The 57671-nt window shown below is 58.1% G+C and carries 49 protein-coding genes and 1 pseudogene (2 of these 50 only partly in view); 21 read left to right on the plus strand and 29 right to left on the minus strand.

All coding sequences use genetic code 11. From position 1 onward, the window contains the following. Positions 1-226, minus strand: partial view of a hypothetical protein gene (locus PSCI_RS08955; protein ID WP_052483370.1) — the beginning only. The gene continues 737 nt to the left of window position 1, outside the view; 226 of the gene's 963 nt are visible here — the first part of the coding sequence; the start codon lies at positions 224-226; its stop codon lies off the left edge, out of view. Positions 227-932: 706 nt separating this feature from the next. Here PSCI_RS08955 and PSCI_RS28520 point away from each other — a divergent pair. From PSCI_RS28520 to PSCI_RS08980, 5 genes are all read left to right on the plus strand, one after another. After that, the gene (locus PSCI_RS28520) at positions 933-2486 is read left to right on the plus strand and encodes a TnsD family Tn7-like transposition protein (protein ID WP_084709906.1); all 1554 of its coding nucleotides are present in this window, start codon (positions 933-935) and stop codon (positions 2484-2486) included. A 410-nt stretch (positions 2487-2896) separates the two neighbouring features. Beyond that, positions 2897-3493, plus strand: a complete 597-nt coding sequence (locus PSCI_RS29755; protein WP_045485412.1) for a DUF6088 family protein — start codon at positions 2897-2899, stop codon at positions 3491-3493. An 88-nt stretch (positions 3494-3581) separates the two neighbouring features. Continuing rightward, positions 3582-4571 carry an AAA family ATPase gene (locus PSCI_RS08970; protein ID WP_045485414.1) on the plus strand — a complete coding sequence of 330 codons (990 nt, stop codon included), beginning with the start codon at positions 3582-3584 and terminating at the stop codon, positions 4569-4571. Positions 4572-4588: 17 nt separating this feature from the next. After that, on the plus strand, positions 4589-7084 hold the full coding sequence (locus tag PSCI_RS08975; RefSeq protein ID WP_084709907.1) for a S8 family peptidase: 2496 nt from the start codon (positions 4589-4591) through the stop codon (positions 7082-7084). Positions 7085-7528: 444 nt separating this feature from the next. Next, complete coding sequence (locus PSCI_RS08980) at positions 7529-8245, plus strand: GIY-YIG nuclease family protein (protein ID WP_045485416.1); 717 nt, start codon at positions 7529-7531, stop codon at positions 8243-8245. Positions 8246-8677: 432 nt separating this feature from the next. On the opposite strand, the gene PSCI_RS08985 is transcribed toward PSCI_RS08980, so the two are convergent. From PSCI_RS08985 to PSCI_RS09005, 5 genes and pseudogenes are all read right to left on the minus strand, one after another. Then, positions 8678-11026 carry an ATP-binding protein gene (locus PSCI_RS08985; protein WP_045485418.1) on the minus strand — a complete coding sequence of 783 codons (2349 nt, stop codon included), beginning with the start codon at positions 11024-11026 and terminating at the stop codon, positions 8678-8680. Between the two features lie 2 nt (positions 11027-11028). Further along, entirely contained in the window at positions 11029-12480 is a 1452-nt protein-coding gene (locus PSCI_RS08990; protein WP_084709909.1) for a metallophosphoesterase family protein, read from the minus strand. A 448-nt stretch (positions 12481-12928) separates the two neighbouring features. Further along, positions 12929-13258: pseudogene (locus tag PSCI_RS08995) on the minus strand (transposase); the annotation flags it as partial. Between the two features lie 325 nt (positions 13259-13583). After that, entirely contained in the window at positions 13584-13859 is a 276-nt protein-coding gene (locus PSCI_RS28525; protein WP_084710215.1) for a BPSL0761 family protein, read from the minus strand. Positions 13860-14625: 766 nt separating this feature from the next. Then, positions 14626-15267, minus strand: a complete 642-nt coding sequence (locus PSCI_RS09005; RefSeq protein WP_045485426.1) for a 4-carboxy-4-hydroxy-2-oxoadipate aldolase/oxaloacetate decarboxylase — start codon at positions 15265-15267, stop codon at positions 14626-14628. 255 nt (positions 15268-15522) lie between these two features. On the opposite strand from PSCI_RS09005, the gene PSCI_RS09010 reads away from it, so the two are divergent. The 3 genes from PSCI_RS09010 (at position 15523) to PSCI_RS09020 (ending at position 19102) form a co-directional block, all read left to right on the plus strand. Next, on the plus strand, positions 15523-16176 hold the full coding sequence (locus PSCI_RS09010; protein ID WP_045485428.1) for a GntR family transcriptional regulator: 654 nt from the start codon (positions 15523-15525) through the stop codon (positions 16174-16176). A gap of 414 nt (positions 16177-16590) precedes the next feature. Further along, the gene (locus PSCI_RS09015) at positions 16591-17976 is read left to right on the plus strand and encodes an MFS transporter (protein WP_045485431.1); all 1386 of its coding nucleotides are present in this window, start codon (positions 16591-16593) and stop codon (positions 17974-17976) included. A 64-nt stretch (positions 17977-18040) separates the two neighbouring features. Next, positions 18041-19102 carry a hydroxyacid dehydrogenase gene (locus PSCI_RS09020; protein ID WP_045485433.1) on the plus strand — a complete coding sequence of 354 codons (1062 nt, stop codon included), beginning with the start codon at positions 18041-18043 and terminating at the stop codon, positions 19100-19102. A 113-nt stretch (positions 19103-19215) separates the two neighbouring features. On the opposite strand, the gene PSCI_RS09025 is transcribed toward PSCI_RS09020, so the two are convergent. After that, entirely contained in the window at positions 19216-19674 is a 459-nt protein-coding gene (locus tag PSCI_RS09025; protein WP_144403222.1) for a hypothetical protein, read from the minus strand. Positions 19675-19910: 236 nt separating this feature from the next. On the opposite strand from PSCI_RS09025, the gene PSCI_RS09030 reads away from it, so the two are divergent. Then, complete coding sequence (locus PSCI_RS09030; protein WP_045485435.1) at positions 19911-20660, plus strand: class I SAM-dependent DNA methyltransferase; 750 nt, start codon at positions 19911-19913, stop codon at positions 20658-20660. 121 nt (positions 20661-20781) lie between these two features. Here the strand turns inward: PSCI_RS09030 and PSCI_RS09035 are convergent, their stop codons facing one another. Genes PSCI_RS09035 through PSCI_RS09045 form a run of 3 tightly spaced genes read right to left on the minus strand, consistent with a single transcriptional unit; the run spans position 20782 to position 23650 of the window. Then, complete coding sequence (locus PSCI_RS09035; RefSeq protein WP_045485437.1) at positions 20782-21663, minus strand: DMT family transporter; 882 nt, start codon at positions 21661-21663, stop codon at positions 20782-20784. After that, on the minus strand, positions 21660-22415 hold the full coding sequence (locus tag PSCI_RS09040; protein ID WP_045485439.1) for a 2OG-Fe dioxygenase family protein: 756 nt from the start codon (positions 22413-22415) through the stop codon (positions 21660-21662). Before PSCI_RS09040 ends, PSCI_RS09035 begins: the two co-directional genes overlap by 4 nt. Beyond that, entirely contained in the window at positions 22415-23650 is a 1236-nt protein-coding gene (locus PSCI_RS09045) for an argininosuccinate synthase-related protein (protein ID WP_045485441.1), read from the minus strand. The genes PSCI_RS09040 and PSCI_RS09045 overlap by 1 nt, the downstream gene beginning before the upstream one ends. Positions 23651-23753: 103 nt before the next feature. On the opposite strand from PSCI_RS09045, the gene PSCI_RS09050 reads away from it, so the two are divergent. The 5 genes from PSCI_RS09050 (at position 23754) to PSCI_RS09070 (ending at position 30134) form a co-directional block, all read left to right on the plus strand. Beyond that, entirely contained in the window at positions 23754-24686 is a 933-nt protein-coding gene (locus PSCI_RS09050; protein WP_144403223.1) for a LysR family transcriptional regulator, read from the plus strand. 578 nt (positions 24687-25264) lie between these two features. Further along, complete coding sequence (locus tag PSCI_RS09055) at positions 25265-26113, plus strand: IclR family transcriptional regulator (protein ID WP_045485443.1); 849 nt, start codon at positions 25265-25267, stop codon at positions 26111-26113. A gap of 244 nt (positions 26114-26357) precedes the next feature. Next, positions 26358-27632: an MFS transporter gene (locus PSCI_RS09060; RefSeq protein ID WP_231906395.1), complete on the plus strand. Its 1275-nt coding sequence runs from the start codon at positions 26358-26360 to the stop codon at positions 27630-27632. Between the two features lie 125 nt (positions 27633-27757). Next, a complete protein-coding gene (locus PSCI_RS09065) occupies positions 27758-28687 on the plus strand; it encodes a dihydrodipicolinate synthase family protein (protein WP_045485448.1) in 930 nt (309 codons plus the stop codon). A gap of 208 nt (positions 28688-28895) precedes the next feature. Continuing rightward, the gene (locus PSCI_RS09070) at positions 28896-30134 is read left to right on the plus strand and encodes an OprD family porin (RefSeq protein WP_084710217.1); all 1239 of its coding nucleotides are present in this window, start codon (positions 28896-28898) and stop codon (positions 30132-30134) included. Positions 30135-30245: 111 nt separating this feature from the next. On the opposite strand, the gene PSCI_RS09075 is transcribed toward PSCI_RS09070, so the two are convergent. The 4 genes from PSCI_RS09075 to PSCI_RS09090 all read right to left on the minus strand — a co-directional run bounded on the left by PSCI_RS09075 (position 30246) and on the right by PSCI_RS09090 (position 33405). Then, positions 30246-30833, minus strand: coding sequence for an SMI1/KNR4 family protein (locus tag PSCI_RS09075; RefSeq protein WP_045485450.1), 588 nt, complete (start codon positions 30831-30833; stop codon positions 30246-30248). 79 nt (positions 30834-30912) lie between these two features. Beyond that, a complete protein-coding gene (locus PSCI_RS09080; RefSeq protein ID WP_052483375.1) occupies positions 30913-31311 on the minus strand; it encodes a DUF6508 domain-containing protein in 399 nt (132 codons plus the stop codon). A gap of 107 nt (positions 31312-31418) precedes the next feature. Continuing rightward, a complete protein-coding gene (locus PSCI_RS09085) occupies positions 31419-32237 on the minus strand; it encodes an alpha/beta fold hydrolase (RefSeq protein ID WP_045485452.1) in 819 nt (272 codons plus the stop codon). 262 nt (positions 32238-32499) lie between these two features. Then, positions 32500-33405, minus strand: a complete 906-nt coding sequence (locus tag PSCI_RS09090) for a LysR substrate-binding domain-containing protein (protein WP_045485454.1) — start codon at positions 33403-33405, stop codon at positions 32500-32502. A gap of 105 nt (positions 33406-33510) precedes the next feature. On the opposite strand from PSCI_RS09090, the gene PSCI_RS09095 reads away from it, so the two are divergent. After that, a complete protein-coding gene (locus PSCI_RS09095; protein WP_045485456.1) occupies positions 33511-34854 on the plus strand; it encodes an MFS transporter in 1344 nt (447 codons plus the stop codon). Positions 34855-34930: 76 nt separating this feature from the next. Continuing rightward, positions 34931-36205 carry a glucarate dehydratase family protein gene (locus tag PSCI_RS09100; RefSeq protein ID WP_045485458.1) on the plus strand — a complete coding sequence of 425 codons (1275 nt, stop codon included), beginning with the start codon at positions 34931-34933 and terminating at the stop codon, positions 36203-36205. Between the two features lies 1 nt (position 36206). On the opposite strand, the gene PSCI_RS09105 is transcribed toward PSCI_RS09100, so the two are convergent. The 11 genes from PSCI_RS09105 to PSCI_RS09155 all read right to left on the minus strand — a co-directional run bounded on the left by PSCI_RS09105 (position 36207) and on the right by PSCI_RS09155 (position 49849). After that, the gene (locus tag PSCI_RS09105; RefSeq protein WP_045485460.1) at positions 36207-36989 is read right to left on the minus strand and encodes a substrate-binding periplasmic protein; all 783 of its coding nucleotides are present in this window, start codon (positions 36987-36989) and stop codon (positions 36207-36209) included. Positions 36990-37105: 116 nt separating this feature from the next. Further along, positions 37106-38980: an acyltransferase family protein gene (locus tag PSCI_RS09110; protein WP_045485462.1), complete on the minus strand. Its 1875-nt coding sequence runs from the start codon at positions 38978-38980 to the stop codon at positions 37106-37108. Positions 38981-39181: 201 nt separating this feature from the next. Beyond that, on the minus strand, positions 39182-40492 hold the full coding sequence (locus PSCI_RS09115) for a hypothetical protein (protein WP_045485464.1): 1311 nt from the start codon (positions 40490-40492) through the stop codon (positions 39182-39184). A 9-nt stretch (positions 40493-40501) separates the two neighbouring features. After that, entirely contained in the window at positions 40502-41812 is a 1311-nt protein-coding gene (locus PSCI_RS09120; protein WP_045485466.1) for a membrane protein, read from the minus strand. A 290-nt stretch (positions 41813-42102) separates the two neighbouring features. After that, entirely contained in the window at positions 42103-43722 is a 1620-nt protein-coding gene (locus PSCI_RS09125; RefSeq protein WP_045485468.1) for a glucan biosynthesis protein D, read from the minus strand. 301 nt (positions 43723-44023) lie between these two features. Beyond that, on the minus strand, positions 44024-44953 hold the full coding sequence (locus PSCI_RS09130) for a phosphatidate cytidylyltransferase (protein WP_045485470.1): 930 nt from the start codon (positions 44951-44953) through the stop codon (positions 44024-44026). 2 nt (positions 44954-44955) lie between these two features. Beyond that, entirely contained in the window at positions 44956-45573 is a 618-nt protein-coding gene (locus PSCI_RS09135; RefSeq protein ID WP_045485471.1) for a lysophospholipid acyltransferase family protein, read from the minus strand. Positions 45574-45628: 55 nt separating this feature from the next. After that, positions 45629-46081, minus strand: coding sequence for a hypothetical protein (locus PSCI_RS09140; protein WP_045485472.1), 453 nt, complete (start codon positions 46079-46081; stop codon positions 45629-45631). After that, positions 46071-47420, minus strand: a complete 1350-nt coding sequence (locus tag PSCI_RS09145) for a phosphatase PAP2/dual specificity phosphatase family protein (protein ID WP_045485473.1) — start codon at positions 47418-47420, stop codon at positions 46071-46073. The genes PSCI_RS09140 and PSCI_RS09145 overlap by 11 nt, the downstream gene beginning before the upstream one ends. Continuing rightward, on the minus strand, positions 47417-49174 hold the full coding sequence (locus PSCI_RS09150) for a bifunctional alpha/beta hydrolase/class I SAM-dependent methyltransferase (protein ID WP_045485474.1): 1758 nt from the start codon (positions 49172-49174) through the stop codon (positions 47417-47419). Before PSCI_RS09150 ends, PSCI_RS09145 begins: the two co-directional genes overlap by 4 nt. A gap of 42 nt (positions 49175-49216) precedes the next feature. Next, positions 49217-49849 carry a CDP-alcohol phosphatidyltransferase family protein gene (locus PSCI_RS09155; RefSeq protein ID WP_045485476.1) on the minus strand — a complete coding sequence of 211 codons (633 nt, stop codon included), beginning with the start codon at positions 49847-49849 and terminating at the stop codon, positions 49217-49219. A 219-nt stretch (positions 49850-50068) separates the two neighbouring features. Between PSCI_RS09155 and cfaB the strand changes: the two genes are divergently transcribed. Beyond that, entirely contained in the window at positions 50069-51256 is a 1188-nt protein-coding gene (gene cfaB, locus PSCI_RS09160) for a C17 cyclopropane fatty acid synthase CfaB (RefSeq protein WP_045485479.1), read from the plus strand. Here the strand turns inward: cfaB and cls are convergent. Further along, positions 51253-52692 (minus strand): cardiolipin synthase, encoded by a 1440-nt coding sequence (gene cls / locus PSCI_RS09165; RefSeq protein ID WP_045485485.1) that lies wholly within the window; start codon positions 52690-52692, stop codon positions 51253-51255. The genes cfaB and cls overlap by 4 nt on opposite strands. Before the next feature lie 149 nt (positions 52693-52841). Between cls and PSCI_RS09170 the strand changes: the two genes are divergently transcribed. Continuing rightward, on the plus strand, positions 52842-53363 hold the full coding sequence (locus PSCI_RS09170) for a DUF3617 domain-containing protein (protein WP_045485486.1): 522 nt from the start codon (positions 52842-52844) through the stop codon (positions 53361-53363). A 169-nt stretch (positions 53364-53532) separates the two neighbouring features. Here the strand turns inward: PSCI_RS09170 and PSCI_RS09175 are convergent, their stop codons facing one another. Further along, complete coding sequence (locus PSCI_RS09175; RefSeq protein WP_045485487.1) at positions 53533-53934, minus strand: hypothetical protein; 402 nt, start codon at positions 53932-53934, stop codon at positions 53533-53535. Between the two features lie 134 nt (positions 53935-54068). Here PSCI_RS09175 and zigA point away from each other — a divergent pair, with 134 nt between their 5' ends. Then, a complete protein-coding gene (zigA, locus tag PSCI_RS09180; protein WP_045485488.1) occupies positions 54069-55277 on the plus strand; it encodes a zinc metallochaperone GTPase ZigA in 1209 nt (402 codons plus the stop codon). Beyond that, the gene (locus tag PSCI_RS09185; RefSeq protein WP_045485489.1) at positions 55277-55927 is read left to right on the plus strand and encodes a DUF1826 domain-containing protein; all 651 of its coding nucleotides are present in this window, start codon (positions 55277-55279) and stop codon (positions 55925-55927) included. The genes zigA and PSCI_RS09185 overlap by 1 nt, the downstream gene beginning before the upstream one ends. 3 nt (positions 55928-55930) lie before the next feature. Here the strand turns inward: PSCI_RS09185 and PSCI_RS09190 are convergent, their stop codons facing one another. Then, on the minus strand, positions 55931-56278 hold the full coding sequence (locus PSCI_RS09190; protein WP_045485491.1) for a hypothetical protein: 348 nt from the start codon (positions 56276-56278) through the stop codon (positions 55931-55933). A gap of 45 nt (positions 56279-56323) precedes the next feature. On the opposite strand from PSCI_RS09190, the gene PSCI_RS09195 reads away from it, so the two are divergent. Then, complete coding sequence (locus PSCI_RS09195) at positions 56324-57295, plus strand: CobW family GTP-binding protein (RefSeq protein ID WP_045485493.1); 972 nt, start codon at positions 56324-56326, stop codon at positions 57293-57295. Positions 57296-57299: 4 nt separating this feature from the next. Here the strand turns inward: PSCI_RS09195 and PSCI_RS09200 are convergent, their stop codons facing one another. Continuing rightward, positions 57300-57671, minus strand: the 3' portion of a protein-coding gene (locus PSCI_RS09200; RefSeq protein ID WP_045485495.1) for a DUF3301 domain-containing protein. Its footprint extends 21 nt past the window's final position; 372 of the gene's 393 nt are visible here — the last part of the coding sequence; the start codon falls outside the window, past its right edge; the stop codon is at positions 57300-57302.

Genomic DNA, 57671 nt, shown 5'->3' on the forward strand with positions numbered 1-57671 from the left:
GAATTTCAAACACAGCAGGGTTGAACAATGCCAACTGCGCGAACACGCGCTCAGGAATGGACATCAGGTGAAGCGTTCGGCCGAGCCGCCGGCTGTTTAGACGACAGACGCGAGAAATCTTAGGGGCCTCGCCTGGCACGGCAAAAATCGCGGGAACGTACTGATCCCCCCAGTGGAAACTTCCCTGACGATCTTTGATCCGTTTTAGAGTTTTTTCAGAAATCATTGTTGTCCACACTCCGGCTACCTAAATTAAGAGGTGGCCATGCATGAGTTCGGCATACGACAGACGTACGCACCCGGCCAAGTGCTTTTTCAGACACCCGGTTTACGTTTCTAGGGGCGAGGGGAGACAGCAGGGCTTGACGCCCCGCGTACGCGGATAGACAATGATTGTGTCAGGGGTCCAATCTTGACACAGGGGCTTGGTGTAAAATCCAAGCCCTTGTCTATTCTGGGTCTCCACAAACCGCGGCTAGCCAGAATTAATCATATTTTTACCTCGTACCTTTCTAAACTACGTATTGAGCTGGGTCGTAAGGCTTTGCAGCCTCAGCTACTTGGCAAATACTAATTACCAATATTCAGTCTTACCACGTTCTGTTAGATCAATCCTCGATTAATCCTATGCCCATCACCGCGCATAGTAACGCTATGAAAGCGCTATTGACAACTCAAAAAATATTGTGACAAGCGTACACAAGATTCCGGTCTATCATCGTAGCTGTTTGATATACAAAAGCTTTTCTAAACCATGTGTGCAAAAGGTCTAATTTCTGCATCCGTGGATAACTTTAGAGTTATCCACACCCCTAGGTTTGTTGAATATCTACGCTTACGCTTATTTCTAATAACACTATCCACAATTACTATTGAGCTAAAATAAGTTATCCACAGCAGGCTTTCACTTACGCTCGCATGGAGCTGGGTCTATGGACGCTCCCTGTCTAGGTACCTTTCCCGCTTGGCTACCGGGCGAGACCTTCTTCAGCCTCTGTAGTCGGTTGCATTTTCTGTCTAGCAACCTCCAACCCGCCGTGACGACCAGAGAGCTGTTCGCTCTCTCAGAGCGGAGCATCAAGCACGACCTGCCCTGTGGTCTGGATACGTTTGAAAAAAATACTGCTGGGCGCTGGGGAGACGCCCTGGAGATCCTCGAAAATCGGACGATTCTTCCCGTCTTCGCTCCTTTTCAATCTCGCTCCATGATTGAGAGTGCGATTTCTCGCTTACGCAGTTCAGCCGTGGGTTCATTGAAATACCGGCTTGGCTTGGTCTGTGGTGGCTTTGGTGCAGATCATCCCCTCAAGGCTTGCCTATGCTGCATGAGACGAGACATTGAAGAGTTTGGGGTTTCGTATTGGCACCTGGAGCACCAATACCCAGGTGTCCTGATCTGCTCAACTCATCGGGAAGCGCTGTCCGAATGCACGAGGAATCATCGATGGAGTGGTCGCTTCAGTTGGACACTGCCTGCTCCCAGCACCCTTGGTGAAATGAGCTATGGGACGTTACATCTGGCGGAGCTCGTACGGCTCTCCCAAATCGCCAAGGCATGCTGCGACTTGGCCAGTCTTGGTCTGGCTCATCATTTCGAGCCCTTGGGCGTTGCAAGGGCATATCGAGAATCGCTGCCAAATGAAGGGGCGGCTGAAAGCTTCCATGCCCACTTGGAGCCCATTCGCAGATTCCACCCGTTTACCAATACGCCTCGCAATCTGGACGCTACGCGTAGATTTATAGATCAGATGGTTCGGGCACCGCGCCGCAGTTTTCATCCCTTGAAGCATCTGCTGATGATTACCTGGCTGTTCGGCAATATCGAATCATTTGTGCGTTGCTATGGTGAGGTTCTTCCTCAAGCCCCCAGCCCCGTTTCACTTCAGGCTTCACTTCTGAAGCCGGAGAACGGTTTCCCAGTTCAACGCGGGCACCCCCGACCTAAGCATCTGAAACCCGATGTCAGGAAGCGCTTGCTTGCTAAGCTCGCTGAGGGTGCATCAAAGCATCAGGTCTGTGAGGAGTTCCAGATCACCATTTCAACGGTGAACAAGCTGCTTCGGCTCGAACGTGGCGTTCAAGCTTCTTGGGTAGCTCAGCAAGCCGCCGACAATCTGGCTGTCCATCGCGGGGCTTGGATCAATCTTCGACAGCGTTTCCCATTACTTCCCATCAACGAGCTTCGACGCAAGCACCCCGCACTGTATGCCTGGTTGCACCGGAATGATCGGGCTTGGCTTGATACGCAAGCAGCCCAAATGCCCAAACCGGTTAGATGCTACCGCCATGTCGATTGGGATAAGCGTGATGATTGCCTCCTACGCCAGGTGAAGGACGAGATCCTCCGTCACTATGGGACGGACCGAGATCTTTGGCTCAGGCAGGCGCAAATCTTTGCTTTGATACCTCGCTTGGCTCAGCGGCTGGAGCGAAGGGATCACTACCCAAGGACCAGGGCGTACATAAAACAGGTCACCATCGGATAGCTCACGCACTGTATACCGAGCGGGAAGGCCGTTGAATTATCGAAGGTTTTCAAATTCCAGAAACGCCAAAGGCGCCAGAGGGCGCCCTTGATTGAAGAAAACACGCGGGATGGTAGTCGCAGCTCTTGCTTAGCTAAGCCCGAAGGGCTGGGTCGCATGCCAACAGACCGAAGTCCGATGCCGCGACCACAAGGATGACGTTTCCGTGCAATCCACACTCCAGATCCAATTGCGCCTGATGATCTTGGAGCCCTGCTCTTATTTCCCGCACGTCCACTGTCGTGTGACGACCTGCGCGGCACAATACGGCATTGTGGGGTGGACAAGTAATCAGGCTCACCACAATCCATTTGCTTTTTATGTCAGATAAAATACTTAATATCTGACATAACTAACCTTGGAAATTTCCGATGTCCTTACCGTCGATCATTCTGGAATGCTCCCACGCTCTGCCGGCTGGCACCATTCTGTCCCCCAAGGAGTTTTTGCACTTGGGAAGTCGGGCCGCCATTGATCAGGCGTTTTCTAGACTGACAAGGGGAGGAATGCTCTGCCGAGTAGCGCGAGGCATTTATGTGCGTGCGGTTTCAGGGGCCAAAGGAGCTGTCCCAACCCTGGAAAAGGTGGTGAAGTCCATGGCGGACAAAGGTAAGGCGGCTATTGTCTTGGCAGGTGCGCAAGCAGCGGCACTTCTCGGCCTAACCTCCACCCCGCAGGGCAATGAGGATTTTTTGACCTCTGGCCGCACGCAGCACTTGAAGGTCGGGAACCAAGTGGCGCTAGTTCGGCATGCCCCTCAATGGTTGCTGACGTTGGGTAGCTCTAAGGCCGGGAATGCGCTTCGCGCGCTGGCGTGGCTAGGGCCCAAGCACGCCGAAGAGACTGCTCGCCAGATTCGTTCAAAGATGTCTGGGGCGGAGTGGCAAGCACTGTCATCGATCCGCGGTCGCCTTCCCTCCTGGATGGCAATCGCCGTAGGCCGAGCGTCAGCAGCACAGTACTGCTAATGACCAACGGCCTCATTTTGAGGGCGTAAGCACGGAAAGCATTGGGTCAGAACGTTTACACTATAGATATCGAAAAGGCAGGAAAACCATGGCTAGCGGCGAGCACTTGAAGGCACTTTTACGTTCCCACATCAAAGGGGACGATAGCCATTTCCTTTCCGTCGCCATGCAGATGGCCGCACACGAAGCCAAACAAGGTCATGGCAAACTCGCCCAGGACCTGCGCACGCTAATCGACGCAGCGGTCAGCAAGCGAAATCAACTGCCGCCCAGCCAACCCGTACCTATTGGTCAGCCGCGCGGCGAGTTGAGCAACCTTTTGTCGGTGGCCATGCCGAGCACTCGCTTCTCGGAAATGGTGCTCGACGAAGGTACACACGGCCGCCTGGCTCGGATTATCAACGAGCAACGCAACTTCGAGAAGATTCGTGCCCACGGACTATCCCCGCGCAGGAAGCTGCTGCTCGTGGGGCCACCAGGTACCGGCAAGACCATGACCGCTTCGGCACTCGCCGGCGAGCTCAAGATCCCTCTGTACGTCGTCCGCCTGGACAGCCTGATCACCAAGTTTATGGGCGAGACTGCAGCCAAACTACGCCAAGTGTTCGACGCTATTCGTGATACTCGAGGCATCTACTTCTTCGACGAGTTCGATGCCATCGGCTCTCAACGTGGTTTGGCAAATGACGTCGGTGAAATTCGCCGGGTGCTGAACAGCTTCCTGCAGATGATTGAGCAAGATCAATCGAACAGCCTGATTATCGCGGCCACGAATCACCCTGAAATTCTCGACCACGCCTTGTTCCGCCGCTTCGATGATGTTATCGAATATGGGTTGCCCAACAGCGAACAGATCCAGGCCGCACTCAAAAGTCGCCTGGCGAACTTTTCGAAGAAACTCAGTAACTGGGATGCATTAGCCGAGGCTGCAGCGGGCCTCAGCTATGCGGAACTGACGCGGGCAGCGGATGACGCTATCAAGGATGCGATCATAGATGACCGTGCCCAGGTAGATGCTAGGGACGTGGAAAGGCACCTTGGGGAGCGCAAGGCCTTCCACCAACGACAACGAATATGAGTCGGTAGAGCTTTTCAATGACGGAACCGAACGCAGGACAGCGACGACACTTCCACTTCAAGCAGACAGGGAAAGCCGAAAGGTTCCAGTCGACGATCAGCGCCAAGCGGGATCCTTTGTACCCGGAGCGGGACCGCAGGACCCATGGGGATTTGTTGAGACGGCACCTGCAGCGTGTGCAGGTGCAGCTCGACGATGCTGTGAACCTCCAACGGGCAAATGGTCAAGAGAAAGGCCTTGGGCTTCAAATTGAATTCGTAAGCGAACCTTCCTTCCCCCTTGTCTTTGAAGGGCTGGCCCGCGGACAAGAACGTATAGAGCTTTTAAACGTCCGATTTGATAAAGCAACCGACACTCACTTCGCGACAGTCTTCGTCCCCGATGGAAAGCTGATTGCGTTCGAAAAGCTGGTGACGAAATACCTCACCGAAAGCTCGAAGAAAGACATTCCTCTCAACACCCCTCTGCTTAATCCCATTGCCGAAATCCGCTCAGCTACCTTCGAAGCGTTGTGGACAGATGCTCCTCATATGCTGCCCGAGGAGGACCAGCAGGTTGTCTGGTGGGAATTCTGGCTTCCGGCGCGTGATAATCAGGCGGCAGTTGAACAACGATTCAGGACAATTGCTGCAGTGCTTCGCATCAGGACTTCAGAGCACGTTCTCATGTTCCCCGAGCGCACGGTCATCAACGTGTTTGCATCACGCGCGGCAATAGTCGAATCGATTCACTTGCTAAATGAGGTAGCAGAGATCCGAAGAGCGAAAGAAACGGCTGAGTTTTTCGACGCTCTACCGCCCATGGAGCAGCAGGCCTGGGTCACTCATCTCACCGGCAGAACCACGCCGGCCGCAGATGACAATCTTCGAATTTGCCTGCTCGATACCGGCGTGAATCCCGGTCATCCCTTGCTATCAGCCCATATTGATCTCGCCGATCTGCACACCGTCAATGCCGAATGGGGCATCGATGATCGTCAGGGGCATGGCACAGGGCTCGCCGGCGTCGCGCTGTACGGCGATCTGATAGAACCCCTCGACGGCAACAGCCCTGTCACAATTTCGCATCGGCTTGAATCTGTGAAGCTGCTTCAAGCGGATCGGAGCGATTCCAGCGAGCCTTATGGTGCGTTGACATTGCGAGCGGTGGCGTATCCCGAAATCTCCAACCCCTTCAGACAACGCATTTTCAGCATGGCGGTCACCAGCATCGATGACCGAGACAGGGGACGGCCTTCAGCGTGGTCATCCGCAGTGGACATGCTTACCTCTGACTCTCTGGGCCAACGCGCAAATCCTCGGTTGATGATTGTCTCCGCCGGTAACGCCAAGGAGTCTGGGTGGGTGGAATACCCCAATAGCAACATCACCGACGGTATCCACGATCCTGGTCAGTCTTGGAATGCGCTCTGCGTCGGCGCCTACACGCTCAAGGACAGGATTGTTCCACCATACCCAAACTCTACTGCATTGGCCGCCCACGGCAGCTTGAGTCCTTACAGCACGACGTCGAGACTTTGGCTCAACACCCCATGGCCATTGAAGCCTGATGTCGTGTTCGAAGGGGGAAATCTCATTCGGGACGAAATTGGTGCGTTTAGCCACACATCGTTGTCACTGCTCACCACCTCTCATCGGCCTCAAGAACGCCTTTTCTCCACCACCTGGGCGACCAGCGCAGCCTCAGCGCTCGCCGCGCGAATGGCTGCCCAGATATCGGCGGCTTACCCGGAGCTATGGCCCGAGACCGTCCGTGCGTTGATTGTCCACTCCGCTGAGTGGACTGAGCGCATGAAGCTAGACTTCCTCAGAGGAAACGCCAAGGGGTCGTATGAAAACCTCGTGCGTACCTGCGGGTTCGGTGTGCCCGACATTGGGCGAGCGCTGTGGAGTGCTTCCAACACTCTGACCCTCATCGTCGAAGATGAACTGAAGCCCTATACCCGCGTGCAATCCAAGCCGCCCACTGCCTTCGACATGCATCTTCACCAGTTGCCATGGCCGAAAGAGGCTTTGATCGACCTAGGCGAGACCGAAGTTGAAATGCGTGTCACCCTGTCGTACTTCATCGAGCCCAACCCCGGGGTAGCTGAGCGCGGTCTAAAGGGGCGCTATCGCTACGAATCACATGGGCTTCGCTTCCAGGTAAGCCGCCCCAACGAAGACGTGATTGATTTCCGCCACCGGATTAACAAGCGGGCTCGCGATGAGGAAGAGGGGCTTCCGATTGTCTCCAGCGCATCGGACGACCGCTGGTTGATTGGCGTGAATGCGCGCCATCGCGGCTCTCTTCATTCGGATGTGTGGCAAGGCCCAGCCTCAGACCTGGCAGGCCTGGGCATACTCGGTGTCTACCCCGCCCCAGGATGGTGGAAGGCCCTGGTATCGAAGAAGCGATTCCATGATAAGGCTCGATACAGTCTGGTCGTCTCGATCAAAACACAGCAAACTGAAATAGACCTGTACAACGCGGTGACTACCGAGATCGTGAACAGAGCGGCCATTACTGTCTGATCGCGCCTTGAAACGAGCTCCGAAACGAATGGCCTGGGGATAGTACGCTTCCATCGAGCCAGCGCTTGCCCCACCAAGGTAGCAAGCGCTGAGCCACATGCCGATCCCAAACAAAGCTCTGTACCTACCACTGCCTATGCAGGTAAGTAAATACAACTATTTCAGTGTGGCGTGGCGGCAAATCCACCGATTGACACGGGCCCTACCGGGCCTTTTGTTTTTCACTCTGCACTGGTGGGCATTTACGTCCTATCAGTCGCGCATCGGTAAAGACCCGACGGTGCGGCCCTTCGCTCCCGTGTACGCCCCAGATAACAAGGGCGATAGCCATTAAACAGCAGCCGAGAAATGGGGCCAGATTCTTCTGCTTTACCCCACGCGCTAGTTGCCATCTCCGCGCTGTTACCCGTAGGCTCCGATTGCAAATAGCCATCAGGAGCCTAAATGGACCGGGAAGCAATCGAACATGCCAGGCGGCTGAAGAGCACCATGCAGGCCGCGATTGATGCTGGGCTGATCCGAACCCGACAGCAGCTACTCGCAGTGGCCGCAAGCAACGACCTGAGCGTCACGCGTAACGGTCGTGACTACGCCGGCTTCCTCTGCAAGAGCGGAAAGCGGCTCAGAGTCCGATTCGACTTCAAAGACCGTCCGCCGTCAGACCCTGAGAAAATCTTGCGTCGGACGGAAACAGCCGGCTACTGGATCTACGCGCTGACCGCACAGAGCGGTGACGGTATGCGTAAAGCCTGTTACATCGGCCAGGCAGCTAACCTGCACAAGCGCCTGCGAGAGCATTTTAATCACACCAGAGTGGGGCACAGCTCGTACGCGCTATTTGAATGGGCAAAACATGAGCAGGTGGAGGTTCGCGCTGCCGTGCTGACTTGGGTCGCAGGAACCCAAAGCAATGCAACTTTCTTTGAAGGTTATTGGCTAGAGCGTGCGCTGAAGGCCGGATTTGAGGCGCCTGACGTCCACAACTGGGGAAGGCTCCCTAAGCCCGAAAGCTTACCTGGCCAGCCAATGAGTTGGCCGGTGACAGAGGTACAAGCCAAGTCGATACCGCTCGCCGAGATCATCATGAAAAAGCTTACCCTGCAGCCACTGTATGCCAAAGAGGCGCCTCCTCATCAGGCCGAAATAGATTTCGACACATGAGAAGGGCATTCCAGCCCTATAGCTGTGTACTCAGTCCCCTTGTCTGTTGGCGCCGATGTGGAACTGACCCAATTGTGGAAAGACTCGTGACCCAGTCTGATTCATCCCGAACCACTACCTGTGTTGAATTTATGCCGATCTGGAGATAGGTTAGTCTGGCGTCGGCACATGGGGCACTTCGACGTCAGCCGCAACACTTTACGTCACAGACGGACAACCATTCTGTCCCAAATGTGGTACGCCAATCGTTCGACAATTGCACGGCTGGGAGACCAAGACTCGTTTTTACAATAGCAACCATCCGTTCCTATGCGGATGCGGTGCCTCTTGCGGCTATTAACATTGTAGCCGACGACTGAACTAACCTAACCCAATTCCTTGGGTTAGGTTAGTTCGGGTCATCTGAAGGCAGATTTGAGATGGCGATTTATGTCAGTCTGTCGAATCAATAATGGGGCCTCTGTTCACTGGATCGTGGTGCATCAGCAGATCGAACCTCACATAAAACTCGACCGGCCCATCCGATACTTGAAAGCAATCCGTCAATGCTGCCGGTACGGGAATAAGAATGCGGTTGTTGGCAACGATAGTTGTTGTCGTAAGTGCGCTGCCACCTGCGTCACCGGCGCTGCGAAGGCCACGAAGTTCGATGTCGTAGTAGAGGCTAATTCCCGAGTTTGCTCCCGAGAAGAGATAAACGATACGACGCCCAGCCCATGCAACTTGGGTTGAGTGAGGCCATTTGAAGAATTCAAGCTCTTGATGGAATAGTCGATCAGATAATGCCAGGAACATTTTGTAATTGTTGAGGTGCGGTAGCTCCTGATCGGTTGTCAACAAACGCTCATCAATGGTGGTGTCAACGCGCAGGATTGGTGAGCCTGCAACTGGAACTGCAACGGGTTGGCCCATGGCGGGAGGTACCGCTGCGCTAATGACGTCAGACAACACCTCTTCGACCGTTCCGACTTGGCGCAGGGTCACGTGTTGAGTCTGCACCGCTGTCGCTGCGACGGCTGCTTTCAGAATTTGGGTGATTTCAACCTCGCCACTCAAATAGTCGGCAATAAGTGGTTCGAGTGCACCGTAGTCGTCACGATCAAGTCGATAAAGCTCCCGCTTGCGCTCAAGGGATCTTTGGAGGGCATCCAGTCCCGATCGCTGAGAGCTGGGCACGAATGACTGTATGTGAGAATAGATATGCACCCTGACCAGATCCTTGGTGAAGCTATCCAAAAGCTCAAAGGAAGTTTGAATATGTCCAAGTACCGCTCGCAGTGGAGCCCACTTTCTGGAAAGCGTGATGGTGACCTGATCACCAATAATTTTGGTAGTAAGAGGGACACCGTGTGTGATCTCTGCCCAGATGATCTTCACATCATCGAGCATATAGTCGTTTCGCAGTACCTTCACCAAAGCAAACGTCAAGCTGACCTCGTCGCGTGTAAGCTCGCTAGGCTCGTACTCCTTCGTCACCGTTGCATGGTTAGGAATACTTGGCACTTTTAGAATTTGGCTTAAATAACGGCGCTGTAATTCCCGACGAGGCTGGCTTTGGCTTATCCGCAGCAGTGGGATATCTGAGCCCGAAAACATTTTGATCAGGTCTGGGTCAGTCCCGTCATAGGACTGTAGTTCCAAACCAGCGAAGTGGGTTTCAAGCATCCCCAATTCGATCTGATCCTCACCATCCTGTACCTGGATCTTGATCCGTTTAGCCAATTCTGTGCGGTTGGAAGCCACGACGTGCTGCTGAAACGCCACGAGGCTGTCCGCAATAGGGTGGACGGAGAGGAGTTCAGTCAGGTGACGCTCCAATGGTGCAAATATTCTGGACGCCTCAGCAATGGACTCACGAGTGAGGGCCTCGCGGCCGGCGGTAGGCACCAGAAAGGGTAAATCTGCCACCCCGCCCAACTGATAAGTGCTTCCAACAGGCAGTGGTGCGAGTCCAAAGCTAGAACGAAGCCCCATTATTGAGCCCATTCCGTTTCGAAGACACATTGACCCTTTGATCGGAGTACCGTCAAGGCTGAAATCGCTGCACTGAACACCGACTCCGACTCCACTGGAAATGTAAGCTTCCAGCTCAAATGCCAGCGCATCCGCTTGCACTTTGATCTTGCCGATGGACTGCCATCCCACAATCCCAATTGACGCCATTTGATCTTGCTGGCTCACCAGCTCATCGTTGATGAAAACTGGAACAGGCAGAAATTTCACGAACTGGCCCACGTAGGCTTTCAGCCCCTCCAAGTCGAGGTGGGCATTCCCGTCGAGTGTTGCCAAAATGCTAGTACCAACAGGAATAGAACTATCCAACTCTTCAAAGCTAATGCAGTCTTGACCAATCTTTAGATTACTTTTCTGTGCGGTCGTGCGATAGCCGATCTCTTCGCCTAAAGTCCTAGTCGTCACGCTGAGTTCAGCACATACACCGAAGTTAGCCATCGCACCAATACCGAAGGTGCCAATGACCCCGGCTTTACGCGCGCTTTCCGTATTTTTGCCGGACGAACCTGCTCTCCAGAAGTTGTCTCGCAACACGGATTCGGACATCCCGATGCCATTATCTGTAATGGAAATCGTTCCGAGGCCCACCTTGACTTCGATTAGATACTCCGCAAGAGGTTTTCCCTCTGCGTCAGCTCTCATGAGGACGGCGTCGTAGCTGTTCTGGACATTTTCCCGAACCATGGCGAACGGCGAGTCGTAGATCTGCTTGGAGAGGATCTCAAGCACGCGGTCAGTCTCAACCTGAAAAGGAATACTCATCGACATGTTTACTTACCTTTTACGATTGCTTGAGAGATTTCTATACGCTGCACAACTGCAAGCTCCTTGCAGTCCCGCGCAAAGGTTGAGGAGATTAGTGCACGGAGCGAAGACCAATCTCCCAGAGCCTCGTAGGCGTCACATAGCAGTAGAAAGTCTGATGATGATGAGGGAGGGCTGAACACCCTGATCGCCTCTTTCCAATTCTCTGCGAAGGAAAGTGCGGTAGCCGCGATTTGCCTAGCCCACGGATCGTTTAGGTGTATGCGAACCAACTCAAACGCATCTGCATGAAGCCCTTGATGAATAAGTTGATCGGCCTTGCTGGCAGCATCGAAAGCGGATCGTCCCTGAGTCCGCTGCTGTGCGAGCTTAAATTTCATGGAGCTGCCACCGAACTCGGTAACGTAGCCCCTTTCCCAGATCGGTGAGCTGAAATCCGAGTTACTCATCGCCCTGACGTGAATGGTGCCGATCCCATTATCCTGATCAAGGACTACGAGGTTGTAGGCTCGCATCCGGCCACTGGGCAAAGAGCGAGGGCCACCGCAAAGTGTACCGGCGCTTATCACGGAAATTTGGCGATGGCTGTCTGCCGAGAAACGATTTTCAAGGAGTTCCGGGCGGTGCTGATGACCGTGCATGCCAATGGAGCAATTTGCATCCATGAGATGACGCAAAAAGCCCGAATCAATGTAGTCATTTTCTTTAGGCCCTCCCTGAATGCTGTGGTGCCAAGTGCCAATGATCAGACGACCATCCTTGACCAGCGGGCTCACTTTATCCATTGCCTCTGTGATGGCCTCTACCGAAATATGGCCGGTACGGTTGTACAGGTCGTTGTCATGGCAGCTTGAAAACCCGACGATGCAAACGCCCAGGTTTGGAAAATCATGGATAGCGTATTGCTCTTCCGGTACGAGTGAAAACTTGCGTTCTCCGTTGTAAAACCGTTCGTAAAATTTTGCATAAGGTTCGAGGCGCTGGTGGTAAAGCGTCTGGTTTGCAACTCGTAGCACCTCAAACGCGTCAAGATTCAACCTTAAGTTCGAATCAGGTTCCATCATCTGGCGGGCGAGAGCTTTCTTGGCGCTTGCTTCTTCCGGCATGGGAATGCGCTCCAGAGCCCTGCTAACGTGAGGCATGCTGATGTCGTGGTTGCCCGGAACCAGAATGACGCGCTCTCTGTCGCCGTCGTAAAATAGATCAGCAAGTCCCGCAAGCGTTTCGTAGGCTTCGTCGTACTGCTTTGCGAGCTTGGCGTCACCATCAGTATCTGTACCGCTGACGCCATAAACGATATCACCGCTGATAACTGCTAGGTCGGGCTTGGGAATTTCTTCAGAAGCGGTGTATCGATCCATATCCCGGCGAAGCGAGGAAAGCAAAGTTCCAGTCCGTATCCGGCTTTCAGCGTCCCTGTGTAGATCCGACAGATGCATGATGGTGGTCGTAGGCATAGGGTTGATCCGCGATTTCAAATTCAGGGGGATTAGTTACAACTCGCAGGGTGACAGACTGCAGGCGGCTCCTTCGCCGAGATCGCGGCGAAACGGGTATCTATTGGCTGCGCGCGCCAAGGTGAACGGTCGCTGGGCAAGTGCACTGCGACGGGGAAAGCAGGATGGGACTTGTGCGAAGTGCAGCAGACTCAGGCATTAAAATATCCATATTCGGGGATGGCCATCATCGGATGCTTGTGACGGCTAGCGTATGCGCCTCGGCTCATTGTAGCCAAGTGATATCGCGCTTTGGGGCCAGTCTATTCTGAAAATTCGCTCCGAGAAGCTAGGGAAACTCCGAACAAGTTGCCCATCAGCCGGAAATGGACGGCCTGAGGATGCCGAAATGCCCGATTTTCAGCCGCCCATTACTGGAAAACCAAGGCAAAGCCTTGGTTTTCTGCCCTCACGGGCGCACCTCTCCCGCAGCAGGCAATAATTGCCGGCGCACCATCCACAGATTCGACAGGGCAAACAGCATGGTCAGTTGTGCCGTGTTCTTGGCCAAGCCACGGAAGCGGGTTTTCACATAGCCGAATTGGCGCTTGATCACACGGAATGGATGTTCGACCTTCGCTCGCGCCTGCGCTTTGACCTTCTCGATCTTGCGTCTGGCTTTGTAGAGCACGCTGCGTTTGCTCAAGTGCTTGTAGGTGCTACGACGAGCCGCAATCTGCCAAATCTCCGGCCTTCCTTAATGCTCCGGCCGCTTCTCCACGCCGGTATAACTCGCGTCTATTGGCACTGCCACCCAATTGACCCAGTGACCAAAGCCAGGCTGACCCAACATCAATCGGTAAATATCTAGCGCTGATAATGGTTTAGCCGGAAGGAGCCTGGGTCAGTGAGATTTCGGTAACTGGGTCAGTCCTGCGCTGGCGGCAATACGCATTCAGAGCCGAGCTCGCTAGAAAACCCTACAATTAGGCAGCGTATTGGACTGTATGGATATCCAATAAAAGTAGCAAAAAACGCTATCATTGCTTATCGTTTGCTATCTTTTGTTATGGATACGAGATTTCGAGCAGATTTGACGGCTTTTATGGCCCTCTTTGAGTAGTTCATTTCGGGCTTTGGGTCGGTAATGGGTCGGAATTCAAAGAGTGATAGCTGTTCTCGATGGAAGAACTGAATACAGGCCCCATTGGCCAGGCTACAGGGTTTGAATCCTCCTCAATACGTCCAGCCAGCAGCATCTGGAATTGATCAGGGTAGTGACGCAAGAGAAATTTGGCATCACGTCGTATCCGCTCGGGCAACGATGTGTCTCGAGAAAGCTCAAGTAGAAACTCACCCGTTTGGATGACTGCTCGGGTGCGTTCATTTGGCATAGACATGTCGATACCCTCAGATTTGTCTGGCACCAGTGCCTGGGAGCTAATGCTCAACACAGTTTTCAGTTTAGCCCTCACTGGCTGAGTCGAGGGCGGAATCAGCTTATGAGGGCACTAGCTCAAGGAACATCAAAGGACATCGTCTGTGCTGAATTCTCAGCAACAGGTTCAAGTCGATTCTGCGTAGTTTTTCCAGCACTGCCTTGGGTCGGCATGGTGTTCAATGGGTGGATCGAACACATGGTATGAGACAACAGCTCCTTTTCGTCTCCTGGCTGGGATCGGCGCAGGTGTCTTGCCGGACGTCTACGATCTGAGTCGAGAGCGGTAGAGGACAGGTCGCTCTGGCCGGAGGTATGCGGTCGTATGAGGCCTCGTGTCCAGTGTGCGGCGGGCCAGCTCAAAAATGGGAAAGCTCCAGAGGGTCGTCGGCGAAGGCCGGCCCGGCATCGGAAGCAGATGAGACAGACTTAAATATTTTTTTGAAGCGCTGGCGCCCTCAGACGGCGCGGTGAGACAGACTTTAAAAATCAATCAAGCAGGCTACAGGCCTTATGCCACGCTGCTCGGCGAGACAGACTCAATTGTTTAAGATCAATTGGTTTTGGATAATTAGAACTGTCGCAGGAGCCGGGGGCATGTCCTCCAGCCTCCTGCGTTGCTCCGCGAGCATCTCGCCGCAGTCCATCTGACGGACCTGGACCGGAAGGCTGCGCGCTCGAGAGCCCTTGATAGTCAAGTCGTGGGTGGTCCCCGAGCGCATGAATGACTACTTCATCCCAAGCCTTTCCAGCGTTGCCTGGAGGCCGAGTAACTCAATAGTGCTTACGCCAGCCTCAATGCCCTCACGAATACCGTCTTCCTTTTCCTCACGAGCCCGGCTCAAGCGGATCACCTCTTCGACGCGATCTTGCTCGACCACGACCAGTCCATCCCGATCCCCTATGATGATATCGCCGGGCTGGATCTGAACGTTGCCGATGACCACGGGGACATTCACTTTACCGGGTTGGCATTTATTGGTGCCCTTGATGCTCAACCCACGAGCAAATGTCGGGAAACCCATTTCGATGATGGCGTCTGCATCGCGAACGGCGCCATTCATTACCAAGCCGGCAATACCGAGTTTTTGGGAGGCCAGAGTTAGGAGGTCTCCCCATGGGCCCGCCTCCATGAAACCCTTCGCGTCGACAACCAGAACATCACCTGGTTTGGCTTTGGTCAATGCGTAATGAATTGCCAGGTTGTCGTCTGGACGACAATCAACCGTCAGCGCCGGGCCGCACAGTCTGACAGTCGGATCAATAGGCTTAAGGCAGCTATCAAGAGCGCCTGCCTGGCCTTGGGCTTCATGAATGGTGGCCGAGCCGAGTTTCTTGAGTACTTCAATTTGTTCTTGTGGGATGGGCATGGCTGTTTCCATCTGGTCTGATCGGGCTCAGAAGTACAGGGCCGGTGCTGAAATGAGCGCACCCCGCTGTAGCATGAGCAGACACGCCAGGAAGGGTGTCTATAAATACAATAAAAGTACAATAACTCTTTATGCAAACAATTTCAGTACAAACGGTAGGCGCCATGGGGATAATGGTTCGTGTGCACGAGCGTCGGGCGAGCCCCATGCAGCGCCCGGCACTATCTGAACTGGCAGGGAAGAGAAGCAGCAAACATGGCTACCGAGCGGATTTATGAGACCTTGCGTAACCGCATCATTGCGGGACAGTACGAACCAGGCACCCAACTGAAAGAGGAGCCGCTCAGTCGAGAGTTCGAGCTGAGTCGAACGCCTGTGAGAGCCTCGCTCAAGAAGCTGGTTGATGACGGGCTCGCCGTGGTGGAAGCCAACCGGGGCGTTTTCGTAGCGGGCTGGACGAAGTGGGATGTCGAGGAAATGTTCAGTCTTCGCGAGCTGTTGGAGCCTCATGCGGCGATGTTGGCCGCGATGCGTGCTACCGAGCAGGATGTGCAGGCACTGCATCGCATCAACGATGAGATGGCCGAGGCCATCAGGCGGGACGATGAGAATGTCCAACTGGGCGTGCAGGCAGCAAACAGGGCCTTTCATCATCAGTTGCTTGAGACCGCCCGTTCTCAAAGGCTGAAAACCATGTTGCAGACACTGATCGATATGCCGGTGATCACCCGGTCCTTCTTTCTTTATGCGCAAGCCGACTTCACGAGGAGCTTGCAGCAGCACCTGGATATCACTTACGCCATTGCGATAGGGGATGGCGAGCTCGCGAGGCAGGCCATGCAAACTCATATCCGGATGTCCTACCGGCGTTTCATGGCCCGTCGGTCAGAAAACTCCGACGCACCGTAAAAAAATACAATGTAAGTACAATCTGGGTTATAGTCGGCTCCATAAGAACAATTTTGGAGGAGCCATGAGCCCCATCACCTACCTAAAGGTGGCTGCGCAACAGCCACCGCGTCTGAGTCGGACCCCGTGCCACCCCGGAGTGCTCCGTCGCGGCTGCGTCACACAACCAAAGTCCGGTATCCGGCCTGTCTTCAGGCATCGTCGAGGTTTCGACATGAACCCTTCGACGTCTCTTTCTATTCATCCACCTACGTGACCCAGAGCGCCATACGCCATAAGTGCGTTTGACATTTGAACGTTCACAGTAAGGTCGCTTAATACACAGGCTTGGGCCTGACGGTATGCTTTTGCTATACGAATGAATAGCGACTTGCTTGAAACCGCCAACCGTTAATAATAAAAGCAGGTGCAAACATGAATAACGGTATTAACAACTCCGAAAAGCCATCTCGCTTCCGCTGGGTCGTCGCCGGACTTTTTTTCCTGGTCTATACCGTCGCTTCGGCTGATAGAGCAAACTTGGGCGTTGCACTTCCGTTCATTCGGGAAGAGTATCCAATGACCAATGCTGAAGCAGGCGCGCTGCTTAGCATATTCCTCCTTGCCTATGCCTTGGCGCAAATCCCGTCCGGCTTTGCGTCCAGCAAATACGGCGTGAGGAAGATTTTTTCCTTTTCCATGATCGCCACCTCTGTCTTTACAGCGTTGATGGGGACTGTTAACTCGCTTATCGGTTTCAAGATCTGCCGCTTTTTGCTGGGCATCGCTGAAGGGCCCCTGCCTATCGGCATCACGTCCACCATTAACAACTGGTTCCCGGCCAGAGAGAAAGGTACCGCTACAGGTATTTTCCTGGCGGCGGTGAAATTTGGTCCTGTTCTTGTTCCCCCTATCTGCGTCGCAATCGTGGCGATGTGGGGCTGGCGGGAGATTTTCTATTTTTTCGCCATTCCGGGAATAATCCTGGCGATCATGTGGTATTTCCTGGTAAGCAATCAGCCTTCAGAAAGCAAGTACGTTAACTCTAAAGAACTGGAATACATCACTGACGAAGCCAACAACGTCATTACTCAGAAGCAACAGTCAGCACACCGCGACTTTAAGACGCTTGATAAGTTGATTCGTGTAACACCTGTAGAACCGATTACTACCAGCAAGGGTCTCTTTCGCTCATGGAATGTGATCGGTTGTTCACTGGGCTACAGCTTCCAGGTAGGTATCTCGATGATTCTGCTGTCGTGGATCCCGACCTACCTGGTTAGCGTAAAAAACTTTTCGATCATGAATATGGGCTTTGTAGCCGCCGCACCATGGGTCGGTGCAATTTTTGGCAATTTGTTGGGCGGCATTCTTTCCGACCGCTTTTTGGGCAAGCGTCGCAAGCCCGGCATGATGCTTTCTGCTCTGGCCACTGCCGGCATGATGTATGCCCTGATTAACTCGCCTAACGATCCGGTCCTATATGCGGGGTTGCTGTTCCTGACGGGCACGCTCATTAGCATCGGCTATTCCTCCTACATGGTTTATCCCATGGGCCTGGCATCGAAAAAGGTCTTCCCGGTGGCCAGTTCGATTGTAAACACCGGCGGACAGCTGGGTGGTGCTGCTGCCCCATTCCTCGTAGGCCTCCTGCTCGATAGCTATGGGTGGTCTCAGGTTTTCCTGTCCATGGCCATCGCTTCTTTTGTGAGTTTTCTGATCCTGCTCACCATTCAGGAACCCGTTCCTGTCACCGCCACAACCAGCGAGAACGCCGATGCCTCGCACCAGACTTCCGAGTTGAAGCCTTCCAATACCTGAAGTGACTGGAATGGACTGCGCGGGAACATCTGAAACAGGTTTTGCTTCAACAGAGGAATGTGAAATGAATGCTGCTTTTAAGGCACAAGTATGCCGCCTGGATCTCTGGATCAACCCGATCTTTGACGAAACACTGGCTCGTAACGCCAATCTCGATCTACAGATCGTCTCTCGGGATCCGGAAAGCTCTGACACTGCAAACGTCTTGGCACACAGTCATGCATACCACGTTTGCGCCGCCAAAGACGATTTGCCCAAACGTTGGTGGGTAGACGAAACCCTGATCACATCGTGCCCGAATCTGTTGTGCGTTTCGGCGGGCGGAGCAGGTTATGACACCGTGGATGTCGAGGCGTGCACAGCGGCAGGTATCCCGGTTGTCAATCAAGCTGGAGCGAATGCTCACTCAGTGGCAGAACACACCTTCGCCCTTCTTCTGGCCGTCGTCAAACGGGTGGTTGAATCAGACAGGAAGCTAAGGACTGAATCTGGTTTTACTCGTGAGGATCTGATGGGGGATGAGATTCACGGATCCACTTTCGCCATCGTGGGCCTGGGTGAAATTGGTACCCGCACGGCGAAGGTTGCCAAGGGATTCGGCCTGGAAGTTTTGGCATACGATCCGTTCCTTAGCCCCGACGAAGTCCGCTCTCGTGGTGCTGAGCCGGTTAGCCTTGAAGCGCTTCTTCAACGCAGTGATTTTGTTTCTCTGCACTGTCCACTGAATGCACAAACCAGGCACATGATTGGCGCTGAACAATTCGCCTTGATGAAGCCAGGTTCAGTGTTCATCTCCACCGCTCGCGGCGGGATTCATGATGAGTCGGCGCTGTACGAAGCGCTGAAGTCAGGCCATCTTGGCGGAGCCGGCCTTGACGTATGGGAGGTTGAACCTCCGCGCCATGAGGCTCCACTGCTGAGCCTCAGCAACGTGGTTGCGACGTTCCATACGGCCGGGGTGAGCCACGGCGGGCGTCGCAACGTAGCACGCTCTTCTGCAGAGCAATTGATCAGTATGCTCGAAGGTAATAAGCCCCCCCACCTGCTCAATCCTGAGGTCTGGGACAGATTCTTGAAGCGACGAGCCGAGATCCTGGGCCAGACCAGGCAGCCTGAGGCCGTTTAAGCGGTCCTTCAAGCGTGCTGATACGTGGGATCGGCTAAGCGCCACTACCCCCAAAGTACCGAGCATGCTGCGGCGGTCATTGACCGCCGCTTAAGGGTGCTCGCATATACCGATCAGGATTTCTTCATAGCCAGCCTGGCGGCCTGCTGTGCCTCCCCGGCTGACAGGGTTCCATTTCTGGACTGCTTGTCCAACGTGTTGTTAGCAGTCATCAGATTGGCGGTGAGGGTGGCGAGTTCGGACTGCAGGGAGCCGACCTGAGACTGTTTGATCTCTGGGCTAAGGCTTTGATCAGCGATAACTTCCTGCATCTGCGCCTGCTTTTCTTCGATCTTCTTTTGCAACTCGCGAATCATCTTCAGCAGCTTTTGTGTCTGGTCCGGAAGCCCGCTCGATTCAATGTCTGCGTTGGGGTTGGCATTTTTTTCATCGGACGATTTCTGGAGCCCTTCGCCTGAAAGCGAGACCTTCACACCTTCAGGTCGTTCGACGGCAGGCGAGCTGGCAGAAAGGGTGTTCTGGGTATCGTTCGCCTGAGCTTTATCCACCGCTGCATTAGAAAGCAGAGTCATGCTGGCAGACGTCGATGTGCCTATGATCATCTTCTCATCCGTTGGTCAGGTTTGAGGGTTATATGCAGCTACCATCGGCCTGGATTGGTGGTTCTTTAGCTCGTAAATACCATCGGGCATCACGACAGCAATGCTCCTGGCAGTGAGCAGGTCTGGAAATTCTGTTGATAACCCAGCGACAGACCCTGAGGTATGATGCCGCGCCCCATTCTCCCTGCCCAACCTGCCGGTTCTCTATGACCTCCAATGCGCTGTATACCGATCTGTCTGGCTACTACGACCTGATGTGCGCCGACATCGACTATCAGGCGCAAAGCCGGGGTATTGGCCGGCTTCATCAGTTGTTCGGCAATCGCGGGGTCAATCATCTGGACCTGGGTTGTGGCACCGGGCCGCATATTCGGCATTTTCTCGATTCCGGCTACCGCAGCGCGGGTCTGGATATCAACCAGCCGATGCTTGATATCGCGGCGCAGCGTTGCCCCGAGGCCCGCTTCATGTGTCAGGACATGGGCGCTTTCACGGTCAGCGAACCGCTGGATCTGGTCACCTGTTTTCTCTACTCCATCCACTACAACGCCGACGTCGAACGGCTCAAAGCCTGTTTTGCCCGGGTGCATGCCGCGCTGGGCGACGGGGGTGTGTTCTGTTTCAACTCGGTGGACAGACAACGTATCGACAACGGCTCGTCGGTGGGCCACACGGCGACTCAAGGCACTAGCCAGTTTTCCTTCGGCTCGGCCTGGCACTACCCAGGCGAAGGTCAGCGGCAGTCGCTACGCCTGCGTATCGACAAGACCTGTGATGGGGTGACCCAGACCTGGCGCGATGAACACCCGATGGTGGCCACCAGTTTCGCCGAGTTGCAGGCATTGCTGCAGCCATGGTTTGAGGTGCATATGTTTGAACACGACTACGAAAAGATCGCCGCCTGGGATGGGGTGGGCGGCAATGCGATTTTTGTTTGTGTGAAAACCACTGATTGAACGCGCATTGCTGGCGGGCATGGGCCGTGCGGTGAAGGAAACGACAGCTCCAGGAAACTGCGCAGGCAGCATGGCCTGCGGCAGATTCCCGGAGCCGGGGTTTATGTCTGTGCCTGGGTATTTACGCCGGCGCGGCCAGTTTCTCTTCCTTGCGGGGGCGCATGCCCAGTAGCGAAGCGATGACGATCAGCATACCGCCGGTCCACGACACCAGGGTCAGTTGTTCATTGAGCCAGAGGACCGCGAAACAGGCACCGAACAGCGGTTCCATGCCCATCAGCAAGGACGCCCGCGTGGGACTGGTGTGTTTCAGTGCGTAGTTCTGGGCAAAGAATGCGAACAGTGTGCAGAACACCACCAGGTACACGGTTGCTATCCAGAACGACGGCGCATCGGGCAGCGGCGGGATAGCCCCTGCGGTGATCAACAGCAGGAGCAGGCTGCCGAACCCGACCACGCCCACTTGCACTGCAGTAATCGCCAGCGCTGGTATCTTCGAGTTCTGCAGCAGAATCTTGGTGAGGCAGACCATGAAGGCACGCAAGACTGCCGCCATGATCATCAGCCAGTCACCCGGGTTCATCTGCATCCCTTCGGCCCCGGTCAGAAGCACCGCACCCAGCAGCGAAACCCCGGTGATGACGAACATCTCGACGCTTGGGCGTTGGCGAAAGATCAGCCATTCCACAAACGGGGTGAACACCACGCACAGGCTGATCAGAAAGGCCGCATTGCTCGCCGAGGTCTGCGCCATGCCGAAGGTTTCGCAGAGGAAAATACCTAGCAGCAACGTGCCGAGGATAAGCCCGGAAGGCAGCGCGCTTCTCAGGTGTCCGCGCAGCGTGGGCAACAACAGAACGAAGGTCATGATGAAGCGCACACTAAGGAACCCGATCACCGGATAGAACGCCAGCGCGCCTTTGGCGACACCGTAACTGGTCCCCCAGACAATCGCCACGCTGAGCAGCATCAGTTCGGAAACTCTCATTTTTGACAGCGTCATGCTGGCGACTCCATACGGGTGAACGCGATGATCAGGGCATCTCGATAGCCTTCCTCACCCGACTGCGCGCAATCTATTGGCGACACCTCGTGCAGAACCTGCCGGTCGTCAGCGACGATCATGTCCAGGCATCTGGCAAGCATGCCTTCAAATAGCGTGGTGTTGTCTGGCGAAGAGACGCGCGTGATGCCGCCGGTAATGCCGACCCGCCGTACCAGCATCATGATGATGTAGTCCACCCCGTCGCGGTGACGGCCTTCAGGCGTGGGCTTACCCTGCTCGTAGTCATTGGTGACGATACGATAAGGATGCAGGCGGATGTTCCACCGGCAGCGTTGCCCTTGCGCCTCGTCGAATATGCCCGCCATACCGGCGAGCAGTGCGCTGAAGAAAGGGTGGTCGACAAAGCCTTGCTCCAGAGGCGGGAATTGACGTGCGACGCCACCATTGAGCGTGTTGATGTTCTTGGGCTGCTCGTAAGGCGTGTGCGGCAGTTTCTTCAGGCTGCCGCCCTTCTGGAATTCAAATTCGCTGTAACGCCGGTAACGATATGTGCCGTGATCGGCCATGTGCTCGTCGAGCGCAAGCCCCTCCCAGTAAGCGGCAAACTCCTGCCAGCTTTCGTCGTCCAGGTTGAACCAGCGGGCCACATCGGTACTGCGGCCAAATGCCCAGCCTTGGCTACGCAGGTCGGTTCCGAGAATCAATTGCCCGGCGTGGCTCAGGCAAATCTCTGTCGTGAACACAGTCATCAGGCCACTCCTTGCAGTTTACGCACCGGTTGTGGCACGTGCGCACCATGCATATCCGCCAGGCTGCGACTGGCGCGCTCCTGTGCAGTTTCCTTTTCCCAACCGTCCCGGTCGGTCAGATAGAGCGCCGACGAGGCCTGGATAGCGGCAAGCTGAGCGCTGCCGGTGCTGAGCTTGAGCCTTACCTTGCCGTTGATTGCCTTGCTGGTTTGCTGGATGAAGGCATCAATCGAAGCCTTCAGCGGCGAGAACCAGCGCCCTTCGACGGCTTCACGCACCCAAAGCTGCTCAAGGGTGATCTTTTCCCGAATCAGGTCGGCATCCAGTACCGCCGTTTCCAGAGTTCGATAGGCCAGCATGAGCACTGATGCTGCTGGCGCTTCCCTGACTTCGAATACCTTTTCACCACCTTCTAGATGCTCAAGGCCACTGTAACGGCCAATCTGGAAGCTGCCGGCCAGATAGTTGGCTTTATGAATAAGCTCCTGCAACGGCAGTACCTGACCATTGAGCGAGAACGGTCGGCCACCGCGGAACTCGATTTCCATTTCTTCGCCTGCACGGGGATGGGATGTGCTGGTCCAGGAGTAGATGTCTTCGGTAATGCAGAAGTCTTCAGGGTTATCCAGCTTGCCGGATTCATACTCGCGCACCCAGAGATTGGCATCGCCACTCATGCTGCGTGACTGGAACCCGCCTAGCCCGATTGCATTGAGCTCTGCGATCTTTTCCTCACGGGTAAGCGCCGAATACTCATACGGACTTCCGGCGAAGCCGGTAAAACCGAGTTGCTTGATGGCGCCGTTAAGGCGGCGCAGGCTGTTCTGCGACTGATTGGCGGTATGCAGGATGGCGCCGCAGCCCAGTTTATGCGCCGTCTCCACCGCTATCTGGGCAATGATCGGTCGCGAAAGGGAAGAACTGATCGGGTACATGCCCAGATACTGAGCGTTTGACTGAAGTGCCGGCAGGACTGCTTGCTCCACGAAAGTGCTGCAGCCATCCACCTGCTTCAGCGTTACGCCAAAAAAACCGGTAATTCTCGACAGCTCTGCGTGGTCAATGCCTTCGCCCACATCCACGGCCAGTGCGGTGACTTTGCAGCCGAGCGAGGACAGCTTGTGCAGCAGGTAGGTGCTATCCAGGCCACCGCTAAAAAGAGTCAGGATGTGTTGAGTCCGATGCGATACGAACAGCAGGTCTTCCAGACTACGAACATCCATTCCACGGGCCATTCCAATTATCCTCAAGGCGGGCTGATCTGGACTTTCCTGTCCAGTGCCGGAATTATTGGCGTGACCCGGGCTGATAATTAGCCCTACCTTCAGGACAACAGTTTTGCGCTACGAGAACGAATCTCCTCTTCGGCTGATGCCGCACATGCTGGTATTCGCGAGGGTCGTGGAGCTGGGCAGCTTTTCTGCAGCGGCCGGATCGCTGGGGCTTACACCTTCTGCGGTAAGCCGACAAATCACGGCACTGGAGCAGGCGCTGCGGGTCAAGCTGCTGGAACGAACCACGCGCAAGCTACGGCTTTCCGAAGCCGGTACCGAGATTTTTGCCCACTGCCTGGAAATGGCCAAAGCCGCCCGTTGTGTACAGGATGTGGCGGAGCGCTTTGTCAGCAGTCCACAGGGCCAGGTGAAGATCAGTGCACCGAAAGCCTTCGGCAAGATCCTCATCAGCCCGCTGATTCCTGAGTTCCTGCAGCGTTATCCCAAAGTGGACGTGCAATTGATGCTGACCGATCAACCCGGCCACTTGCTCGACGACTTCGACCTACTGGTGCGGATCACCGACATGCCACCCTTGGGCCTTGCCGCCCGCCCGCTATGCGATGTGCAGCACGTACTTTGTGCAAGCGAGCACTATCTGGCGCAGGCCGGAACGCCTGCCCATCCGGCAGACCTGGCTTCTCATAGCTGCATCTATCTGGGAGAAACGCCCAGTGATAGTCGGTGGCAACTCAGGCATCTGGAAACGGGTGAAAAAGTCACTGTCGGCGTCAAAGGCAGGTTCTCCAGCAACCATAGCGAGGTACGACTGGGCGCCGTTCGCGCCAATCTCGGTATTGGTTGCCTGCCGATATTCACGGCGGCCGAGAGTCTGTCGACGCATCGGCTGGTCGAGGTCTTGCCCGAATGGCGGTATGAGACGACCTATCATGGAAGGGCCTGGATTCTCTATCCTCCAAACCGTTACCTGCCGCCCAAATGCCGGGTATTGATCGACTTTCTGGCGGAAAAACTCGCTGAACCCTTGCCTTGCTGAGCAAGCTACCCCAGGTATGCGGCGCTTATCCGAACAGCATTGGTTTTAACTGCAATATTGGTCAGTTAGACCGGTGGGGTGGGCTTGCCGGAGTGCCGGACCACAACGAAGACGGCGGCACATTCACAACAGATGTAATGTCTTTACTGGCGTCTTCGCGACCAAGGTCGCTCCCACAAAGGCATGCGGCGCTTATCTGAACGGTATTGGTTTTAACTGTGGATAACCCGAAGATTCGAGTTTTCCACAAGTGAGTTCACTCTCATCCTTACAAATGAACTCGTGGTTCTGATCAATCAGTTGGATCTGGATGGGGCAGCAGAAAAAATTCAGGTATTGCGCTTACGGCAAGCGACATCTGAGAAGGGCGTACTTAGCTAGCTAACGGTTTGAAATATAAGACATTAGTAAGCTATTCATATCGACGCGGCGATGCCCGCAGAGACGTTTTAATTCCAGAAAGGAATAAAAAACTCGATATCTATTTTTAAATCTAAATAGGCGAGGGTGTCTTAGAGTGCTAATCTAATTGAAAGAAATAAATTTCGCAATCCGAAAAAACAAAAAAAGGTGCGAACATGAATTCCAAAGCCGCAAAAGAAGCAGGGTCCACACAAGAGCTGGACGACAAGAAAGCCCGTAGTACCGTGCAATCCCTGGCCAAAGGGTTTCGTGTGCTTGAGGCATTTTCTGCCGAGAATGAAGAGCTGACGTTAAGCCAGATTGCCGCTGCGGCTGATCTGGACCCTGGCACCACGTTTCGGATGCTCAATACGCTGGTTGATCTCGGTTACGTTTCCAGGATCCCTGAAAGCAGACGTTTCGCGTTGACGCTGAAGATCCTTGATCTGGGTTTTCACGCCATTGCACGCACTGACCTGCGCAGTATTGTCAGGCCTATCCTGCGTACGCTGGTCGGTGAAGTGGGGGAGGCGGCCAGTTTTGCTGTTTTACAGTCGGCTGACGTGCTTTATCTGGAGCGGGTCAGGGCCGGCGTCACGCGGTTGGGTGTCGACATTCGAACAGGCACCACTGTGCCTGCTGCTCAAACTGCAATAGGCCAATCGATCCTGGCCTTTCTTCCCGAAGTTGAAGTCAACCGTATCCTGGCCATACCGCAACTGGCCCCTTTCATCATGAAGCCACATGCCTCGGACGTTCCACTGCATGAACAACTGAGCCAGATCCGTGAACGCGGGTTCATCCTGACCAACTCCTTGTTTACTGAGGGATTGCGAATACTCGCTGTTCCGGTTCTGGACGTGGACGGTTATCCCGTCGGCGCAATCAGTATTGCGGCGCCGACGGTTCGTTGCACGGCTGAAGAACTTGAACTCCGTGCGCTGGCGTTAACCCAACGCGCGGCGAAGTCCATAGGTAAAGCACTTGAAGCCAATGGCAGTGTGGGTGCCAGTACCTACGGGTAGATAAATAGAGCGCTTCTCGCGCTCATCAAAACAACGTGTGAGTGCTCTGTGTTTTTCACGGTGTGTAGGCGCTCGCCCTCTGAAAGTAAAAATAATAAGAGGAAGGATCATGTTGATACAGCAAGTCGCTTCATCGCCTCACGCCGAGGTGGACAGTAAGACGCACGTGATAGAAGGGCAGGCAGGCATCAGTGCCCGGCTTGAACGGTTACCGGTTACCCGCCAAGTGTTCTGGGCACGCAATGTGATCGGCGCGGCCACGTTTTTCGATGGTTACACCGTCATTGCTATTGCCTATGCCATGCCGGTATTGGCCAAAGAGTGGAGCCTGACACCGGGTCAGATTGGCTTGATTCTTTCGGCCGGCTATTTGGGGCAGTTATTCGGGGCGTTGTTCTTTGGCTGGCTGGCTGAGCGTATTGGCCGGATGAAAGTCCTGACCTTCACCATCTTGCTGTTCGTTGCCATGGACGTTGCCTGCCTGTTTGCTTCCGGTGCGGTGGCAATGATGGCGTTCAGATTCATACAGGGCATAGGCACGGGAGGAGAGGTACCGGTGGCGAGTGCCTACGTCAATGAGCTGATCGGCTCCAAGAAACGAGGGCGTTTCTTTCTGCTCTATGAGGTGATGTTCCTGCTTGGTCTGGTCGGCGCCGGCATTATCGGTTACTTCCTGGTACCGGTGTATGGCTGGAAAGTCATGTTCGCTGTCGGTCTTGTACCTGCTGCGCTGTTGATCCCGCTGCGCTTCTTCCTCTTTGAATCGCCACGTTGGCTGGCATCCAAGGGCCGTGTTGAAGAGGCCGATCGCATCGTGAGCCGGTTGGAGCAGAGCGTTATCAAGTCTGGCAAAACCCTGGCTCCGGTCGTCGAAATGCCCATGGCTGCGCGGCCAAATGCGGCCCAAGGCTGGCGTGAGCTGTTCAAGGGCATGTATTTCAAGCGTTCGCTGGTGATTTGGGCCATGTGGTTCGGTTCCTACATGGTTGCCAACGGCCTGATTACCTGGTTGCCGACGCTGTATCGTCAGCATTTCCATCTGCCGCTTGAAACCAGTCTTGCCTACGGTTTCATGACTTCGGCTGCCGGGGTGGTGGCGGCTGTCATCTGCGCGCTATTGATCGATAAGGTCGGGCGGCGCCGCTGGTACATCGGAGCATTGTTCTGCGCTGCCATACCTCTGGGGCTGCTGGCCGCCACCGGCGCTACTACGCCCTTGCAGATTCTGATGATGGCCGGCCTGGGTTATGCCATGTTGCAGACCGTAACGTTCTCGCTTTATCTGTACTCGGCTGAACTCTTTCCAACGCGTTTGAGAGCACTGGGAACAGGCATTGGCAGTGCCTGGCTGCGCCTGGGGTCGGCCATGGGCCCCTTGGTCGTGGGCGTCGCGATATCCGGAGCCGGTGTGCATTACGTATTTGGCACGTTCGCCATTGTACTGTTGATAACCGGGTGTATTACGGCACTGTTTGCAATTGAAACCAAGGGACGAGTTCTTGAGGAACTATCACCTTGACGCTGTAAGTGATCGTTAAACGCTGTCTTGTAATAAACAACGAAAATTCAAGAAATGCATTGATGTGTTTCTTGCGCCCCTGCACGCGTAGCTGTGGACTATTGGTAAATAAAGAGGAAATAAAAATGAGCACTAAAAATACCATCGACCTTAAAGGCCTTGTTCCTGCCCCTATTACACCCTTTACTCGTGATGGCAAACTTGATTTTGCCGCCATTCAAAAGCTGGGTAGCTGGCTGGGCAGTTTCGAAGGCGTCAAAGGTCTGGTTGTGTTGGGCCATGCCGGTGAGGGCACTTTCTTGACTCAGGCTGAACAGGCTCAGGTGATCCGCGCATTCAGCGAGTCGGTTGAAGGTCGCTTGCCAATTATCGCCGGCATCACTGGCGAGGGCACTCAGGTGGCGGCCGAAGAGGCCAAGCGTGCGGTGGATAACGGCGCTGCCGCAGGCCTGGTTTATCCTTCCCATGGCTGGTTGCGCTTCGGTTATCAAAAAGGTGCTGCCCAAGACCGTTACCGGGCCATTTATGAGCACAGCGGCCTGCCACTGATTCTGTTCCAGTACCCGGATGTCACCAAGGCCACTTACGACCTGGAAACCCAGCTGGATATCGCCCGTCAGCCAGGCGTATTCGCCATGAAGAACGGCGTGCGCAACATGCGTCGCTGGGATACCGAAATCCCGGTAATCCGCAAAGAAGTGCCAGACCTGCAAATTCTGACCTGCCATGACGAATACTTGCTGCACACCATGTTCGATGTAGACGGTGCGCTGGTCGGTTACGGTGGCCTGACCCCTGAGCCGTTGATCGAACTGATTGCCGCAGGCAAACGCAGGGACTACCCGGCAGCCCGTGCCATCCACGACAAGCTGCTTCCTGTTACCCGCAATGTCTACCATCGCGGCTCGCACATGGAAGGTACTGTGGCCCTCAAACATGGCCTGGTGACGCGCGGCATTCTGGACCATGCGACCGTACGCTCGCCGCTGCTGCCCCTGGCTGAGGGCGCCGATCAGGAAATCGCGGCTGCTCTGCGTTCTGCTGGCCTGGTTTAAGCGCTGACGCAATGCTGTGCAGGCATTGCGTGACGTCGTGCCATCTGGACGGGGCCTTGTTGATACGAGGCCCTGCCCATAATTTCAAGTTTCACTCGCGACTTTATCAATAGCTCCGTTCTCCCAGAGAGACGAAGTGATATTTGCCCTTCTGGCGTTCAGCGGTTGCCCACTCCCTTAAATAACAACAACAGGGGATATCATGATCATGAACATTCGTCGTTGCCAGGCCATCAGCGTGGCACTTGCGGTCTTGCTGTTTCAATCTCACACGCTGGCGCAAGGTCTTATTGAAGACAGTCGCGCCACTCTTAATTTTAGAAACTTCTACTTTGAGCGTGATTTCACCTCGGCCGCCGCGCGCCCTCAGGAAGCCCGAGAGTGGACCCAGAGCTTTATTCTGGATCTGCGTTCGGGCTTCACCCCTGGCACTGTCGGGTTCGGCGTCGATGTATTGGGTAAATATGCGATCAAGCTCGACGGAGGTGCCGGTCGTTACGGCGCGCTGTTATTACCCAGGGATGCCGATGGTGATCCGGCTGGCAGCTTTGGCCGATTGGGCGTAGCGGTCAAGGCTAAAATCTCGGCCACCGAACTTAAAGTCGGTGAATGGATGCCGAACCTGCCTTTGGTTACCGCTGACGACTTCAGAGCGCTGCCGCAAACCTTCAAGGGGGCGCAACTCTCGTCGCAGGACATCAATAACTGGACGTTGTATGCCGGTGAGTTCACCAAAACCAGCCTGCGTAATGACTCCTCGATGGAGGATCTGGCTTACGCGGGGGCATCCAGCGACTCGTTCAAATACCTCGGTGGTGACTATCGCACCCCATCAAAGAACACAACGCTGCGTCTGTGGGCGGGTGAACTGAAAGATATTTATCAACAGCAATACATCGGTCTGAATCAACGCTTCGCGCTCTCTGAAGGCATCAACCTGAACGCCAACCTGGGCTACTTTCGCGGCCAGGATGACGGCAGTGCCAAAGCCGGTCGGCTGGACAACCGCACCGCTTCTGCCCTGGTCGGGCTGAACGTCCGCCAGCACACGGTGAGTGTCGGTCTGCAGCAGGTCAGTGGTGATAGCGGCTGGATGCGGATTGCGGGCACCGGCGGCATCTACCTGGCCAACAACACGTTCAACCATGCGTTTGACAACCCACGGGAAAGATCCTGGCAATTGCGTTACGACCTGGACTTTACCGGTTATGCAATACCGGGGCTGACCCTGATGACCCGCTATGTCCAAGGCGATCATGTAAAGCTCAGAGGCGTGGACAACGGCTCCGAATGGGTACGTGAAACCGAACTGGGTTACGTCGTGCAGAGCGGCGTGATGAAAAACGTCAGCCTGCGCTGGCGCAACGCAAGTGTTCGCAGGGACTTCAATTCATCGGATTACGACGAAAACCGGATCATTCTGAGTTATCCGTTGAAACTGCTGTAGGGTCCGGGCTTCGATGACTGCCTTGTTGTGGATAAGGCTTTTTTCATGGCTTATCCACACCGTCAGAGTTGCCGACAGCGGCCACCCATGAAGGCTTTAAACCGACCCCTGTCACTCATCCTCAAAGATGAATTCGTAGTTCTGGTCAACCAGTTGCTTGAGATAGTCATCAAAACTGGCGGCAATCACCTTGTAGCTATCCGGGTCGTGCAGGTAGCGCACCACCTGACCCACGCTGCCGCCTGCTGCCGGGTTGAAGTCGATGTATAGCCGCGACGTCCCGCCGTTGTTCATGCACTGCGAAAAGCACAGACGTTCGCCCATGGCCAACTGACCGTCGATGGCAGGATCGAGCAGTTCCGGGTCTTCGTCGACGTAGTCGCCGTACACGTCGGCAATGCTGTCGTTGTATTGCCCGGCCTCTTCAAGGATCTGCTCCACGGAGCTGAGGTAGTAGGGGTACTCGAAGACGTCCGAGCCCAATACCAGTACAAAGACTTCTCCATTGGGGTACTTGCGAAAATGCGTGCCGTCGAGGCGGCCCAGCAGTTCCAGCAGGCTGGCGGGTGCCTGTGGATAACGTGCCAGGAGTCTGCTCAGATCGGCTTCTGAGGCGCCGTGGCTGTGTTTGAGCTGTTCAAGATCTTGCGCAGGCAGGGCCTGGTACAGGCCGGTGAGGTAGGTATCGACGATGGACATGGCTGGGCCTGTGTGCAAATGAATTCAGAGGAGGTACTGCGACCGGCCTTGGGCCTTGCCGGTTCCGCAGGGCACTCACTTATTGCGCGGCTGCAAGATGCTGGCGCAAAACCTTCAGACGTTGCAGCAGGTTCAGAATGTAGCCCCTTTCGATGACCGATCCGTGGTGGCCGTCGCAAAAGCGCTCGCCGCGTACGCACCAGGTCAGCATGCTTTTCAGCTCGTCCAGCGTGGCGTTGGCGACCCGTTGCGGGTCGCCAAGCATGGCACCTGATTCGGCGATGCCGTAGTTGAAGTCTGTCCAGCAGTCTTTGCCAGCTGCGCTGAAGAATGCGTTGACGACGTCGGCATACACCGGCCAGCGCCCGTCGTGATACGAGACAATGGCTTCGATAGGGCGGCCGCCGGGGTACAGAAGCGGCTGAAAACCCAGCAACTCATCCAGGTCGGCAGGTTGTGGATCCAGTTGCGCAGGCATATAGACATCCATGAAGGGGCGGGGGACCTGTCCAGGCGCTCGACAGCTGTTTGCTGCTGCTTGGAGTGGCGAGCGTGGATCAGGTTCCCGGCTGTTTTCAAGGTGTCTTAGCCACCGACGAAGGCCAGCAGGTCTTCATTGAGTTGCTGTGCATGGGTCACGGCGAAGCCGTGGGGTGCGCCTTTGTAGACTTTCAGTTCGGCGCCGGCGATCTGTTCGGCGGCACGTTTGCCGGTCACCTCGAACGGCACGATGCTGTCGGCGTCGCCATGGATCACCAGGGTCGGTACATCGACCTTGGCCAGGTCCGGGCGAAAGTCGGTTGCCGAAAAAGCAGTCACGCAATCCACCGTGCCTTTGAGCGAGGCCAGCAGGGCGATGTTCAGGGTCTGGGTCAGCACGCCGTCGGAGACTTTCTGGCCGTTATCCAGGCCAAAGAACGGTGTGGCGAAGTCGGAGATAAACTGTGCACGGTCTTTGAGCAGGCCATCCTTGATGCCGTCGAATACTGACTTGTCCACACCCTCCGGGTGGTCGTCGGTCTTGCCGAAGATCGGTGTCACCGCGCCGAGCAACGCCAGGCGCGCCACACGGGAAGTGCCGTACTTGCCGATGTAGCGTGACACATCGCCGCCGCCCATCGAGAAGCCCACCAGGGTGATTTCCTTGAGGTCCAGGTGTTCGATCAGGTCATTGATGTCATCGGCGAAGGTGTCGTAGTCGTAACCTTCCCACGGCTGGGCGGAGCGGCCGAAACCGCGCCGGTCGAAGGCGATGGTGCGATAGCCGCGGCTGCTCAGGTAGTGCATCTGGTACTCCCACATGTCTGCATCCAGTGGCCAGCCGTGGCTGAACAGTACCGGTTTGCCTGTACCCCAATCCTTGTAATAGATCTCGGTTCCATCGCGGGTAACGAATGTACTCATGACAATCTCCACTGATAGGCGGTTGAGAAGTAGTGACCGCAGCCGTGCTGCGGTAATTCACTATGGTTGATGGCGCGGCGGATGGCTTGCACGGGTGTGCTGCTTGCGGTGTGGGCGTTGCTGCCGCTACGGGGTAATGCTGATCAGGTAAGCTCAACGCGGTCAGGTGGGAGCCAGCTCTGTTGGCGAAGACGGCGGCAGATTCGAGGCAGATGCTGTGACTTTACTGGCCTCTTCGCGAGCAAGCTCGCTCCTACAGGATTTATGGGGTGCTTGCCCCCTGATGCACCGCCGCGCGAATGGCTTCGAGCAGCATGCTGCATGCCGGGTTGTCGTTGTCGCTGCGCCACACCAGGTGCAGTTCGCTCTGGATGCCTTCACCCAGGTTGATGTCGCGGAACACCACATCGCGAAACACCACGTTGGTGGCGCAGCGTGGCACCAGGGCCAGGCCCATGGCGGCGTTGACCAGCGCCAGGATGGTCAGTGACGAGCCCAGCCACTGCACATATTCAGGGGCTACGCCGGCGGAGCGGAACATGCCGGTGAGCAGTTCGTTGAATGGTGGGTAGGCCGAGTGCGAGTACATCAGAAACGGCACCCCGGCCAGGTCTTGTACTGCGACCCGTTCGCTACTGGCCAGCGGGTGGCTGGCCGGTACGGCGAGGACGAAGGGCTCGCGCACCAGGCATTCGCTTTCATAACCCGGCTGTAGCAAGGGTGCGCGGACGATGCCCAGGTCGATGCGGCGGGCGCGCAGGGCTTCGTGCTGTTGGGCGGTGTTCATTTCGCTGAGGGCGATCTTCACCTGGGGCTGGCTGAGCCGGGCTTCGGCGATGACCCGTGGCAGAAACTCATACACCGCACTGCCGACGAAGCTGATGCTCACCGAGCCGATGTCGCCGCGGGCTATGCGCCGCGCCGCCAGCGCCGCCTGTTCGGCACGTTCCAGCAAGTGCTGGGCCTCAATGAAGAACGCCCGCCCGGCGGCGGTCAGGGCCACGCTGCGGGTGCTGCGGGTGAATAACTCGACCCCCAGATTGTGTTCCAGCAACTGGATCTGCCGGCTCAGGGGCGGCTGGGTCATGTTCAGCCGTTCGGCAGCGCGACGAAAGTTGAGTTCCGTGGCCACGGTGGCGAAGCAACGCAGTTGGGCGAGTTCGAACATTGATATCTTCCGGGTATCAATCAAGTGTCAGACTGGATTAGACGGGAACAATAGCAGAGCACATGATCGACGCACCTCCACAAAAATAACCATCGGAGCCGTCCCATGCATTCTGTCCCTGCTCAAGCAGACCCCGAACTGGTCGCCCGCGCGGTCGCCAAGGTCAAGCGCCACGTACTGCCGCTGTTCGTGGTGATGTTCATCGTCAACTACATCGACCGGGTCAATATCGGCTTCGTGCGCAGCCACCTGGAAACCGATCTGGGCATCGGTGCGGCGGCCTACGGGCTGGGCGCCGGGCTGTTTTTCATCGGCTATGCGCTGTTCGAAGTACCGTCGAATATTCTGCTGCAACGCTACGGCGCGAAGATCTGGCTGACGCGGATCATGTTCACCTGGGGTGTGGTCGCCACGGCGATGGCCTTCGTGCCCAATGAAACCTGGTTCTATATCCTGCGCTTTCTGCTCGGTGTGGCCGAAGCCGGGTTTTTCCCTGGTGTGGTGTATTACTTCACCAAGTGGTTGCCAGCCGGCGAGCGCGGCAAGGCCATGGCGATTTTTCTCAGTGGCTCGGCGGCGGCCTCGATCATCTCCGGGCCTTTGTCGGGTGCGCTGTTGAACATCGAAGGGCTGGGCATGCACGGCTGGCAATGGATGTTCTTCATCGAGGGCATGTTCTCGGTGCTGCTGTGCGGTTTTGTCTGGTTCTGGCTGGACTCGCTGCCCAAGGACGCCAAGTGGCTGAGCCCTGCCGAGTGCCAGGCGCTGACCGCCTGCATCGACGAAGAGCAGCGCCAGCGTGAACTGGCCAGCGGTGGCGTCGAGGTGCATCAGTCGTCGCTGCGCCTGCTGCGCGACCCGCAGATCCTGCTGTTCTGCTTTCTGTATTTCTCCATCTCGCTGACCATCTACGGCTGCACCTTCTGGCTGCCGAGCATCATCCGCTCGATGGGCGGGCTGGGCGACTTTCAGGTCGGGCTGTTCAACTCGATTCCGTGGATCATCTCGGTGGTCGCCATGTACGCCTTTGCCAGCCTGGCGGCACGCTTCAAGTGGCAACAGGCCTGGGCTTCGGCGGCCTTCATCATCGCGGCGGTGGGGCTGTTCATGTCGACCACCGGCGGGCCGGTGTTCTCATTCGTGGCGATCTGTTTCGCGGCCATTGGCTTCAAGGCGGCATCTTCGCTGTTCTGGCCGATCCCCCAGAGTTATCTGGATGCGCGGATCGCCGCCGGGGTGATCGCGCTGATCAACTCGGTGGGCAGCCTCGGCGGCTTCGTCGCCCCGGCCACCTTTGGCTACCTGGAGCAGAGCACCGGTTCTATTGAAGGCGGGCTGATTGGCCTGGCCTCGGTGTCGCTGATCGCCGGCATTCTGGTGTTCATGACTCGCACCCTCAAAGGCCAGGGCAAGGGCGCCAAGCCAGCCCCATCGGCCAGCGCGGCCTGACTTTCCGACCTTACCCCGCTCGGGCAGTGCGCTGCCCGAGGTGGACGATTTCGCCCTGCTAACGGAGCTACTCCTTATGAAAATCAAACAGGTTCGTGTCACCCCGATTGCCTTCCGTGATGCGCCGTTGCTCAACGCCAGCGGCATTCATGAACCCTATGCCCTGCGCTCGATCATCGAAGTCGAGAGTGACAGTGGCCTGATCGGCCTGGGTGAGAGTTATGGCGATGCGCCGGTGCTGGCGGTGTTGCAGGCCATGCAAGGCAGCCTGGTGGGCCTGGACCCTTTCGACCTCAATGGCCTGCGCACGCGGGTGGTCAAGACCGTGGCGGGCTTGCAGCCGGTGAGCGGCGGGGCCGAGCTGGCACCGGGGTCGCACCCGAGCAAGCAGGTGGCCAATGCCTATTCGGCTTTCGAGGTGGCGTTTCTCGACCTGCAGGCCCGTTCGCTGGGCATGCCGCTGGTCAACTTGCTCGGCGGGGCCGTGCGTCGCGAGGTGCCGTTCAGCGCTTATCTGTTCTTCAAGTACGCTGAACACATTGGCTCGCCGTACAAGCCCGACCGCTGGGGCGAGGGCATCAGCCCGGAGCAGATCGTCGCCCAGGCGCGGACCATGATCGAGGAGAACGGCTTCAAGAGCATCAAGCTCAAGGCCGGTACGATCCTCGGGCCGGAGCATGAAGTGGCGTGCATCGAGGCGCTGCGCCAGGCGTTTCCTGAAGCGCCGCTGCGCATCGACCCGAACGGTAACTGGTCAGTGGACACCTCACTGCGGATGGCCGAGCGGTTGGGCGATGCCCTGGAATACTTTGAGGATCCGTGTCCGGGCCTGGAGGGCATGGCCGAGGTGCACAAGCGCACCGGCCTGCCGCTGGCGACCAACATGGTGGTCACCGACTTCGACGAGTTCCGTCGCAGCGTAGCGCTTGACAGTGTGCAGATTGTTCTGGCCGACCATCACTATTGGGGCGGGTTGCGCGATACGCAGACCCTGGCGCGGATGTGCGACACCTTCGGCCTCGGGGTGTCGATGCATTCCAACTCGCACCTGGGCATCAGCCTGATGGCCATGACCCATGTGGCGGCGGCGGTGCCGAACCTGGCTTATGCCTGCGACACCCATTACCCATGGCAGGAGCCCGATGAAGAGGTGATCAAGGGCGGCAAGCTGCCGATCGTGGGCGGCTGTGTGGCGCTCAGTGATGCGCCGGGGCTGGGGGTAGAGCTGGACTACGACCAGTTGGGCAAGCTCAACGACCTGTACCACAGTTGCGGCATTCGCTCGCGCAACGACGTGACCCAGATGCAGAAGTACCGCCCGGACTGGACGGCGCTCAAACCACGCTTCTGAATCAGCAGGCGGGGTCCGGTGCATGACAGGCCAGCGCGGTGCGCGCTGGCAGGTAGGCGTCATGAATACGCGCTACCTCGCCGCTGTCTTGCAGGCTGAGGATGGCCTGGTTGATGGCGGGCAGCAGGGCTGCGTGTTTTTTGTTGAGCATCATGGCCAGCGGCGCTTCGCTGAGCTGGCCGCCGCGGCTAAATTGCGCCGGGTCGATCTGGTGGGTGACGATCAGATAGTTGTACAGGTCATCGACCATCGCCACGGCATCCACCCGTCCTGCCTGTAACAGTTCCAGCAGCGCAAGATCCTGAGAGGTTTCCAGCTTCATCAAGCGCCCGGCCTCGAACGCCGGGTCCAGGCGTGGATAGTTGTAGCCCCGGACCATGCCGATGGTCAGGTTCTGCAAGGTGTCGACCGGCTTGTCCCGGGCCGGGTGATCCTTGGCGAAATACAGGTATTCACGGACTTTCAGGTACGGCACGGAAAACACATAGCGCTCGGCTACTTCAGGCGTTTGCCAGTTTTTCGATTCGGCATAGCTGAGGTCGAGTTGCTCTTTATCGAGCATGGCTTGCAGGCGATTGACCGGGTAAGACACGAAGCGTGTCTGGATGGCGGCCTTTTCGAGGATTTTCCGGGTGATGTCCACCGCAATACCTTGCAGGTTCTGCTGCTCGTCGCTGTAGCTGAACGGTCGCCACTCCGAGCCGCCGGCCAGCCAGCTCTGGGCCATGCCGAGGTTTGGCAGCCAGGCCAGCGCGCAGGCCATGATCAGTGTTCGCAAGCCCATGCCTGAATTCCTTTCTAGGTGTCTGCGGGTGGCCCATGATAGGGGCTGAGCATGGCAGGCATGTTATCCATGTCATGAAAGTGCGCAAATTATCCATTCTCTTGAGGGATGAACGGTCACAGCTGTGGTAGCACGTAATGGCGTACCACATACAGCGAGCCCTCGGCGCTCAGGTGGCCGTCATCGATCTGCAGCAGCTCGTCATTACTGCCCAGGCGTGCCAGGCAGCCTTGCTGGTTGCACAACTGCTCGATCAACGAAACGAAGCGGATGCTGGTCGGGTCGATGAGGTGCCGGGTGGCCTGGTCCACGGCCATCAAATGCCGGTTCAGGGCCGGGTCGTTGATGTAAGGCTCGCGCTGTTCCCAGTGGCGGTTGGCGATCACGCTGGGCAACGACGGGCTCCACTGTGGCACCGGGCCTACCAGTACGATGTGCTTGACGCCGTAATCCCTCAAGCGTGCCGCCAGGGCATTCCAGGCGGTCTGGTCGTGATTGTCTTTCTGGGCCATGACCACGACGTCCGGGCGCAACTGCTCGACGCTGTCCCAGGCCAGCCGCGTGGCGTAGTCGCAGGCCCGGCCGCTGGCGCCACGTCGGTCGATGGCGGTAAAGCGCGCAGGGCAACTGGCCGAGGTGACCTGATAGAACGGCGTACCCGCTGGCAGCAGGGTACGCAGGCCCAACGACAAAGCCTGGGCATGGGAGTCGCCCCACAGCAGCACGCCACCCTCACCCTGGCGGCGGGTGCAGCTTGCGTCGATCTGTGTTTGACCGCGTTGGGTGAACGCCGAGAAGGCATCGCACTTGAGCCAGTAGGGTTCATAGAGGTTATTTTGCTTATCCACGTAACGCTGGATAAAACGGGCTTTATCAGACGTACTGATGCTGCGCGCTTGTAATACCACCCCTTCAGATAGGCTAACCGTCACCCCACTCACAAACACCAGAGTGATCAGGGTCGACAGGGCGGTGAGCTTCCTGGCGGGTGCCGGGCGGCTGTTGCCGCCGGGTTTTTCTACCAGCCGGTAAGAGGCCATGCCCAGCAGCAGGGCGGCACTTATACCCAGCATGACGTTGTGCGTATCGCCCAGCCAGCCGGCGTAGTTCATTACCACCACCACTGGCCAGTGCCACAGGTACAGCGAGTAAGACAGGCTGCCGAGCCACTGTGCCAGCGGATTACCGGTCACCGGCGAGTCTTGCCTCGCAGCGGCGATCATCGCCCAGGTTCCCAGTACCGGCAGCAGTACCAGGTAACCGGACCACGCCTGCTGAACCTTGATGAAGGCAAAACTGAACAGGATCAGGCCCAGGCCCAGACCTTCAAGCCAACGCTGTTGGGCTGGCTTGAGTTTGACCGGAAACACACAGGCCACCGCCCCCAGCAGCAGTTCCCAGGCGCGGGTCGGCAGCAGATAGAACGCCGGTTCCGGCCAGTACCGCGAGGCTGCCAGGCACAAGGCAAAGCTTGCCAGGCAACCGGCGACAATCCAGCCGCGCAGCGCATTGAGCCCCACCAGCCGCTTGAGCAGCAGCAGGACCACGGGGTAGAGCAGGTAGAACTGCCATTCCACTGACAACGACCAGGTGTGCAGCAGCCATTTCTCATGGGCATCGGCGGTGAAGTAACCGGCTTCGCGCCAGTAGACGATGTTGGAGACGAAGCCCAGGCTGGCGGCCACGTGTTTGCCCAGCGCGGCGTAATCCAGAGGCAACAGGTAGAACCAGCCGCCGCCCAGCAGCACCAGGCACAACACCGCCAGTGCCGGGATGATCCGTTGCGCCCGCGAGCGATAGAACTGCACCAGGCTGAAGCTCTGGTTACCCAGGCCACGCAGGACGATGCCGGTGATCAGGTAGCCGGAGATGACGAAAAATACGTCGACCCCGGCAAAACCGCCGGGCAGCCAGGCCGGATGAAAGTGGTACAGCAGCACGCCAAACACGGCGATGGCACGCAGGCCGTTGATGTCTTTTCTGAAGGTCATGGGAGAGCAACCGGTATTAAGGGCAATACTGTTCGTTTAGGTACTGTATGCCCTCGGTGGGAGCGAGCTTGCTCGCGAAGAGGCCAGTAAAAACACTACATCTGCTGTGAATGTGCCGCCGTCTTCGTCGGCAACCGGAGCGCCGGCCGGCCACTCCCACCGGGTATGCGGCGTTTATCCGAACAGTATTGGTATTAAGAGTCAGGGGGTCAGGCGGATGATCTTGGGAAAGTCGTCGAGGCGTACCGATGCGGTGCAGTGCTCGCCTGCGCATTGCCATGACTGCTCGCTGGCGACCTCGCCATTGGCGGCCCGGCGGGTGTCGAGCAGGCGCACCGGCCCTTGCACAGGCGCGTGGCTGATCAGGCCAAGCTCAAGCGGCTTGCCGACGGTCCAGGCCACCAGCACGCGCTGCTGGCCGTTGCTGAAGTACAACTGGTAGGTCGGCCCGGACACCACACTGGCCTCAGCGTTATAGGCGAAGTCCCTGACCACCGGGGCAATGGCCCGCATCATGGTCCAGGCCGGTTTGGGCGACAGGTCTTCGTTGAGGATGCCGAAGTTGTGTTCCTGGTCGAAGCGGTCGGGGCCATCGTTGTACAGGTCGTACCACCACATGCCCTTGACGTTGGGAATGCTGCGCGCCAGAAACCAGATGCGTGCCATGTACAGCGCCTGGGTCATTTCACTGACCCCGCAGGCCCCTTTGTGGCTGGGCCAGCCGACTTCCGTGAGGTAGATCGGGATCGCCCGCCCGGCCTTGTTGCGGATATTTTCTTCGTAGTCGCTGACCCAGCGCCCCCAGGCTTCGGGAGTTCTGCCGTTGTTGCCTGCGCAATGCACATAGGGGTGGATCGACAAACCGTCTACCAGCGCCAGGGTATCGCTGTCGATCAGTTGATCGGCAAAGCCGTGGTCCATGCCTTCGGGGGTCACCGCCCCTGCGAGAATCAGTGCCTTGTTGCCGGGGGCGGCCTGGGTATTGGCGCGCAGCACCGGCACAGTCTTGCGGACCAGTGCCGCGTAGTCCTGAGCCAGTTGGCGGTCGCGCGGCCCCTGCAGGTCCCACTCGTTCCAGATTTCGTAATAGCTGACCCGGTTGCCCAGTTGCCGGCTGACGTAATCGACATAGTTGAGGAACGGCCCGGTAACTTCAGGTGTACGCGGCTTGGCGTTGTCGTGAAAGTGGGTGCTATAGCCAAGAATCGCCAAGCGTTCGAGTTGCAGGCTGTTGGCTTGCTCCAGATAGCGACGCCACTGCGGGATGATCCGCAACTCATTGCGCTTGGGCTCGGCAGTGGACCAGAACACATCGTCCTTGACCGCACTGAAGCCGGCTTCGGCCGCCAGCTTCAGCGGCGCTTCGACGGGCCGCTCGACATTCATCAGGTGGGTCGAGATACCGAGGATGAACGGCGGCGGTTCGCTGGCTGGCTCGGCATGGGCGGTCGCCAGCCCGCTCAGCCAGCCGGCGAGCACCAGCAGCCTGGTGCGAGATAGAGCATGCAGCATGACGGGGCCTCATTGCAGTGCCCTGAAGGGCAGGGGGGTGAGCGCTGGTGGCGAATGAGGCAGGGAATCGCTGCCAGGCCGTGGATTGATCACGTAGCCGATGACCAGCCCCAGAAACAGATTGGCTGCAGCGATTTCAAACATGTCGGTGGTCCAGCTGATCAGGCACCAGCACACTGCGATCGACATCAGCATGCGCGCCAGCGGGCTGGCATCGTTGAGCAGGCTCAACAGCAGCCCGACCTGCAAGCTATAGAGCAGCAGCCCGGCCACGCCGAGCATGGCCCACAGGTACAGCGCGCTGTTATCCATGCCCAGCAGGATTTCTGCGCCCGGCACCGGAAACAGCGCCATGGTGCTGCCGACCATGCCGAAGCCTGCGCCGGTATAGCCCCAGCCGTTCAGTTGCATGGCGTCGAACAGCCGTGGCCAGGTGTTGTTCAGGCGGTCGTAAAGCGAGGCCAGGGAACTGCCGCCACGGCTTACCGTGTGTGCATCGAAGTCATACAGCAGGCCCATCAACGGCAACAACAGGCCGATGGCGACGATCAGTACAAAGAGAATCCGGCAGGTCCAGGTCAGGCGCTGGATCATTAGCAAACCCAACGTCAGGGCAAAGGCGCCGGCCGGTGCCTTGCTGGTGGTCAGCACAATGGCGCCGAACGCCACCGCGCCGAGCACCAGCCTGAGTGGCAAGGAGCGCAACAACAGCATCATGTACAGGCTGTACAGGGCGATCAGGGTGGAGAGGATGTTCGACACCCGGGCAAAACCGGCGACCCGGTCCTGATCGTCGGCGCTCCATGAGGTATTGCCGCTCAACTCGGTTTCGCCCAGGTTGTAGTTGTAGCCTTTCCACGGCACCTGAGCGTATTTGTCCAGCAGCAGCCCGATCAGGCTGGCCAGCAGGCACAGGCCAATGCTCCAGCCGAGCAGCTTTTGGTGGCGCAGCAATTGCGGGCTGCACACTGCCGCGAACAGCAGCGGGCTGACAGCGAACAAGCTGAACGCCAGGTTCTGCACACTGGCGCCGTGCAGCATGGCCAGCAGCGCCGAGAGCAGCCAGCCCAACAGGCACAGCCAGAACAGCCGCCCGCCACGAAAACTCAGCAGCTGCAGCGCAAACAGCAGCACACAGGCGGCCTTGGGCAGGTACAGCAGCGGACTGAGCCCGGCCAGGTCCAGGTAATAGCGCAGCGCGCCGGAAAAGGTCTCGACCACCAGCAGGCTGATCGCGACCCAGGTGATAAGCGCGGACTTATCGAAGGCCAGCAGCGACCCGCCAGCGACAGGGCCGAGGTGTACAGGATTAAGATTCATGAAGGCGCCTTGTGAGCAGAGGCAGGCAGCCACGCTACCGCCCATCGACCGTGCGGGACGGGTCAATGCAGTGATCAGGTATCAGAAGAGTCGGGGGTGTCTGGAGCGAACGCTCCAACGGCGTGACAAGGTTTGTATAACAGCCGCAGATTGCCCGGCTGTCAATGTTTCAGTAGTGACCGAATCACCCTGTAGGAGCGACCTTGGTCGCGAATTTTTCCAGACGCCATAGATGCGGCGCCTGGAATGGCCCTTTCGCGAGCGAGCTCGCTCCCACAGGCGTCAATCGGTTACGGGTACTTACGGCGGTCCGGCGCTGGCGGGAAGTATTGGTACATCCAGGTCTCGCTCAGGGTGCGGTCGCGCGAGCGGATGAACATGCGCATGTTCACCGGCTCCACCGAGTCGCTGTCCGGCAGCCAGTCGAAGATCACCCGGTAGCCTTTGATATCCGGCAGGTATTGGATATTGAAGTCCTGGGTCTTGCCGTGGGAGACGGTCAGCACCGGTTCGATGCCTACACCTTCGGGCAGGCGATCGATGCCGCCGCCGTGGAAGTCCACCGCGAAGCGTCGTGCCCAGTATTTCGGGTAATGCTCGCCCGGTGTCCAGCCTTCGAGGAAGCCGCCCATCCCTGAACGGGTCGCATGAATCTGCGCCAGTGGAGTGCTGACCGGCGGCAGGGCGCTCCAGTACAGCTTGTAGCTGTAGTTGAGCGAGTCACCGGCCTTGACCTTGTTCTTCGGCGTCCAGAACACCACGATGTTGTCCATGGTCTCGCCGGTGGTCGGAATCTCCAGCAGGCTCACCTCACCCTCGCCCCAGGCGTTGGTCGGCTCGACCCACAGGCTTGGCCGGCGGTCGTACCAGACCGTGGTGTCCTGGTAGCTGGCGAAATTGTGGTCGTACTGGACCAGGCCGAAGCCTTTCGGGTCTTTGTCGGCGAACGCGTTGAACTGCAGCTTGGCCGGGTTGTTCAGCGGGCGGCACACCCACTCGCCGTTACCACGCCACATCGACAGACGGTCGGAGTCATGCTGCTGCGGGTGAATACTGTCGCACATGCGCCGCTCGTGAGTGCCGCAGTTGAACATGCTGGTCATCGGCGTGACGCCCAGTTGTTCAATGTCGGCACGGGCGTTGATGTGCGCCTGGACGTCCATCACCACCTGGCTGGCCTGGCAGTCGATGTCGAAACGGTAGGCGCCGGTCGCGCTTGGCGAATCGAGCAGGGCGTAGACCACAAAGTGGGTGGCATTTTTGGCCGGTGTCTCGAACCAGAACTTGGTGAAGTCGGGGAATTCTTCCTGGCGCTTGGCAAAGGTGTCGATGGCCAGGCCACGGGCCGACAGGCCGTATTGCTTGGTCGAGTCGACGGCACGGAAGTAGCTGGCGCCCAGGAACGACACGATGTCGTGCATGGCAATTTCCGGTGCCTTGAACAGTTTGAAGCCGGCAAAGCCCAAGTCACCTTTGACCTGATTGCCGTCGATGCCGCTGGTGTCGTAGTTGAACAGTTCGTGACGGAAATGCACTTCCCGCGCCGTGTTGCTCTTGGGGTCGACGCTGTACATGCGCACGGGGGTCTTGAAGCCCATGCCGACATGGAAAAACTGCACGTCGAGCTGGCCTTTGAGCTCTCGCCACAGGGAGTGATTGGGGTCGTAGCGGATCGCGTTGAACTGCTGGGGCGTCATGTTCGCCAGCACCGGTGGCAGTACCTGCTTGGTGCTGACGTACTGCTGGCCGGCCAGTTGTTTGGCCTGCTCTTGCAGTTGCTTGAAATCGAACGGTTCGCTTTTGCCATCGGCTGCGGCGGCGAGGGCGCGTGCAGCAAAAAGTCCCGAGGCCGGCAGGGTGCTATAAGCCGCCAGCGCCATCGATGCTTTAAGGAGATTCCTGCGGTTCATAAAGGTGAAGCCTCTGAGTAATTCTGTGCGTCCTGCACTAAAAAGCGCGCCAACGTCTCCTTGCCGAACGCAAACTACCCATAACAGATAGCAAAGACGAGATGCGGTTCGATAAAAACCTCAATAAAAACGCCGCGTCCGATGAGTCGGGGCGGCGTTGACGGGGTCTATCAGGTTTGTAGCTGCGCTGATAACCGCTGGGCACAAGGCCTGCGCGCAGTTATGCAGCGCTAAAGGGTGGCTCAAGGCCATTGCTTGTTGCAATATCCGGCAATCATTTTTTCTGCCGTTATTACAGTTTTCAGGTCCACCAGTAACGCACCAGATGGAAGAAGATCGGCGCGGCGAAACACACTGAATCGATACGATCGAGCATACCGCCATGGCCTTCGATCATATGCCCCCAGTCCTTGACGCCGCGATCACGCTTGATCGCCGACATGACAATACCGCCGGCAAAGCCCAGCAGGTTGATCAGCACCGCGATAAAGAACGACTGGACGGGCGAGAAAGGTGTGATCCACCACAGCGCGCCACCGATCAATGAAGCCAGCAAAATACCGCCGACAAAGCCCTCGACCGTTTTTGACGGCGACAGGTTGGGGGCGATCTTGTGTTTGCCGAACAGCTTGCCGCACACGTACTGCAGCACATCCGAAAGCTGCACGACGATGACCAGGTAGGCAATCAGCAGAAGGTTGCGGCCTTCATAGCCGGCAATCTCCAGAGTCAGCAAGGCCGGCACATAAGACACGCAGAACACCGCGATCATCAGGCCCCACTGGACCTTGGAAGTGCGTTCCAGAAAATGCTTGCTGTCGCCGCCCAGCGAGGCAAGGATCGGCAGCAACAAGAACACGTAAACCGGGATGAAGATCGAATACAGCCCGTACCAGTTGATGCCGATCAGCACGTATTGCAGCGGCAGGGCCAGGTAGAACGCCGCCGCCAGGGCCGGATAGTCGCTGCGCCGGGTCGGGGTCAGGGTCAGGAATTCACGCAGGGCATAGAACGACACCGCATAGAACAGCAAGGTCACGGCGGTGTAGCCAAGCCAGAACGCCACGCCGATGACGATCACCATCGCCCACCAGGCGTTGATTCGCGCGTTGAGGTTGTCGATCACCGCATGCGGGCCACGGGCCTTGAGCTTGAGTACCCGGCCAATGACCGAGGCCAGCAGCAGAATGACGCCGATGCCCATGAACAACAGTTGAGTCTGGTTTTCCATCATTACTGCTCCGCAGCCAGAGCCAGCAACGCTTCGCGGCTGCGGGCAAGAAATTGCTCTTTGCTTTCGTCTTCCTGGACCTGCAGCGGCGCCCCGAAGCTGGTGGTGCACAGCAGCGGCAGGGGCAGCATCCGGCCTTTGGGCATGACCCGGTTGAGGTTGGAGATCCACACCGGCACCAGTTCGGCCTGTGGGTAGCTTTTCGCCAGGTGATAGATGCCACTTTTGAACGGCAGCAAGCCCTCATCAGGGTTACGCGTGCCTTCCGGGAAGATGATCAGCGAGTAGCCCTGCTCCAGCGCCTCAATCATGGGTTGCAAGGGGTTGGCCTGTTCGTCCTTGCGGGTGCGGTCGACCAGCACGCCGTTGAACACCTTATTGATGATGTACCGGCGCAGAGTGCCGCTCTGCCAGTAATCGGCGCCGGCCACCGGCCGGGTGTATTTGCGCAGCTCGCGGGGCAGTGACGCCCAGAGCAGCACAAAGTCTCCGTGGCTGGTGTGGTTGGCAAAGTAGATACGCTGCGTCGCTTGCGGCGTACAGCCCAGCCACAGGCTGCGGGCACCGGTCACGCTGCGTGCGCCGGCCGTGATCAGGGAGGCGACCAGAGATTCAAGCATCAATCAGATTCCTTCGGTAAGGCGAGCAAAGACGCTGCTCGCATGCTGCGCTGCTTCACCGCATCCGCCCAAGCCAGGGCAGAATCAGTAACGCGCCCAGCAACAGCATGATTTGCAGGGCGAGCAACAACACTTGTTGGCGCAACAGCTTCAAGGCGCCTTGACTGCGTAGTGGCCAGGAACGCCCGGCTTTATCGGCCGGTTGCAGGCTGAACGCCGCCAGAGCCTGATCCAGCGCCCGGGTGTTGCGTGTCAGGTTAGCAGGGTCGTCGGCAAGCTTCTGAAACAGCTCGGCATCAAAAGCTACCCGCAGAGCGTAGTATTTTTCGCCCAGGCCCAATACCACCAACAGCACCACCCAGCTCATCAGCAGGCCCGACGGGGCAAACCACAGCTGGCTCAGGCCCAGTGCCAGGCTCAACAGGGTCAAGCCGGTGGACAAATTGTCCAGCGCCCGGCCGCGACGTAGCAGGCTGGCGATGATGTGCAATTGCAGGTCAGCGTTCATGCTGCGCCTCTGCCGGTTGGGTTGTGCACTGTTCCAGTAGCGTACTAAGTGCCTGACGGTGTTCGTTGTGCAGCACCACGCCTGGCCGGCTCTGGCGGATCAGTTTGACAGCCTCATCTACTGACGCGGCCCGGCCGTTGTACAGCAGCCAGGCTGCCAGGGCGGTGGCGCTGCGTGAATAGCCCAGTGCGCAGCACACCAGCAGCGGCCCGGCATGGCGTGATGCTTCGATGGCCTCGGCGGCGGCCAGGCACTGCTGTGCGGTGGGCGGGACCAGATCCAGTTGCGCCAGGTTACGGTAAGTCGGCGGTGTGACGCTCTGCGACAGCTCGGCACACAGGTCCACAACGGCCCTGAACTGACCGGCCTGATCACGACCCGCGATGCGACCCAGCCAGATCTCATCCAGCACTTGCTGCGCCTGCGGCTGGTTGCGCGTCCAGAGCCAGACGTTGAGCCATGCACCGGCCAGATACGGCGCCAGCAGCCAGCGTGCTGCGGGCGACAGGCGGCCATCGGCGCGCTTCTGAAAGCCTTGGGCATCGAACCACAGGTAGTTGAGGGCCACCAGCAGCAGTGACAGTGCCGGCCACAGCAACCATAACCAGACACCACCCAGGCCAAACCCCGGCCAGGCCAGCAATAGCGCGCCGAGCAGGTAGTAACCGGCCAGTTTCCAGCGGCTCGGGTCATGGCTAAGCCGGGCACTGAGCAGCGGGCTGCGACCTTCATCCGGCCACAGCCAGACACACAGCCAGCCGGCCAGGGCGCCGGTCGGCAGGTCGATGAAGTGATGTTGCCAGGTGGTCAGCACCGACAGGCCGATCAGCGCGAACCAGCCATGCAGCAGCCAGCGCCAGGCCGGATGGAAAGCGCGCAGGTAACGCTCGAAGCAGACCCAGAGAATCACCAGCAGGGCGATGTGCAACGACGGCGCCTGGTTGAACGGCTTGTCGAAGCCGGCCAGCACGTCGAACAGCCAGCCGAACAGGCCGTCCATTTCCGGGCGCTGGAAAGTGAAGCGCAGTGGCCAGAGCAGAAAGCAACTGACCGCCAGCACTTGAGCACTGAGCAGGCGCAGGGCGTGGCGGTCGAGTTCACGGCGGGTCAGGCAGGCCAGCAGTGAAAAACCGTAGAGCAGGTCGATGGACCAGTAGGGCACGATGGTCCAGGCCCAGAACGGCATGTGGTTTTCCCAGGCGAATGCCAGGCTGCCGACGTCGTCGCGCCGGGCGGTGTACCAGGTGGCAAAGCCGTAGCTGGCGAAAAAGAACGGCGCCAGCACCAGCAGCCAGACCACGGCCCGTTTCCACAGGCCTGGTTCGCGCCGGCTGCTCACGGCAGACGCTGCGCCAGTGATACGCTGAAAATCCCCCACTCATCGATGCGCTGGGTGATCTTGCGAAAGCCTGCCGCTTCCACCAATTGGTCCATTTCGGCCTGGCTACGGCGGCGCATCACCCAGGCGTCACCGCCGCGATGGCTGGTCAGGGCGCGGGCGATCAGTTCCAGTTGCGGATGCCACGGCTGGCCGGTGTAGATCAGATAACCGCCGGGCTTGACCGCCGCTGCCAGGCCGGCCAGCGAGTTACCGACCTGAGTGTTGCTGGCGAACAGCTCGTACAGGCCTGACACCACCGCCAGCGTCGGTTTGGGGTCGAGGGCGGCGAGGTTGTCGCGGTCGAAGGCGTCGGCCTTGATGAAGCGGGCGATCTCGTCGAGATCGAGTTTCTCGATCAGCGCGCTGCCTTGCTGCACATTGAGGTCACTGTAGTCGCGCAACAGGATCGACTCGGGCAGCGGCTCGACGCCCTTGAGCGCTTCAAGGATGTAGCGTCCGTGGCCGGCGGCGATGTCGACGATCCGCACCGCGCTTTGCTGCTCGCGCAGCTTGTGCATGGCCAGGCGCAGCAGTTCTTCGATGTTGATCTTGCGTTGGCGAATCCCGCGCCAGCCAATCGAGTTCAGGTAGTTGCGGTCGATCAGCCGGCCGAGGCTGCCGCGCCCACTCGGTTGGTTGCGGTACACATAATCCAGGGTACTGCCGGAGTCAAAGCCGGTCTCGAAGCCCAGCTTCACCCCTTCGGACAAGCTGCTGCCGGTGCGCAGGCCCGCGCGGGTCAGCCGCCAGTAAAGGCTGCGCAGCGAACGTGGCGGCAATGGCGCGGCCAGCGCTTCGGCCTCGGCGCAGGTTTCACCTACCCGGTCGGCGTCCAGCAGGGCATGGCGCTGTGGCGGGTTGTCGAAGGCATGCTGCACGAAGCGGCGGATGCGCGTGAGCGCTTGCTCACGGTTACGCTCACCCAGGGTGTCATGGAAGAAACCGGGCAGGATGTGCTTTTCCTTTTGCAGGCTGCCCAGGCGTTCGAAGAAGCGTTCTTGCGGGGCGCGCTCAACCACGAAGTCTGCGCCCGAGATCAGCAATTGGGTTGGCACCTGAATGGCCTGGGCGTCGGCCACTACGCGCTCGGCGGCTTCGTACAGGCCCAGCAGGACATTGACCGAGATGGCCTTGGCGATCAGCGGGTCGCTATCGTAAGTCTTGCGGCGATGCTCGTCGTGGGTCAGAAAGCGCGCTTTGACGTAGCTGTTGACGAAGAAATTGCCTTTGAAACGGCGCAGCAACGCCAGGCCCTGACGGGCGAAGGGCACGTAGAGTTTGACCTTGAACGCCGGCGAGGCCAGTACCAGAGCGCGGATGTTGGGCGCGTAGTCATGTGCCCAGGTAGTGGCGATCACCGCGCCGACACTCTGCGCCACGACCGCGATGTTGCCGGTTTCGACGCCGTGGCTGGCGGCGATATGCTCAATGAAGGTTTGCAGGTCGCGCACGGTGGTGGCAAAGCTTGGGCTGTCGCCGCGTGCGCCGGGCGACTCGCCGTGGCCACGGGCATCCCAGGCAAAGAAATCGAAACCCGGCAGTTGCAGTTCATCGACCAGGTGAGCAATGCGTCCGGAGTGTTCGTGGCCACGGTGCAACAGTACGATGGCTTGCCGCGACTTGCCGGGGGCCAGGCCCATGGCGGGCCAGTGGCGATAAAACAGTTCGACACCGTCATGGGTGGCGAAGCGCAGGGCAATCACGTCGCGCATGGCAAACTCCTTTGAGCCAATATTGACCGGGCAAGCAGGGGGTTATGAGTCTGATCTGTCGTGCGGCGCAAGCGGCTTTTCGGCGAGGCCCTGGCGAATCCGGTTGACCAAGGTGTAGATCAGCAGGGCTGAGACCACGACAAGGATGAAATTTATCCATGCTGGCGCAAGTAAACCTGTGGCGACCCCGGCGCCCATGACGCCGAACACCAACGCCCGGTCGCTCTTGCCCATCGGCCCGTCGTAGCGGCGTGACGCACCGACCATCGGGCCGAGCACGCCGGCGTACTCGCTGAACACGGCCAGCAGGGTCACCAGCACCACCAGCGCCGGGCTGACCCCGGCCAGCAGGGCGAAGGGCAGCATCAGCGCGCTGTCCGCGATGACATCGGTCAGTTCGTTCAAATAAGCCCCCAGCCGCGACTTCTGGCCGAACTCGCGGGCCAGCATGCCGTCTATGGCATTAAGGGCCATGCGTATGATCATCCACAGCGGGATCAAGGCAAACAGCCAATAGTGCGGCATGCCGACGGTCACCAGCGCGCCGACCAGCAGTGATACCAGGCAGGCTCCGAGGGTCACCTGATTGGCCGTAATGCCCTTGTCGTAGAGCTTGTGCACCAGAGGGCGCAGCAGATTCTGGAAGCGCGGTTTGAGCTGGTAGATCGAAATCAAGAGAGGCCGTCCTGGTCAAGATGTTGGGCGCATCATCGGTGTATGCGGACATTTCGTACAGGACCCGATGAAGTAAAACGTGAAGTCTGTCCTGTTATTCAGGCGGATCAGACTGCCGTGCATGGACGATGCCATTGACCGTCAGGCCGACGGTCAGCGGCTCAAAGGATGGTTGAGCTACCTTTTTCCGATCAATTCTGGATGAGGAGGTGGACGGTCATGTACACCCAACTACCGAGTGCCCTGCAAGGCCTGCAATTGCCGTTGCGGATCAGACTCTGGGACGGCCAGCAGTTCGAATTCGGCGCTGAGCCGCGCGTCACGATCCTGGTCAAGGACCCAACCCTGATGGCGGAGCTGGCGCGTCCCAGCCTGGATCTGTTTGGCAGCGCATTCGTTGAGGGCCGGCTGGAGCTGGAGGGCTCGCTCAGCGAGGCGGTGCAAATCGGTGATCAGCTGACCCAGGCCTTTGGTCACTTCGCGCAGGACGACGACGGCAAGCGTACGGCTCATGATCGGAGCCTGGACGCCACCTCGATTTCTTACCACTACGACCTGTCCAATGCGTTTTACCAGTTGTGGCTGGACCGCGAGATGGTTTACTCCTGCGCGTACTTCAAGACCGGTCAGGAAAGCCTTGAACAGGCGCAGCAGGATAAATTCCATCATCTGTGTCGCAAGCTGCGCCTGCAGCCTGGCGACTATCTGCTGGATGTCGGCTGTGGCTGGGGCGGGCTGGCGCGCTTTGCCGCCCGGGAGTACGGCGCTCAAGTGTTCGGCATTACCCTGAGCCGCGAGCAACTGGCGCTGGCCCGGGAGCGGGTCGAGGCGCAGGGCTTGCAGGATCAGGTCGAGCTGCAACTGCTCGACTATCGTGACCTGCCGCAGGACGGACGTTTTGACAAGGTGGTCAGCGTTGGCATGTTCGAGCACGTCGGGCATGCCAATCTGCCGCTCTACACCCGCTGCCTGTTCGGCGCGGTGAAGGAGGGCGGGTTGGTGATGAACCATGGCATCACCGCCCGGCACTCTGATAGTCGGCCGGTGGAGCGCGGGGCCGGCACGTTCATACACCGCTATGTATTTCCCAACGGCGAGTTGCCGCATCTGGCGATGATCAGTGCGCACCTCAGCGATGCGGGTCTGGAGATCGTTGACGTCGAAAGCCTGCGCCTGCACTACGCCAGGACCCTGGAGCAGTGGAGCGAACGGCTTGAGGCTCATCTGGACGAAGCGAAGGCGCTGATTGGCGAGCACAGCTTGCGCATCTGGCGACTGTACCTGGCCGGCTGCGCCTATGCCTTCGCCAGGGGCTGGATCAACCTGCATCAGGTTCTTGCGGTCAGGCCGCTGGCCGACGGCAGCCATCATCTGCCGCTGACCCGCGCTGATCTTTACCGTTGTTAAAGGATCGGGGAAATCAGCCGCGCCACGCGCATCCCCAGTTGGTGCAGGCGGCGGGTTTCCCGGCTGTCCTGTACGGTGATTTCCCGCGCCAGTTCGAAGTCAGCGCTGAGCATGGCTTCGACCTGAGCGGCGAACTCGCGGTCGACGGTCAGCAGCATCAATTCGAAGTTGAGCCGGAACGAGCGGTTATCCAGGTTGGCGCTGCCGATGGCCGTGACTTCATCGTCGATCAGCACCACCTTCTGATGCAGAAAACCCGGCTGGTAGCGGAACACTTTGACCCCGGCGCGCACGGCTGCGAAGGCATACAGGCTCGACGCCGCATAGACCACGTAGTGATCGGGCCGCGACGGCAGCAGCACACGCACATCCACGCCACGCAGCACGGCCAGGTGCAAGGCGGCAGACACGGCTTCATCGGGAATGAAGTACGGGCTGGTGATCCATAGTCGCTGTTGCGCTGAATGAATGGCCTCGACAAAGAACAGCGAGCAGGTTTCCTGGGCATCGGCCGGGCCGCTGGCGAGCAACTGGCAGAGTACGCCGTCTTCCGGGAAACTGTCGGGCAGGCTCAGCGGCGGTAGCTGGCGGGTAGCCCAGAACCAGTCCTCGGCAAACGTCTCTTGCAGACAGGCGACCACCGGACCGACGACCTGCACATGGGTGTCGCGCCACGGTGACAGGGCAGGCTTGAGGCCCAGGTACTCATCACCGACGTTGTGCCCGCCCAGGTAACCCTTGAGGCCATCGACCACCACAATCTTGCGATGGTTGCGAAAGTTGATCTGGAAGCGGTTCATCCAGCCGCCATGGGTGGCGAAGGCTTTGATCCGCACCCCGCCGGCGCGCAGCTTCTCCACGTAGCTGGCCGGCAGCGCGTGGCTGCCAATCCGGTCGTACAGCACATAAACGGCCACTCCCTCGGATGCCTTGAGCAACAGTAGTTCTTGCAGGCGGCGGCCCAGGTCGTCGTCATGGATGATGAAAAACTGCACCAGCACTGTCTGCCGCGCCTGGCGGATGGCCCCGAACATCGCGGCAAAGCTGGCCTGGCCGTTGATCAACAGCTTCACTTCGTTATTGGCCAGCGCCGGCATATGCCCCAGACGTGGCATGGCCCGCAGCGCTGCGTAGGCGTCGGAGCGCCGCGCAGCGACCGCCTCATCGATCCAGGGCCGCCAGTTAAGGCTGCTGATAGCGTGCTTCATTTCCTTGTTGGCCTGACGTCGGGCCTTAATATAGGCGTCGAATGAGCTGCGGCCAAACACCAGATAAGGAATCAGGGTCAGGTAGGGAATGAACACCAGCGACATCGCCCAGGCAATCGCCCCCTGCGCGGTGCGTACGGTCAACAGCGCATGGATAGCCGCGACGCTACCCAGCAGGTGAATGAAGCCAAGCACATAACCGAAGAAATACGGGCTGTGGTAATCCATTGCGAGGTTCCTTTACAGACGCCTAAACAGACCATAGCAAAGTGCGATTGTCGCTATTTAATTCAACATGCAACGGCGAGGCGTTTATGCCGTCTAAGCCTCAGCGTCGAGAAATCACGCATATCGATGATGACCTGAGGAATCCGCAGATGAACAAACGCATGTTGGCCTGGATGTTTTGCCTGGCTGCGCCCGTGGCCCAGGCTCAAATGCTCCAGCCGGGGTTGTGGGAACTGACCTCCAGCAATATGCAGGTCGATGGTCAGGCGTTGCCGGACATGCAGTTCATGCTCGGCCAGCTCAAGAACCTGCCGCCTGAACAACGCGCGATGATGGAGCAGGCCATGCAGAAGCAAGGTATTACCTTGGGCGGGCAGGGCGTGCGTTTCTGCCTGACTGACGCTCAGGTCAAGGCCGATGATATTCCGCTGACCGACCCCAAGTCCGGTTGTAATCAGCGCGTGACGGACCGCAACGGCAAAACCTGGAATTTCCAGTTCAGTTGCCCACGAGCCCAAGGTACAGGGCAGGCGCAGTTTCTCAGTGATCGTGAGTTCACCACCCGCGTCAAAGGCACCTTCAACGCATCCGGCCAGCAACAGAATGGCAGTATGGACACCCGCGCCGTATGGTTGGGCGCCCAGTGCGGTAACGTCGCGCCACGTAGTTGATCCATGAGTGTTCCACGTGGAACATCTGCTGTGGATGTAATGCTGCCTTCCCACCCCAATTCTGGCCTGAAATCGGGTGGGAATGAGCTGGCTGTTCTCACAAAGATCGCGCCGACCTTAGCTGATCGACATTAACTTGTAGGAGCAGCTTTAGCTGCGAAGCCAGCTGTTACCGCTTCTGCTCGTGACACCCCGTCACCCGCCCGCAGCTGATGCTGCTGCGGGTGCCGTTCGAGCTGGACACTCTGGTGATGGTGGTCCAGCCCACCTTGCGAATCGTCCCCACCCAGATTTCACCATCCGATGCCAGCCCGGTAAAAAAGGTCAGTTGCCGATAACGGCTGTTGGTCTGCGCCCAGCGGCGGGCGCTGGCGGACTCGTAGCCGCGCAGGTAAGTGGTATCGCCCTGAGTCGCCACGCTATAGCCGTTTCCTTCCAGATCACGGCAGGACAGCAGGTTCAGGCTGCGCACGCAGGTTGCCCCGCCGGTTGGCGTACTGGCGCCTGCCGCCAGAACACAGGTGCTGCTCAGCGCCAATAACACACTGGCAGCGATGGTTTTCACAGGCATGCGAGCGCCCTTCGTCGAACAGGTTGGCAAAATCGTATTGTTATACTATAACATTGTTGGTCGTTGAATCCGCTGCCACAAAGCCAGCAGAGCTTTACCCAGCCTACCTGAACCAAACCTGTTGGTGAGTCCTGATGCCGAACCGTCTTCCCGTTACCGTCCTGTCCGGCTTTCTTGGTGCCGGCAAAAGTACCTTGCTTAATCACGTGTTGCGCAACCGTGAAAACCTGCGCGTGGCGGTGATCGTCAATGACATGAGTGAAATCAACATCGATGGCAGCGAGGTGCAGCGTGACGTCAGCCTCAGCCGCGCCGATGAGAAACTGGTCGAGATGAGCAATGGTTGCATCTGCTGCACCCTGCGCGAAGACTTGCTTGAAGAAGTCAGCCGTCTGGCACAGGACGGCCGCTTCGATTACCTGCTGATTGAGTCCACCGGCATTTCCGAGCCGCTGCCGGTGGCGGAAACCTTTACCTTTCGCGATGAGGCCGGTACCAGCCTCTCGGACATTGCGCGCCTGGACACCATGGTCACGGTGGTGGACGGCATGAATTTCCTGCTCGACTACCAGGCCGCCGAGAGCCTGGCCAGCCGCGGTGAGAGCATGGGCGATGAGGATGATCGATCCATCACCGACCTGCTCATTGAGCAGATCGAGTTCGCCGATGTGATTCTGCTCAGCAAGATCGACCTGATCAGCTCCAGCGAGCGTGAAGAGTTAATGGCCATTCTCGGCCGCTTGAATGCTCAGGCGCAGATTGTGCCGATGGTCATGGGCCAGGTGCCGCTGACCACCATCCTCAATACCGGCCGCTTCGATTTTGAGCGCGCGGCCCAAGCGCCGGGCTGGCTCAAGGAACTGCGTGGCGAGCATGTACCGGAAACCGAAGAGTACGGCATCGCCTCGACGGCCTACCGGGCGCGGCGGCCGTTTCACCCGGAGCGCTTTTTCAACTTCCTCAACCGGCCTTGGCTCAATGGCAAGCTGCTGCGCTCCAAAGGCTTTTTCTGGCTTGCGAGCAAACATCAGGAGGCCGGCAGTTGGTCGCAGGCCGGTGGCCTGATGCGTCATGGTCCGGCCGGTCGCTGGTGGCGCTTCGTACCGCGCGCCCACTGGCCGCAGGATCAGGAAAGTCTCCAGGCGATCATGAAGGAGTGGAATGCAGCCACCGGTGATTGCCGCCAGGAACTGGTGTTCATCGGCCAGAACATCGACTTCACCCAACTCAACGCCGAGCTGGACGACTGCCTGTTGACCGATGCCGAGATGGGCATGGGCGTCGAAGCCTGGCAATTGCTGCCTGACCCGTTCGGGGAATGGCATGAAGAGGACGCTGCCTGATGCTCGCGCAGGTTTTACCGTTTCGCCCACTGGTCCGCCAGGTACAGGGCGACAATCCCGATGTTCTGGGGGAGGTGTTGCAGGACGGCGTCAATCTGGCGGTCTGGCAACGCCATTTGCCGCTGCACATCCAGGATTTCGCCAGCGCCTTGTTGACCCTGAACGAACCGCTGTCAGAGTCTTTGGCACTGGAGGTCAAAGGAGGCGATCTGGAGCCTGATCTGCAGCGTCTGGCTGCCGCTTATGCCGATGTGCAGGGCCACGCCGGGTTCGTCGCTGACGTGTCCTGGCTGGTCAGCGCCTACGCCTGCCTGCTGGGTGCCGAACGGGTCGGCCTGCGTCTGCGGGCGATGGACACCGCCATGTGCCCGCGTTTTCATGTCGATCACGTGCCGATGCGGCTGATCACCACCTACGCCGGGATCGGCAGCCAGTGGCTCAAAGAGCGTGACATGGATCGCTCGCGCCTTGGGCAGGCTCAGGCCGAACCCAAAGACCCGGCGCTGATTCAGCAAATTCAGTGCGGTGCAGTGGCGCTGCTCAAGGGCGAGCGCTGGATCGGCAACGAGGGCCATGGCCTGATCCACCGTTCGCCGCCGTTGAGCCGTAACGAACGACGCCTGATTCTGACCCTCGACTGGCTGGCCTGACCCTCAAGGGGTCTGCCACTGCCCTTGGCTCTGGCCCTCGCAAAACGGTTTGAGGTACGCAGCATCGCTGGCCACGCCGTAATAGTGGATATGCTCGCGATAGGGCATATTGGCAACCTGAGCGTCACGGCATACGCCAAAAGCGCCTGCCGGGCATTGCTCGACAAACTGTACCTCGACCTTTTGCCCGGCCAGTTGCGGCTGGCAGAAACTGTCGTGGAACAGGTTGTCTGGCACTGAGACATTCTCCTGACACACCTTCACATCCAGGCGCTGCGCCTGGGTGTGGACAACACAGGCTGCGGCCCGCACCTGGCCTGAGGCGAGTGTCAGCAGTGCTGTCGCCAGCATGGTTGCCCATCGTGATTGCAAACCCTGTCCTCCTGAAGCGAACTGATGCTGCAGAACATTCCCACTCATGTCATCGGTGGCCCGTTGGGCGCCGGCAAGACCAGCCTGATCCGTCACCTGTTGGCGCACAAACCCGCTGACCAGCGCTGGGCGGTACTGATCAACGAGTTCGGCCAGATCGGCCTGGACGCCGCGCTGCTGACCACCGGCGCCGATGGTATCGCACTTGGCGAAGTGGCTGGCGGCTGCCTGTGCTGCGTCAATGGCGTGCCGTTCCAGATTGGCCTGGGTCGGCTGCTGCGCAAAGCCCGGCCCGACCGGCTGTTGATCGAACCGTCGGGTCTTGGCCACCCGGCGCAGTTGATTGCCCAGTTGCAGCAGCCACCCTGGCAGGGTGTGCTGCGGGTGATGCCAGCGGTCATGGTTCTCGATGCCCAGGCATTGGCGGCCAGCCAGCCATTGCCCGATACCCAGCAGCAGGCGCTGGCGGCTGCCGGGTTGCTGGTGCTTAACAAGGCTGAGGGTTTATCCGACGCTGTCCGCCAGCGGCTGGCCGAGCGTTTGCCGGCGTTGCCACGGGTCTGGTGCAGCCAGGGCCGCTTGTCATTGTCACAGTTGCCGGGTGTGGACAGTTTGACAGCTGTGGATAACCCTCAGGCTGAGCAGGCACTGCCAGCGAGCATTCAGGCAGCAGCACCGCACTGGGCAGATGTTGCGACGCCATGGGTGCTCAGCCAGGGCAGTGCCGACGGCTGGAGCGTAGGCTGGCGCTGGCACCCTTCGCAGCGTTTCGATTGCAGGCAACTGGCGCAGTGGCTGGCTGCCCTGAACTGGCGACGCGCCAAACTGGTGGTGCACAGCGAGCAGGGTTGGTGTTCAGCCAACGCGCTGGCAGGGGCGGATGTGCAATGGCAAGCCAGCGAGTGGCGCCAGGACTCGCGGCTGGAGCTGATCTTTGATGAGGCTCAGGATGTGGCGGCCCTTCAAGCCGGGTTGAGTGCTTGCCGAATAGCCTGAAAAATCATTGCTTCCATTTCTGATGCGACTGGCGCCATTCGTCGAGACGGATCACTTCGGCAGACGGTGGCGGCGGCTTGATCTCGAAAGGATAGGGGGCCAGCTCGATCTGCGCGCTGTGCGCGCCGAATTGAGTGATGCTGCCAGGATGACGTTGTTCGCCAGTGACGGTGAATTCAAAACTGTAGATACGCGCCAGGCGTTTGCGGCCATGGGCGTCGGCGGTCCACGCCAGACGCTTGAAGGCGACGTTCTCGTCGAGCAGTTCCAGATCGAGCCGTGCGCAATGTTGCTTGACCCGCTCCAGCGCTTTTTCACGCAGACCGTGGGCATGCCAAAGCCAGGCTGCCCCGGTGGCGAGCAGCATCAGCACAAA

Source organism: Pseudomonas sp. StFLB209, from assembly GCF_000829415.1.
GTDB lineage: Bacteria > Pseudomonadota > Gammaproteobacteria > Pseudomonadales > Pseudomonadaceae > Aquipseudomonas.

Excerpts from the sequence above, each read along its gene's own strand:
- PSCI_RS28520 (WP_084709906.1), top strand. The coding sequence starts at position 933 with ATGGACGCTCCCTGTCTAGGTACCTTTCCCGCTTGGCTACCGGGCGAG.
- PSCI_RS29755 (WP_045485412.1), top strand. The coding sequence starts at position 2,897 with ATGTCCTTACCGTCGATCATTCTGGAATGCTCCCACGCTCTGCCGGCT.
- PSCI_RS08970 (WP_045485414.1), top strand. The coding sequence starts at position 3,582 with ATGGCTAGCGGCGAGCACTTGAAGGCACTTTTACGTTCCCACATCAAA.
- PSCI_RS08975 (WP_084709907.1), top strand. The coding sequence starts at position 4,589 with ATGACGGAACCGAACGCAGGACAGCGACGACACTTCCACTTCAAGCAG.
- PSCI_RS08980 (WP_045485416.1), top strand. The coding sequence starts at position 7,529 with ATGGACCGGGAAGCAATCGAACATGCCAGGCGGCTGAAGAGCACCATG.
- PSCI_RS08985 (WP_045485418.1), bottom strand. The coding sequence starts at position 11,026 with ATGTCGATGAGTATTCCTTTTCAGGTTGAGACTGACCGCGTGCTTGAG.
- PSCI_RS08990 (WP_084709909.1), bottom strand. The coding sequence starts at position 12,480 with ATGCCTACGACCACCATCATGCATCTGTCGGATCTACACAGGGACGCT.
- PSCI_RS28525 (WP_084710215.1), bottom strand. The coding sequence starts at position 13,859 with ATGTCTATGCCAAATGAACGCACCCGAGCAGTCATCCAAACGGGTGAG.
- PSCI_RS09005 (WP_045485426.1), bottom strand. The coding sequence starts at position 15,267 with ATGCCCATCCCACAAGAACAAATTGAAGTACTCAAGAAACTCGGCTCG.
- PSCI_RS09010 (WP_045485428.1), top strand. The coding sequence starts at position 15,523 with ATGGCTACCGAGCGGATTTATGAGACCTTGCGTAACCGCATCATTGCG.
- PSCI_RS09015 (WP_045485431.1), top strand. The coding sequence starts at position 16,591 with ATGAATAACGGTATTAACAACTCCGAAAAGCCATCTCGCTTCCGCTGG.
- PSCI_RS09020 (WP_045485433.1), top strand. The coding sequence starts at position 18,041 with ATGAATGCTGCTTTTAAGGCACAAGTATGCCGCCTGGATCTCTGGATC.
- PSCI_RS09025 (WP_144403222.1), bottom strand. The coding sequence starts at position 19,674 with ATGACTCTGCTTTCTAATGCAGCGGTGGATAAAGCTCAGGCGAACGAT.
- PSCI_RS09030 (WP_045485435.1), top strand. The coding sequence starts at position 19,911 with ATGACCTCCAATGCGCTGTATACCGATCTGTCTGGCTACTACGACCTG.
- PSCI_RS09035 (WP_045485437.1), bottom strand. The coding sequence starts at position 21,663 with ATGACGCTGTCAAAAATGAGAGTTTCCGAACTGATGCTGCTCAGCGTG.
- PSCI_RS09040 (WP_045485439.1), bottom strand. The coding sequence starts at position 22,415 with ATGACTGTGTTCACGACAGAGATTTGCCTGAGCCACGCCGGGCAATTG.
- PSCI_RS09045 (WP_045485441.1), bottom strand. The coding sequence starts at position 23,650 with ATGGCCCGTGGAATGGATGTTCGTAGTCTGGAAGACCTGCTGTTCGTA.
- PSCI_RS09055 (WP_045485443.1), top strand. The coding sequence starts at position 25,265 with ATGAATTCCAAAGCCGCAAAAGAAGCAGGGTCCACACAAGAGCTGGAC.
- PSCI_RS09065 (WP_045485448.1), top strand. The coding sequence starts at position 27,758 with ATGAGCACTAAAAATACCATCGACCTTAAAGGCCTTGTTCCTGCCCCT.
- PSCI_RS09070 (WP_084710217.1), top strand. The coding sequence starts at position 28,896 with ATGAACATTCGTCGTTGCCAGGCCATCAGCGTGGCACTTGCGGTCTTG.
- PSCI_RS09075 (WP_045485450.1), bottom strand. The coding sequence starts at position 30,833 with ATGTCCATCGTCGATACCTACCTCACCGGCCTGTACCAGGCCCTGCCT.
- PSCI_RS09080 (WP_052483375.1), bottom strand. The coding sequence starts at position 31,311 with ATGCCTGCGCAACTGGATCCACAACCTGCCGACCTGGATGAGTTGCTG.
- PSCI_RS09085 (WP_045485452.1), bottom strand. The coding sequence starts at position 32,237 with ATGAGTACATTCGTTACCCGCGATGGAACCGAGATCTATTACAAGGAT.
- PSCI_RS09090 (WP_045485454.1), bottom strand. The coding sequence starts at position 33,405 with ATGTTCGAACTCGCCCAACTGCGTTGCTTCGCCACCGTGGCCACGGAA.
- PSCI_RS09095 (WP_045485456.1), top strand. The coding sequence starts at position 33,511 with ATGCATTCTGTCCCTGCTCAAGCAGACCCCGAACTGGTCGCCCGCGCG.
- PSCI_RS09100 (WP_045485458.1), top strand. The coding sequence starts at position 34,931 with ATGAAAATCAAACAGGTTCGTGTCACCCCGATTGCCTTCCGTGATGCG.
- PSCI_RS09105 (WP_045485460.1), bottom strand. The coding sequence starts at position 36,989 with ATGGGCTTGCGAACACTGATCATGGCCTGCGCGCTGGCCTGGCTGCCA.
- PSCI_RS09110 (WP_045485462.1), bottom strand. The coding sequence starts at position 38,980 with ATGACCTTCAGAAAAGACATCAACGGCCTGCGTGCCATCGCCGTGTTT.
- PSCI_RS09115 (WP_045485464.1), bottom strand. The coding sequence starts at position 40,492 with ATGCTGCATGCTCTATCTCGCACCAGGCTGCTGGTGCTCGCCGGCTGG.
- PSCI_RS09120 (WP_045485466.1), bottom strand. The coding sequence starts at position 41,812 with ATGAATCTTAATCCTGTACACCTCGGCCCTGTCGCTGGCGGGTCGCTG.
- PSCI_RS09125 (WP_045485468.1), bottom strand. The coding sequence starts at position 43,722 with ATGAACCGCAGGAATCTCCTTAAAGCATCGATGGCGCTGGCGGCTTAT.
- PSCI_RS09130 (WP_045485470.1), bottom strand. The coding sequence starts at position 44,953 with ATGGAAAACCAGACTCAACTGTTGTTCATGGGCATCGGCGTCATTCTG.
- PSCI_RS09135 (WP_045485471.1), bottom strand. The coding sequence starts at position 45,573 with ATGCTTGAATCTCTGGTCGCCTCCCTGATCACGGCCGGCGCACGCAGC.
- PSCI_RS09140 (WP_045485472.1), bottom strand. The coding sequence starts at position 46,081 with ATGAACGCTGACCTGCAATTGCACATCATCGCCAGCCTGCTACGTCGC.
- PSCI_RS09150 (WP_045485474.1), bottom strand. The coding sequence starts at position 49,174 with ATGCGCGACGTGATTGCCCTGCGCTTCGCCACCCATGACGGTGTCGAA.
- cfaB (WP_045485479.1), top strand. The coding sequence starts at position 50,069 with ATGTACACCCAACTACCGAGTGCCCTGCAAGGCCTGCAATTGCCGTTG.
- cls (WP_045485485.1), bottom strand. The coding sequence starts at position 52,692 with ATGGATTACCACAGCCCGTATTTCTTCGGTTATGTGCTTGGCTTCATT.
- PSCI_RS09170 (WP_045485486.1), top strand. The coding sequence starts at position 52,842 with ATGAACAAACGCATGTTGGCCTGGATGTTTTGCCTGGCTGCGCCCGTG.
- PSCI_RS09175 (WP_045485487.1), bottom strand. The coding sequence starts at position 53,934 with ATGCCTGTGAAAACCATCGCTGCCAGTGTGTTATTGGCGCTGAGCAGC.
- zigA (WP_045485488.1), top strand. The coding sequence starts at position 54,069 with ATGCCGAACCGTCTTCCCGTTACCGTCCTGTCCGGCTTTCTTGGTGCC.
- PSCI_RS09185 (WP_045485489.1), top strand. The coding sequence starts at position 55,277 with ATGCTCGCGCAGGTTTTACCGTTTCGCCCACTGGTCCGCCAGGTACAG.
- PSCI_RS09190 (WP_045485491.1), bottom strand. The coding sequence starts at position 56,278 with ATGCTGGCGACAGCACTGCTGACACTCGCCTCAGGCCAGGTGCGGGCC.
- PSCI_RS09195 (WP_045485493.1), top strand. The coding sequence starts at position 56,324 with ATGCTGCAGAACATTCCCACTCATGTCATCGGTGGCCCGTTGGGCGCC.